Annotated in this window: 54 protein-coding genes and 6 pseudogenes; 49 read left to right on the forward strand and 11 right to left on the reverse strand. The window is 38.4% G+C overall.

All coding sequences use genetic code 11. The annotated features are described in order from the left end of the window. Positions 1–179: 179 nt before the first annotated feature. The 5 genes from HT701_RS05180 to sodA all read left to right on the forward strand — a co-directional run bounded on the left by HT701_RS05180 (position 180) and on the right by sodA (position 6,377). Entirely contained in the window at positions 180–1,523 is a 1,344-nt protein-coding gene (locus HT701_RS05180) for a DEAD/DEAH box helicase (protein WP_054393092.1), read from the forward strand. Positions 1,524–1,884: 361 nt separating this feature from the next. Continuing rightward, positions 1,885–3,075: a methionine adenosyltransferase gene (metK, locus tag HT701_RS05185; protein WP_120007932.1), complete on the forward strand. Its 1,191-nt coding sequence runs from the start codon at positions 1,885–1,887 to the stop codon at positions 3,073–3,075. A 327-nt stretch (positions 3,076–3,402) separates the two neighbouring features. Next, on the forward strand, positions 3,403–4,338 hold the full coding sequence (locus HT701_RS05190; RefSeq protein WP_000255155.1) for a dihydroorotate oxidase: 936 nt from the start codon (positions 3,403–3,405) through the stop codon (positions 4,336–4,338). Between the two features lie 33 nt (positions 4,339–4,371). Continuing rightward, a complete protein-coding gene (holA, locus tag HT701_RS05195; RefSeq protein ID WP_050261898.1) occupies positions 4,372–5,409 on the forward strand; it encodes a DNA polymerase III subunit delta in 1,038 nt (345 codons plus the stop codon). 362 nt (positions 5,410–5,771) lie between these two features. Next, entirely contained in the window at positions 5,772–6,377 is a 606-nt protein-coding gene (gene sodA, locus HT701_RS05200; RefSeq protein WP_000974746.1) for a superoxide dismutase SodA, read from the forward strand. Between the two features lie 184 nt (positions 6,378–6,561). Here sodA and HT701_RS05205 read toward each other — a convergent pair whose 3' ends face one another. Continuing rightward, positions 6,562–7,728, reverse strand: coding sequence for a site-specific integrase (locus HT701_RS05205; RefSeq protein ID WP_050227128.1), 1,167 nt, complete (start codon positions 7,726–7,728; stop codon positions 6,562–6,564). Positions 7,729–8,067: 339 nt separating this feature from the next. Here HT701_RS05205 and HT701_RS11445 point away from each other — a divergent pair. Next, positions 8,068–8,181, forward strand: a pseudogene (locus HT701_RS11445) (antA/AntB antirepressor family protein); the annotation flags it as partial. A gap of 447 nt (positions 8,182–8,628) precedes the next feature. On the opposite strand, the gene HT701_RS05215 reads toward HT701_RS11445, so the two are convergent. After that, positions 8,629–9,297: a Fic family protein gene (locus HT701_RS05215; RefSeq protein ID WP_023935916.1), complete on the reverse strand. Its 669-nt coding sequence runs from the start codon at positions 9,295–9,297 to the stop codon at positions 8,629–8,631. Between the two features lie 184 nt (positions 9,298–9,481). After that, positions 9,482–10,102, reverse strand: a complete 621-nt coding sequence (locus HT701_RS05220; protein WP_119919622.1) for a helix-turn-helix transcriptional regulator — start codon at positions 10,100–10,102, stop codon at positions 9,482–9,484. A gap of 221 nt (positions 10,103–10,323) precedes the next feature. Between HT701_RS05220 and HT701_RS05225 the strand changes: the two genes are divergently transcribed. The 25 genes and pseudogenes from HT701_RS05225 to HT701_RS05340 all read left to right on the forward strand — a co-directional run bounded on the left by HT701_RS05225 (position 10,324) and on the right by HT701_RS05340 (position 24,826). Then, a complete protein-coding gene (locus tag HT701_RS05225; protein WP_119919623.1) occupies positions 10,324–10,521 on the forward strand; it encodes a helix-turn-helix transcriptional regulator in 198 nt (65 codons plus the stop codon). A 137-nt stretch (positions 10,522–10,658) separates the two neighbouring features. After that, positions 10,659–11,045: pseudogene (locus HT701_RS05230) on the forward strand (BRO family protein); the annotation flags it as partial. Then, entirely contained in the window at positions 11,036–11,662 is a 627-nt protein-coding gene (locus HT701_RS05235) for a Rha family transcriptional regulator (RefSeq protein ID WP_050241225.1), read from the forward strand. The pseudogene HT701_RS05230 and the gene HT701_RS05235, both read left to right, overlap by 10 nt. 272 nt (positions 11,663–11,934) lie before the next feature. Continuing rightward, positions 11,935–12,108 carry a hypothetical protein gene (locus HT701_RS05240; protein ID WP_000075008.1) on the forward strand — a complete coding sequence of 58 codons (174 nt, stop codon included), beginning with the start codon at positions 11,935–11,937 and terminating at the stop codon, positions 12,106–12,108. Between the two features lie 154 nt (positions 12,109–12,262). After that, positions 12,263–12,691: a hypothetical protein gene (locus HT701_RS05245; RefSeq protein ID WP_050302876.1), complete on the forward strand. Its 429-nt coding sequence runs from the start codon at positions 12,263–12,265 to the stop codon at positions 12,689–12,691. Between the two features lie 3 nt (positions 12,692–12,694). Next, positions 12,695–12,841: a hypothetical protein gene (locus HT701_RS05250; protein ID WP_000438875.1), complete on the forward strand. Its 147-nt coding sequence runs from the start codon at positions 12,695–12,697 to the stop codon at positions 12,839–12,841. After that, on the forward strand, positions 12,828–12,977 hold the full coding sequence (locus HT701_RS05255) for a hypothetical protein (protein ID WP_166727420.1): 150 nt from the start codon (positions 12,828–12,830) through the stop codon (positions 12,975–12,977). Before HT701_RS05250 ends, HT701_RS05255 begins: the two co-directional genes overlap by 14 nt. 150 nt (positions 12,978–13,127) lie before the next feature. Continuing rightward, the gene (locus HT701_RS05260) at positions 13,128–13,394 is read left to right on the forward strand and encodes a hypothetical protein (protein WP_138705618.1); all 267 of its coding nucleotides are present in this window, start codon (positions 13,128–13,130) and stop codon (positions 13,392–13,394) included. Then, on the forward strand, positions 13,387–13,602 hold the full coding sequence (locus tag HT701_RS05265) for a hypothetical protein (protein ID WP_101514539.1): 216 nt from the start codon (positions 13,387–13,389) through the stop codon (positions 13,600–13,602). Before HT701_RS05260 ends, HT701_RS05265 begins: the two co-directional genes overlap by 8 nt. Next, complete coding sequence (locus HT701_RS05270; protein ID WP_138705620.1) at positions 13,599–13,856, forward strand: hypothetical protein; 258 nt, start codon at positions 13,599–13,601, stop codon at positions 13,854–13,856. Before HT701_RS05265 ends, HT701_RS05270 begins: the two co-directional genes overlap by 4 nt. Before the next feature lie 14 nt (positions 13,857–13,870). After that, on the forward strand, positions 13,871–14,032 hold the full coding sequence (locus tag HT701_RS05275; protein WP_166728294.1) for a hypothetical protein: 162 nt from the start codon (positions 13,871–13,873) through the stop codon (positions 14,030–14,032). Then, the gene (locus HT701_RS05280) at positions 14,033–14,548 is read left to right on the forward strand and encodes a hypothetical protein (RefSeq protein ID WP_172931281.1); all 516 of its coding nucleotides are present in this window, start codon (positions 14,033–14,035) and stop codon (positions 14,546–14,548) included. Beyond that, entirely contained in the window at positions 14,541–15,995 is a 1,455-nt protein-coding gene (locus HT701_RS05285; protein ID WP_172931282.1) for a virulence-associated E family protein, read from the forward strand. The genes HT701_RS05280 and HT701_RS05285 overlap by 8 nt, the downstream gene beginning before the upstream one ends. A gap of 405 nt (positions 15,996–16,400) precedes the next feature. Continuing rightward, positions 16,401–16,559 (forward strand): DUF2292 domain-containing protein, encoded by a 159-nt coding sequence (locus tag HT701_RS05290; RefSeq protein ID WP_014017183.1) that lies wholly within the window; start codon positions 16,401–16,403, stop codon positions 16,557–16,559. A 23-nt stretch (positions 16,560–16,582) separates the two neighbouring features. Next, positions 16,583–17,242 carry a hypothetical protein gene (locus tag HT701_RS05295; protein WP_138705622.1) on the forward strand — a complete coding sequence of 220 codons (660 nt, stop codon included), beginning with the start codon at positions 16,583–16,585 and terminating at the stop codon, positions 17,240–17,242. Further along, entirely contained in the window at positions 17,242–17,481 is a 240-nt protein-coding gene (locus HT701_RS05300; RefSeq protein ID WP_023935898.1) for a hypothetical protein, read from the forward strand. Before HT701_RS05295 ends, HT701_RS05300 begins: the two co-directional genes overlap by 1 nt. A 176-nt stretch (positions 17,482–17,657) precedes the next feature. Continuing rightward, positions 17,658–17,999 (forward strand): hypothetical protein, encoded by a 342-nt coding sequence (locus tag HT701_RS05305; RefSeq protein ID WP_000035040.1) that lies wholly within the window; start codon positions 17,658–17,660, stop codon positions 17,997–17,999. After that, complete coding sequence (locus HT701_RS05310) at positions 17,986–18,234, forward strand: hypothetical protein (RefSeq protein WP_000644290.1); 249 nt, start codon at positions 17,986–17,988, stop codon at positions 18,232–18,234. The genes HT701_RS05305 and HT701_RS05310 overlap by 14 nt, the downstream gene beginning before the upstream one ends. A gap of 126 nt (positions 18,235–18,360) precedes the next feature. Further along, on the forward strand, positions 18,361–18,753 hold the full coding sequence (locus HT701_RS05315; RefSeq protein WP_138705624.1) for a transcriptional regulator: 393 nt from the start codon (positions 18,361–18,363) through the stop codon (positions 18,751–18,753). Positions 18,754–18,925: 172 nt separating this feature from the next. Then, positions 18,926–20,653 (forward strand): IS1634 family transposase, encoded by a 1,728-nt coding sequence (locus HT701_RS05320; RefSeq protein ID WP_119920170.1) that lies wholly within the window; start codon positions 18,926–18,928, stop codon positions 20,651–20,653. Between the two features lie 71 nt (positions 20,654–20,724). Next, positions 20,725–20,832 (forward strand): annotated as a pseudogene (locus tag HT701_RS11855) (transcriptional regulator); the annotation flags it as partial. A gap of 352 nt (positions 20,833–21,184) precedes the next feature. After that, positions 21,185–21,715: a YutD family protein gene (locus HT701_RS05325; RefSeq protein WP_023935811.1), complete on the forward strand. Its 531-nt coding sequence runs from the start codon at positions 21,185–21,187 to the stop codon at positions 21,713–21,715. A 20-nt stretch (positions 21,716–21,735) separates the two neighbouring features. After that, positions 21,736–22,801: pseudogene (rlmN, locus tag HT701_RS05330) on the forward strand (23S rRNA (adenine(2503)-C(2))-methyltransferase RlmN). Continuing rightward, positions 22,801–23,283 carry a VanZ family protein gene (locus HT701_RS05335; RefSeq protein ID WP_000976713.1) on the forward strand — a complete coding sequence of 161 codons (483 nt, stop codon included), beginning with the start codon at positions 22,801–22,803 and terminating at the stop codon, positions 23,281–23,283. Before rlmN ends, HT701_RS05335 begins: the two are co-directional and overlap by 1 nt. A gap of 1 nt (position 23,284) precedes the next feature. Continuing rightward, complete coding sequence (locus tag HT701_RS05340; RefSeq protein ID WP_119919627.1) at positions 23,285–24,826, forward strand: ABC-F family ATP-binding cassette domain-containing protein; 1,542 nt, start codon at positions 23,285–23,287, stop codon at positions 24,824–24,826. A gap of 55 nt (positions 24,827–24,881) precedes the next feature. Here the strand turns inward: HT701_RS05340 and HT701_RS05345 are convergent, their stop codons facing one another. The 4 genes from HT701_RS05345 to HT701_RS11450 all read right to left on the reverse strand — a co-directional run bounded on the left by HT701_RS05345 (position 24,882) and on the right by HT701_RS11450 (position 27,442). After that, complete coding sequence (locus HT701_RS05345; protein ID WP_119919628.1) at positions 24,882–25,685, reverse strand: peptidylprolyl isomerase; 804 nt, start codon at positions 25,683–25,685, stop codon at positions 24,882–24,884. Between the two features lie 305 nt (positions 25,686–25,990). Beyond that, on the reverse strand, positions 25,991–26,215 hold the full coding sequence (locus HT701_RS05350) for a helix-turn-helix transcriptional regulator (RefSeq protein ID WP_023940487.1): 225 nt from the start codon (positions 26,213–26,215) through the stop codon (positions 25,991–25,993). Between the two features lie 2 nt (positions 26,216–26,217). Next, entirely contained in the window at positions 26,218–26,796 is a 579-nt protein-coding gene (locus HT701_RS05355; protein ID WP_023940489.1) for a membrane protein, read from the reverse strand. Between the two features lie 472 nt (positions 26,797–27,268). Beyond that, a complete protein-coding gene (locus HT701_RS11450) occupies positions 27,269–27,442 on the reverse strand; it encodes a FanG protein (protein ID WP_078374329.1) in 174 nt (57 codons plus the stop codon). Between the two features lie 28 nt (positions 27,443–27,470). Between HT701_RS11450 and HT701_RS05360 the strand changes: the two genes are divergently transcribed. From HT701_RS05360 to HT701_RS05370, 3 genes and pseudogenes are all read left to right on the forward strand, one after another. Beyond that, the gene (locus tag HT701_RS05360; protein ID WP_023940491.1) at positions 27,471–28,085 is read left to right on the forward strand and encodes a CadD family cadmium resistance transporter; all 615 of its coding nucleotides are present in this window, start codon (positions 27,471–27,473) and stop codon (positions 28,083–28,085) included. Positions 28,086–28,096: 11 nt separating this feature from the next. Then, the gene (gene cadX, locus HT701_RS05365; protein ID WP_031222801.1) at positions 28,097–28,435 is read left to right on the forward strand and encodes a Cd(II)/Zn(II)-sensing metalloregulatory transcriptional regulator CadX; all 339 of its coding nucleotides are present in this window, start codon (positions 28,097–28,099) and stop codon (positions 28,433–28,435) included. Between the two features lie 45 nt (positions 28,436–28,480). After that, a pseudogene (locus tag HT701_RS05370) lies at positions 28,481–28,888 on the forward strand (helix-turn-helix transcriptional regulator); the annotation flags it as partial. 695 nt (positions 28,889–29,583) lie between these two features. On the opposite strand, the gene HT701_RS05375 reads toward HT701_RS05370, so the two are convergent. Then, on the reverse strand, positions 29,584–29,784 hold the full coding sequence (locus HT701_RS05375) for a hypothetical protein (protein ID WP_001084631.1): 201 nt from the start codon (positions 29,782–29,784) through the stop codon (positions 29,584–29,586). Between the two features lie 177 nt (positions 29,785–29,961). Here HT701_RS05375 and rpsP point away from each other — a divergent pair, with 177 nt between their 5' ends. From rpsP to HT701_RS05405, 6 genes are all read left to right on the forward strand, one after another. Then, positions 29,962–30,234 carry a 30S ribosomal protein S16 gene (rpsP, locus tag HT701_RS05380; protein ID WP_000268760.1) on the forward strand — a complete coding sequence of 91 codons (273 nt, stop codon included), beginning with the start codon at positions 29,962–29,964 and terminating at the stop codon, positions 30,232–30,234. A 19-nt stretch (positions 30,235–30,253) separates the two neighbouring features. Next, entirely contained in the window at positions 30,254–30,493 is a 240-nt protein-coding gene (gene kphA / locus HT701_RS05385) for an RNA-binding protein KphA (protein WP_000379621.1), read from the forward strand. Between the two features lie 444 nt (positions 30,494–30,937). Continuing rightward, positions 30,938–31,726 (forward strand): alpha/beta hydrolase, encoded by a 789-nt coding sequence (locus HT701_RS05390; RefSeq protein WP_138705627.1) that lies wholly within the window; start codon positions 30,938–30,940, stop codon positions 31,724–31,726. 30 nt (positions 31,727–31,756) lie between these two features. Then, positions 31,757–32,275, forward strand: a complete 519-nt coding sequence (gene rimM / locus HT701_RS05395; protein WP_138705628.1) for a ribosome maturation factor RimM — start codon at positions 31,757–31,759, stop codon at positions 32,273–32,275. After that, positions 32,265–32,984, forward strand: a complete 720-nt coding sequence (gene trmD / locus HT701_RS05400) for a tRNA (guanosine(37)-N1)-methyltransferase TrmD (RefSeq protein WP_000686915.1) — start codon at positions 32,265–32,267, stop codon at positions 32,982–32,984. Before rimM ends, trmD begins: the two co-directional genes overlap by 11 nt. An 11-nt stretch (positions 32,985–32,995) precedes the next feature. Continuing rightward, complete coding sequence (locus HT701_RS05405; RefSeq protein WP_138705629.1) at positions 32,996–33,334, forward strand: ATP cone domain-containing protein; 339 nt, start codon at positions 32,996–32,998, stop codon at positions 33,332–33,334. Between the two features lie 30 nt (positions 33,335–33,364). Here the strand turns inward: HT701_RS05405 and HT701_RS05410 are convergent, their stop codons facing one another. Continuing rightward, on the reverse strand, positions 33,365–33,685 hold the full coding sequence (locus tag HT701_RS05410) for a hypothetical protein (RefSeq protein WP_138705630.1): 321 nt from the start codon (positions 33,683–33,685) through the stop codon (positions 33,365–33,367). A 98-nt stretch (positions 33,686–33,783) separates the two neighbouring features. On the opposite strand from HT701_RS05410, the gene HT701_RS05415 reads away from it, so the two are divergent. Continuing rightward, complete coding sequence (locus HT701_RS05415; RefSeq protein ID WP_000807422.1) at positions 33,784–33,999, forward strand: YdbC family protein; 216 nt, start codon at positions 33,784–33,786, stop codon at positions 33,997–33,999. A gap of 53 nt (positions 34,000–34,052) precedes the next feature. On the opposite strand, the gene HT701_RS05420 is transcribed toward HT701_RS05415, so the two are convergent. Then, positions 34,053–34,589 carry a biotin transporter BioY gene (locus HT701_RS05420; protein ID WP_050971469.1) on the reverse strand — a complete coding sequence of 179 codons (537 nt, stop codon included), beginning with the start codon at positions 34,587–34,589 and terminating at the stop codon, positions 34,053–34,055. A 440-nt stretch (positions 34,590–35,029) separates the two neighbouring features. Here HT701_RS05420 and HT701_RS11860 point away from each other — a divergent pair. The 4 genes and pseudogenes from HT701_RS11860 (at position 35,030) to HT701_RS05435 (ending at position 38,522) form a co-directional block, all read left to right on the forward strand. Next, positions 35,030–35,357, forward strand: a pseudogene (locus HT701_RS11860) (hypothetical protein). A 65-nt stretch (positions 35,358–35,422) separates the two neighbouring features. Beyond that, the gene (locus tag HT701_RS05425) at positions 35,423–37,405 is read left to right on the forward strand and encodes an ABC transporter permease (RefSeq protein WP_138705631.1); all 1,983 of its coding nucleotides are present in this window, start codon (positions 35,423–35,425) and stop codon (positions 37,403–37,405) included. Continuing rightward, complete coding sequence (locus tag HT701_RS05430) at positions 37,402–38,025, forward strand: ATP-binding cassette domain-containing protein (protein WP_000151027.1); 624 nt, start codon at positions 37,402–37,404, stop codon at positions 38,023–38,025. Before HT701_RS05425 ends, HT701_RS05430 begins: the two co-directional genes overlap by 4 nt. Next, entirely contained in the window at positions 38,022–38,522 is a 501-nt protein-coding gene (locus HT701_RS05435) for a hypothetical protein (protein WP_138702661.1), read from the forward strand. Before HT701_RS05430 ends, HT701_RS05435 begins: the two co-directional genes overlap by 4 nt. Positions 38,523–38,687: 165 nt before the next feature. Here the strand turns inward: HT701_RS05435 and gor are convergent, their stop codons facing one another. Continuing rightward, complete coding sequence (gene gor, locus HT701_RS05440; protein WP_138702660.1) at positions 38,688–40,034, reverse strand: glutathione-disulfide reductase; 1,347 nt, start codon at positions 40,032–40,034, stop codon at positions 38,688–38,690. A 288-nt stretch (positions 40,035–40,322) separates the two neighbouring features. Between gor and HT701_RS05445 the strand changes: the two genes are divergently transcribed. From HT701_RS05445 to metG, 4 genes are all read left to right on the forward strand, one after another. Continuing rightward, a complete protein-coding gene (locus HT701_RS05445; protein WP_138702659.1) occupies positions 40,323–41,522 on the forward strand; it encodes an efflux RND transporter periplasmic adaptor subunit in 1,200 nt (399 codons plus the stop codon). Then, on the forward strand, positions 41,506–42,207 hold the full coding sequence (locus tag HT701_RS05450; protein ID WP_000811473.1) for an ABC transporter ATP-binding protein: 702 nt from the start codon (positions 41,506–41,508) through the stop codon (positions 42,205–42,207). The genes HT701_RS05445 and HT701_RS05450 overlap by 17 nt, the downstream gene beginning before the upstream one ends. 1 nt (position 42,208) lies before the next feature. Then, entirely contained in the window at positions 42,209–43,468 is a 1,260-nt protein-coding gene (locus tag HT701_RS05455; RefSeq protein WP_138702658.1) for an ABC transporter permease, read from the forward strand. 123 nt (positions 43,469–43,591) lie between these two features. Next, positions 43,592–45,589, forward strand: a complete 1,998-nt coding sequence (metG, locus tag HT701_RS05460) for a methionine--tRNA ligase (RefSeq protein ID WP_138705632.1) — start codon at positions 43,592–43,594, stop codon at positions 45,587–45,589. The last annotated feature ends 61 nt before the right edge of the window (positions 45,590–45,650 follow it).

Here is a 45,650-nt window from a genome sequence, read left to right on the forward strand (position 1 = left end):
CTGCGGCTAGTTTCCTAGTTTGCTTTTTGATTTTCATTGAGTATGAAAAGAGGTTGGAATCATGAAGTTCCAGCCTTTTTCTGACTAGAGAAGCTACTGGAAATAGCCTAAATAAGTGAGACTACTGAAATGAAATAAAATATGGTATAATTGGTAAGATAGATAGAATCGAGGATAGTATGTCATTTACGAAATTTCAATTTAAAAACTATATTAGAGAAGCCTTGGAGGAGTTGAAATTTATAACTCCAACAGAGGTGCAAGACAAGTTGATTCCTATTGTTTTGGCAGGTCGTGACCTAGTCGGTGAATCAAAAACAGGTTCAGGTAAGACTCACACTTTCTTGTTACCGATTTTCCAGCAACTAGATGAAGCTAGCGATAGTGTACAAGCAGTCATTACTGCACCGAGTCGTGAGTTGGCTACTCAAATTTACCAAGCAGCCCGTCAGATTGCTGCCCACTCAGAAGTGGAAGTTCGTGTAGTTAATTATGTGGGTGGTACGGATAAGGCTCGCCAGATTGAGAAATTGGCAAGCAACCAGCCTCATATTGTCATCGGAACGCCAGGCCGTATCTACGACTTGGTTAAATCTGGTGATTTAGCTATTCATAAAGCCAAGACATTTGTTGTTGATGAAGCAGACATGACCTTGGATATGGGATTCTTGGAAACTGTTGATAAGATTGCTGGCAGCCTTCCAAAAGACCTGCAATTCATGGTCTTCTCAGCGACTATTCCACAAAAGTTGCAACCATTCTTGAAAAAATATTTGTCAAATCCTGTCATGGAGAAAATCAAGACCAAAACGGTCATTTCTGATACCATTGATAATTGGTTGATTTCTACTAAGGGACGTGACAAGAATGCTCAAATTTACCAGTTGACTCAGTTGATGCAACCCTATTTGGCAATGATTTTTGTTAACACTAAAACGCGTGCTGATGAATTACATTCATATCTGACTACTCAAGGCTTGAAGGTGGCAAAAATTCATGGGGATATTGCCCCTCGTGAGCGTAAGCGTATCATGAATCAAGTGAAAAATCTGGATTTTGAGTACATTGTCGCAACAGACTTGGCAGCGCGTGGGATTGACATTGAAGGTGTCAGCCATGTCATCAATGATGCCATTCCGCAAGACTTATCTTTCTTTGTGCACCGTGTTGGTCGAACTGGACGAAACGGCCTACCAGGTACAGCTATTACCCTTTACCAGCCAAGTGATGACTCGGATATCCGTGAGTTGGAGAAATTAGGAATTAAATTTACTCCGAAGATGGTCAAAGACGGGGAATTTCAAGATACCTATGACCGTGATCGTCGTGCCAACCGTGAGAAAAAACAAGATAAGCTCGATATCGAAATGATTGGTTTGGTTAAAAAGAAAAAGAAAAAAGTCAAACCGGGTTATAAGAAGAAAATTCAATGGGCAGTTGATGAAAAGCGCCGTAAAACCAAGCGTGCAGAAAGTCGTGCTCGCGGTCGTGCAGAGCGTAAAGCAAAACGCCAAACATTTTAATAGAAATCGTTGGAGTACTGAGCTCCAACTTTTTGCTTTATGAGAACGAACTATCTAAACCGAAATACCACATTAAAGACTGCAAATTGTGTTTAAAAATGGTATAATGATAAAGTTATATAGTCCCGATAAGATGGTAGGTATTTATTACGAAGAGTTTGTGACTCGCAAAGACTGACGGCTCCAAGGTCGCTCGTCTTTCTACGGTTGCCGCCATATTGCGGTCACCCTATGCGCCTTACTAGCTTCATAAATAAAAAAGTATCGTTTTTATTTCTTTCGCGTCGTAACTCTTAGATAATGGAAATACCTATCAGTACTTTGTAACTCTATAACACTATTTTTAAGGGGGGACATTTTTATGTCAGAACGTAAATTATTCACGTCTGAATCTGTATCTGAGGGACATCCAGATAAGATTGCAGACCAAATTTCAGATGCGATTTTGGATGCTATTTTAGCAGAGGATCCAGAAGCTCACGTTGCTGCTGAGACAGCTGTATATACTGGTTCCGTCCATGTTTTTGGTGAAATTTCTACAAATGCTTATGTGGATATTAACCGTGTGGTTCGTGATACCATTGCAGAGATTGGCTACACCAATACAGAGTATGGTTTTTCTGCTGAGACTGTAGGAGTACACCCATCTTTGGTGGAACAATCTCCTGACATCGCCCAAGGTGTTAACGAAGCCTTGGAGGTTCGTGGAAATGCAGACCAAGATCCACTTGATTTGATTGGAGCAGGTGACCAAGGGCTCATGTTTGGCTTTGCAGTGGATGAGACAGAAGAGCTCATGCCATTGCCAATCTCACTCAGTCATAAATTGGTTCGTCGTCTGGCAGAACTTCGTAAATCTGGAGAAATTAGCTATCTCCGTCCAGATGCAAAATCACAAGTTACAGTTGAGTACGATGAAAATGACCGTCCGGTACGTGTAGATACAGTCGTTATTTCTACTCAGCATGATCCAGAGGCTACTAATGAACAAATCTATCAAGATGTGATTGACAAGGTCATCAAAGAAGTTATTCCATCTTCTTATCTCGATGATAAGACAAAATTCTTTATCAATCCGACAGGTCGTTTTGTAATCGGTGGACCGCAAGGGGACTCAGGCTTGACTGGTCGTAAGATCATCGTAGATACTTATGGTGGCTACTCTCGTCACGGTGGTGGTGCCTTCTCTGGTAAAGATGCGACTAAGGTGGACCGTTCAGCCTCTTATGCGGCTCGTTATATTGCCAAGAATATCGTTGCAGCAGGCCTTGCTAAGAAAGCAGAAGTGCAATTGGCCTATGCCATCGGTGTTGCGCAGCCTGTCTCTGTTCGTATCGATACCTTTGGTACAGGAAGAGTAGCTGAAAGCAAGCTTGAAAAAGTAGCCCGTAAAATCTTTGACCTTCGCCCTGCAGGAATTATCCAAATGCTGGACCTCAAGCGTCCAATTTACCGTCAAACAGCGGCTTATGGACACATGGGACGTACAGATATTGACCTTCCATGGGAACGTTTGGACAAGGTAGATGCTTTGAAAGAAGCAGTAAAATAAGATTTTAAGAGGGAGTTCCCCTCTTTTTTATAGTTTTTAACTATACTGGGATACTGTTCTGAAAATCTATTTTGCGAAAGTAGAGATTTACATGTATTTCTTTAAAAATGACAAAGGTTGAGATTTCTCCTTGTTGCTTGGACTTCATTCAAAAGTCTGTGACCCAAGTCTTATTCAAACTTCCAATACACTAGCTATTTCCATAGCATGACTTCTGCACTAGACTTTCTTTTCCGAATAAATAGATAGAACCACAGGATCTAGTAAACCTAGAATTAAAATTATGGTATAATATTAGCAATAAAAAGAATCTGGAGGATTAGAATCATGGTATCAACGAAAACACAAATTGCTGGTTTTGAGTTTGACAATTGCTTGATGAATGCAGCAGGTGTGGCTTGTATGACGATAGAGGAGTTAGAAGAGGTCAAAAACTCAGCGGCAGGAACCTTTGTTACTAAGACAGCAACCTTGGACTTTCGTCAGGGAAATCCTGAGCCACGCTATCAAGATGTCCCACTTGGTTCTATCAATTCTATGGGCTTGCCAAATAAGGGCTTAGACTATTATTTGGATTATCTTTTGGATTTACAGGAAAAAGAGCCAAACCGAACTTTCTTCTTATCTCTAGTCGGTATGTCTCCAGAGGAAACCCATACTATCTTGAAAAAAGTCCAAGAGAGTGATTTTCGTGGTCTGACTGAGCTAAATCTTTCCTGTCCAAATGTTCCAGGTAAACCTCAGATTGCCTATGATTTTGAGACAACAGACCGGATTTTGGCAGAGGTGTTTGCCTACTTCACGAAACCTCTTGGAATTAAATTGCCACCATATTTTGATATTGTTCACTTTGACCAAGCGGCAGCTATTTTCAACAAGTATCCGCTCAAGTTTGTCAACTGCGTCAACTCTATCGGAAACGGCCTTTATATAGAAGATGAGTCTGTCGTTATCCGTCCTAAAAATGGTTTTGGGGGGATTGGTGGAGAGTATATTAAACCAACTGCTTTAGCTAATGTTCACGCCTTTTATCAACGCTTAAATCCCCAGATCCAAATCATTGGAACAGGTGGCGTGTTGACTGGTCGTGATGCCTTTGAACATATTCTCTGTGGAGCGAGTATGGTGCAGGTGGGAACCACCCTTCACAAAGAAGGCGTCGGTGCCTTTGACCGCATTACCAATGAACTAAAAGCAATCATGGCGGAAAAAGGATACGAGAGCTTAGAAGATTTCCGTGGGAAATTGCGCTATATTGACTAAATTAAATCGAAAAATCAGAAGAAAGGAGAGAAGATGCTAGCCATTGAAGAGAGTCAGAAGTTGACTTTATCAAATTTACCTAGCCTGAGCCTTTTTACAGGGACAGATCAGGGTCAGTTTGAAGTTATGAAGAGTCAAGTATTGAAACAGATTGGCTATGATTCTGCTGACCTCAACTTTGCCTACTTTGATATGAAAGAAGTGGTCTACAAGGATGTGGAACTGGAGTTAGTCAGCCTTCCTTTCTTTGCGGATGAGAAAATCGTGATATTAGACCATTTTGTAGATATCACAACAGCCAAGAAACGCTTTTTAACAGATGATGAACTCAAGTCGTTTGAGGAATACCTTGATAACCCTTCACCAACAACCAAGTTGTTGATCTTTGCGGAAGGAAAGCTGGATAGCAAAAGACGGCTGGTAAAATTACTTAAGCGTGATGCCAAGGTCTTTGATGCAGTAGAAGCCAAAGAACAAGAATTACGCCAGTATTTCCAAAAGTGGAGCCAGAAAGAAGGTCTGCAGTTTACCAATAATTCTTTTGAAAATCTTCTCGTCAAGTCGGGTTTTCAATTTAGCGAAATCCAGAAAAATCTCCTCTTTTTACAGTCCTATAAGGCGGATTCTGTTATCGAGGAAGAGGATATTGTTAACGCAATTCCCAAGACCTTGCAGGACAATATTTTTGATTTAACTCAGTTTATTCTGACTAAAAAGATGGATCAGGCGCGCGATTTGGTGAGAGACTTGACCTTGCAAGGGGAAGATGAAATCAAACTGATTGCAGTCATGCTGGGACAATTTCGGACTTTTACTCAGGTGAAGATTTTGGCGGAGTCTGGCCAAACAGAATCTCAGATTGCAAGTAGTTTAGGTAGTTATCTGGGACGTAACCCAAATCCTTATCAAATCAAGTTTGCATTAAGAGATTCAAGAGGACTTTCTTTGAGCTTTTTGAAGCAAGTAATTTCCTACTTGATTGAGACAGACTATCAGATTAAGACAGGACTCTATGAAAAAGGTTTCCTTTTTGAAAAGGCACTCTTACAGATTGCTAGTCAGGTCAATTGACATTTGTTGAAACTACAACCCGCGTCAGGATTATCTTGTCGTGGGTTTCTTGCTGATTTGCTTATTTTATACTCAATGAAAATCAAAGAGCAAACTAGGAAACTAGCTGCAGGCTGCTCAAANNAGGTTGCAGATAGAACTGACAAAGTCAGCTCAAAACACCGTTTTGAGGTTGCCGGATAAGACTGACGAAGTCAGTAACATATACCTACGGCAAGGCGATGTTGACGCGGTTTGAAGAGATTTTCGAAGAGTATTATTAGAAAGTATGTCAGTGATTTCCTTATCTATAAGCAAAAAACTTGAAAAAAGTGAATGTTTGCGTTATCATTTTCATATAGAAAGAAAAAGAGGTATTACAGATGGCTATTATCTTACCAGAACTTCCATATGCATACGACGCTTTGGAACCATACATCGATGCGGAAACAATGCATTTGCACCATGACAAACACCATCAAACTTATGTCAACAATGCCAATGCAGCTTTAGAAAAACACCCTGAAATCGGTGAAGACCTTGAAGCCTTGCTTGCTGATGTAGAATCTATCCCAGCTGATATCCGTCAAGCACTTATCAACAATGGTGGCGGACACTTGAACCACGCTCTTTTCTGGGAATTGATGACTCCCGAGAAAACAGCTCCTTCAGCAGAACTGGCAGCAGCAATCGATGCAACATTTGGTTCATTTGAAGAATTCCAAGCAGCCTTCACTGCAGCAGCAACAACTCGTTTTGGTTCAGGTTGGGCATGGTTGGTTGTCAACAAAGAAGGGAAACTTGAAGTGACTTCAACAGCAAACCAAGACACACCAATCTCAGAAGGTAAAAAACCAATCTTGGGCTTGGACGTTTGGGAACATGCTTACTACGTGAAATACCGCAACGTGCGTCCTGACTACATCAAAGCTTTCTTTTCAGTAATCAACTGGAATAAAGTAGATGAATTGTACGCAGCTGCTAAATAATGATAGTTGGAGGGAAGAATTGTTCTTCTCTTTTTTAGGATATAAGATTCTGGTCTGACAAAATCGTCAGACTTTTTTTATTTTTATGAGAAATGTGCTTTATTTCAAGTATGACGTGCAAAGCCTTTGATATAGCTACTTTTCACAATTGAGCTAATGGATTTTTAAACTTTTTGTGGACTTTTTAAGAACTTTTTAATTTTTCAATGGCTTTTTCATAAAATGAAGTAGCGTTTTTCTTGTTGTCTTTGGACAAGTGGCTATATGTATCCATGGTTATTGATATTTGAGAATGCCCTAGCCTTGTTTGTATTTCTTTGTAAGGCAGTCCGGCATTGAGCAAGATACTAGCGTGAGTATGGCGGAAGGCGTGGAATGTTAAACGAGGGCAGTCAGAAAGTTTTAAATGTTTCTCAAGTCTATGCCTAAGCGTCCTAGCGTCTCTATATTCGTCGAAGCAATTAGAAAATACTTTTTCATAAGTTAAGCCTATTTCTCTACCAACTTGCGCTTGTCTATTTTTGTAAAGCCGCAGCATGAGCACCGTCTTATTATCCAAGTCAATTACCCTAATACTTGATTTAGTTTTAGGGGTAGTGACTTCTTTTTCACAGTTTAGAGTCTTATTTACGTCTAGTGTACCGTTTTGTAAGTCAATATCAGACCATTTGAGGGCTAAACACTCACGAATACGCAAACCAGTCGCTAAAAGCGTCTTATATAGCACCGTATCGTAGAAATTTTTGTAAGTGTTTGGCAGCTGCTCCAGGTAAGTCAAGAATTTTTTTAAGTTATCATCATCCAGATATTTCAGTTTTTGCCCTTCTTTTGCCTTACGCCGTGGGACGATAATATCACGGGCAGGATTAAAAGGGATAACTTGCAAGGATACGGCATATTTAAGTATTCGTTTATTTAGCGAGTTAAGTTGCGGATATTCTTGGTAACCTTTGCCTAGTTGATTGTACTCTTTTGCCCACTGGTTTACCTGGTGCTGAATAATTGGGGGCGTAAGTTTATCCAGCCTATAGTTTCCGAAAGCTGGAAGTAGATAGTTATTTAGTCTACTCTTGATTATTGTAAGTGTTGCCTTTTTGACTGTATGGCAGTACGTTTCCAGCCAATTCTCCACCAGTTCGGCGTAAGTCTTTATCTCAACTGCTTTATATACTGTAGAACCGTCTTTTTCAAAGTCGATTTGAGCCTGTAGCGCTTTGGCTTTGAGTTCTCTCTTGGTTCGCCCTGATATAGTCGTCTTGACTTTCTTACCTGTTACGGTATCGATACCAAGGTAGACGCTAGAGCGATAGACTGTAGACCCGTCTTTTTTGGTGTATTCTGTTATTTTCATGGTTTTACTCCTTTTTCCATCAGCAGGCAAGCAATTAGAAAAGATTTTGAGTTTATACCATGCGAGGGACTACGAGAATGCCCCTATTTTCGATTTTAAGCAGTCAGACGGTAAATTGTACCAGAATATGAAACAAGGCGGATATGGGGCTTATATGAGCTTGTTTGTGATGGGTGTTTTTGATATAATGTTTTCGCCCCCTCAATTTAGAGAAGGGAGGTGTTATATATGCTAGAGTTGTTTTCCCTTTTTCTAGCTCCGTTACTTGTTAACGTCTTATCTGAGCTTTTCAAGTTATAGATAAAGAGACGTAGCAAGTAGCATTTAACCCTTTAAACAGAAAATCAAGATTTTTTGCATCTCAAAAATGAGCAGCAAACAGGACGAGGGGGTCACAACAAAGTTGACCACATCATCAAGCTAGACATGGCCAAGGAAATTGCTATGATCCAGTGGGAGAGTAGCAAAAAACCCCATCGCTGTAACGGTGGGGCTTTTTAGTTACATATGCTAGAAGCACTGTTTTTCCCTTTATGCTTTCATTCTAGCATACAAGCCCCAATATTTCAAGAGTTTTATTTTTTTTGATATTGTTTAGAGCGCTTTAAGCGTTCCTAAAATGCCAAAGTGTTGAAAATCGTCTAAATTATACCGCATTATACTTCATTAGAGAGTTATAGACTGATGAGCGTGAGAAATGCCGTCAGTCACTTTTTAAATGCAAGAGTGGTATAATAATAGCGTAGACTAAGAGGTTTGAAAGAGTCCCAACTCAACAGTAACCAGACCTTTCTGCTTCCAATCTCTCAAGATGCTACTAATCGCCTGAATCTTTCCCGTTATTTCAGTTCAGGCGATATTAGACAAGTCAGCAGCAGCTAGCTTGTCTTTTTTGTTGTTTTAAAACTGTTTTTTTCGTATTCTTTCGTAGTCCAGTGACTTTTTGAAGAGGTCAGCTAGTCCCGTTACATTTTGGTTTGCTAACAATTCCATATAATGCGCCCTTGAGTCTTTTGAGATGATGATAGGAGCGTTTAGATACTTCATAGCCAAGTACATAAGTATCAGGCGACCAGTACGACCGTTACCATCGCTAAATGGGTGAATCCGTTCAATCTGGATATGGGTGTCTGCTAAAATCTCTAATACTTCTTTTTCATTCTGAGCATGCTCCAAACGATAAGCAGTATTATCCGCCCATTGTGTCATCAAGTAGGGCGTTTCTGCTGGGCTAGCCGTTTGAAATTCCGCCCCGATAATGGCATTTTGAACTTGCTTAAATTGTCCGCGATCATGTTGCAGCCTATCCACTAATAAGGCGTGAAAATCTTGAACCAGCCCCACAGTAAGAGCTTGATGGTTTGCCAATGAGTCCAAGAGATAAGAAAAGGCCTGTTTATGGTTTTCAATCTCATAAAACTCACGAATACTTTTGCCGTTGCGTGGCAAGGTGCTTTCTAAGATAATGCTGACGGTTTCGGGTAGGGAAATAGTGTTTCCTTCAATACCGCTAGAATGGTAGGCCATGCGTACCAGTATATCGTCCAGATAGTTTTGTGAGTAGGTCATAATTCTCCTTTCTATTTGTCACTTTTGCCCATTTTTGCGCTTTAGTCTGTAAAATCGGCTTTCTATTCTTCATTTTCCTCCGTTTTTGCACAATAGACCATGAAAAGATGGTTGCTATTGGCGAATATGGGGGAGTTTTTAATTCTCTCTATATATACTCACGACTTCGCCGATTGTAATCTTACTAATCTAGGTAGTCGCGTTCGCCATATGCTGATTGTAAGACTTTCAAGAGTTTTTCGGTTTTTTCTTTTGTTCTGGTTTCTTCAGAGATATACCCGTGAATTTGCTCATCTAAATCATTTCTAGCAAACTCGTTACCGAAAACAAATGAGTAAGATTTGATTATTTGTTTGGCTTCGTCGGTATTAGAAAAAAGTAAATTAGTAAAATGTGTACCTCTTGGTGTGGAATTATTAAGATTGATAGCCTGCACCATGGAGTACAGAGATAAAATTTCTTCATCACTGACAAAGATAGTGTTATCACGGAAAAATGCAATGAAGTCTTTAAACATCTTTTCTTGGAGCTTTTTGTTAGAACGTTCCAAAGAGTAAGCTAAAATCATCCCCTTTTCAGGCTCCACTACAACTTCATCGTCATATATTTCAGAATCATCAATATACCCCAACAGATACCCAACGCTTACCCCGAAGTAGTCAGCTAGTTGCTGGGCTTTTTCTGGTTTAATTTGGCGTTCACCTTTTTCCCAATATATATAAGTTCTTTTTGTGACCCCTATTTCATTCGCTAATTCTTGTTGAGTTAGCTTTTTTTCTTGTCTTAGTTCTTTCAATCTATTCATTTATATCAACACCTTTCAAATGTATTATATCACGATTAATTTCAAAGAGTGCAAAAAAAGTGCAATCATTTTTAATATTTCTCTTGACATTGCACAATAATTGCAATATAATGATTTTGTCAACTGAAGTTGAACAAAAATTACACCAATCTCCAGTGCAACACTTTTCAATCTATTCTGCTGGAGGTTGATTTTAAAGATAATGGAAAGGGGTAAGGTATTTGAAAAATAATATGCGTGTTATTTTAGCAAAGAAGCGCTTGAAGGTGGCAGATGTTGCAAGAGAAACAGGGCTATCAAAAAGCACTCTAACGGCTTTGTACTATGAACGTGCAAAGAATCCGAGTCTTGATACGTTAAAAAAAGTATCTAGTTACTTGGGAGTTACGCTGTATGAATTTCTAGAGACGAAAGAATAGAAAGGAGCGACACAATCGCAATACTATATTACATCTACAAGATACTCCACTGGTGCTTTACCACTGGGGATTGACGAAAGGCAGGCAAGCAATGAAGAGGAACTATACAAGGGTCATCGATGAAATGCAAACCACTCACGGATTTACTAAAACGGGTAAATGATGATGAAAAGCTGACCTATGTAATATCTAGGGCAGGTCAAAAAAGAGAAATGAATATGTTGACAGAGTTCGGAGTCTATGAAGTTTTATCGCAGTCACGCAAACCACTAGCAAAAGAGTTTAAAAAAGTTGTTAAGCACATTCTGAAAGAAATCCGACTAAATGGCTACTACATGGCTGGGGAATTGGTGGAAGAACCACAGACCACTATAAAAGCCCCTGGCACGTTGGCAGAGGCAGAGCGGTATTATATCTATACACTAGCCAAAGCCATTGCAGAGGCTCAGAATATGGACGAGAAGAGCCGTCTGACAAGCAAGCTAACCAGATTCATGCAGGAGGTAGAACCACAATGGAACTAGTCTATATGGACGGCAAGAAAGAGCCGTACACATTAAGCAGCATTGTTGCAGAATGTGCAGAAATCAAGCACAGACATTTAAAGATTTTGCTGAATAAGCACAGAGAGGACTTTGAGAGCTTCGGAAAGGTGCAATTTAAAATTTCACCTTCAGAGAGTGGGCAAAATGTACGAGATTATATTTTGAACGAGCAACAAGCTACTTTGTTAATCACTTACTTACGAAATACAGAACCAGTTCGTAAATTCAAAATGAACCTGGTCAAAGCTTTCTTTGAAATGCGTGAGGAGCTTTCTAAGTTTCGTATGCAGAGGGCGCTAGAAAAGCCAAAAAGAAAAACCTTGCATGACAGTATTGAGAACTGGGAACAAGCACCCAAGCACGCGCATAGCACTATGAACAACCTGCTACTAAAAGCAGTAACCGACAGGAACGCTAAGCAGTTAAGGGAAGAACGTGGAGGCTATAATGGCATCGATAGCTTGACCAGTGACGAGCTGGAGCAATATCAAGCCTTTGAAGACATGGTAATAGCCATGATTGGCTTGAATATGAGTTATCAGGAAATCAAGGCTATGGCATTCAGAAATAAAAAAACACGCCAAAGAAGCGCGTGATTGCAACAAAAAAGGCTTAGCAATAACCACACCGCAAAGCCTTTCACACTAAGACTAAAACGAATTTAACAAAAAGCAGACAAGCTATTATTAAAGAGGTTTTAGTAAGATTTATACCTAGATTATAGCATAATACAGCGGTTTCCGCTAGTACATTGAAAATAAAATAAGGTACGCTGGGAAGATTTTAAATTTTTTTCGGTTTAGGGGTTGACATTATACCGTGCATAAGTATATAATAAAAGTACGGGCAAAAGTAAAGGAGTGATATAATGAGCCCAAGAACAGGAAGACCTATAAAGGGAAATGCTAAGCGTGATAAACGATTAGAGGTTAGACTGACAGCAGACGAATACAACGAAATTCAAGAAGTCGCTGACAGTTTGAATATTTCTAAAGCTGACACGATAGTTAAAGGCATTCAACTTTTAAAGTCACAAAAATAAAAGAAGCCTGCTACGTTCTCAACCGACCAAAGCGATAACGTAACAGACTCAGCCCCCACGAATGAGGTACGTAAATATCTTATCATGCGTACTCTTATTTGTCAAACATAGAAATAGAGTGCGCTTTTTGCGTACCCAAAAAATGAGGTATACAATGGGAAAACAACATCAAGCAGTAAAATTCAAGGATATTGCTGAAAAATTGCCTGAATTAGAGGGCAAAAACTTAGAAGAAATCGCTGGAGTATTAGGCTATCGCAACTTGGAGAGTTGCAGGGTTAACCTTTACAATCTGAGACAAAACAAGCGTCTAGGATTTGAAGTAGAAAAAGGGGTATACTCCAAGTTTGAACTCTTGGACGGTACGGTAAAAGAGGAATTGGAAGACAAAGAACTGTCTGAACGTGGTCATTTTTTACAATCACTAGACTACTACAAAGTAGCAAAAAACGCCTTTGAAATAGCAGAAGATAAAACAGTAAAAGCAGAAACACGACAAAAAGCAGAGCGTGACATATTGGACGCGATGAAGCATATCCCTAAAAAGCACCGCGCTATAATTTACGACATGATGGAGGGCTAACAGATGGAACAATACACAAAAAGAGCAAGCGCCTTGATTATAACTTTTAATCGTGGGGTTATATCTCAAGATGAATTTATCGAAGAATTTACAAAACTAAGAGAAAAGGTAGTAAAAGCAGTAAGTGAGGCAAAGAATGACAAATTATGATAGAGCCAAGCGATTTTACAGCCGTGCAACTTACGCCCTAAGCGATTTTCTCCATGGGCGGATAGATGAACAAGAATTTAGAAAACAATGGCAACGGCTAGCAGATAAAGCCGTAAACGAAATGAATAAAAACTAAGAAAACCGAAGAGCAGGCAAGCAAATTAGAAAAGGTTTTGAAAAGCATAGAGCGCCAACTCTTTAAACTGGTACTTTCTCACGCTTTCAACTTGGCGAGTCTAAGCGTGAGGATATCCTGGATAGTAAAAGACAAAAAAAGGAAACAAACATGACAAAAGAAGAAATTAAAAATATTTTAGATGAACTAGATGATTTAACCTTAGGACTTAACACCGCTCAAAATGCTTTAGAGGCTACTTCTCATTTTTTTAGTAAAAACATGAGCAACCAAGAGAAGACCCTACTTTTAGCCTTGGAATATAACACGCAAAGCGCCATTTTTAACCTTGCTTATGATTGTCTTATCAAGACAAAGGAAAATCTAGTTAATACTATCGGAATGTACCGCAAAGAATTGGAGGAAAAACATGAATGAGTTAGATATAAGCAACACACAGGCTGCTGTCTTAATCGTGGTATTGATTGGCTTACTACTTTATCTAAACCACCGAGACCGTAAAAAAAGCGCCCAAATAGAGCGAGAAAACCAACAGACGATAGAAACACCTAGCGAGGATTTAAATCCTGATTATGGGCGATATATCCAGCTTGCAGGGGTAAGAGTTTACGGAGGGATGGAATGAGTTACATAGTGAAGATATACCTTGATAGTGAAAAAATACCAGATGAACCTTATTTTACTAAAGAGATTTTTCTAGCTACGTGTATGGACAATGCAACAACGTTAGCTGTAACTAGGGGCTTGTTGACAAAACAAGCGTTGGATTTAGAGGCTGAGACAGCTATCTTGAAAACCTTGGATACAATCATAGAGACTCAAAAAGCTATTTTGCAAGGGGTAGCGAGCGGACAAATAACCTTTGTAAATAAAAGTTAAGGAGGTGGGCGGATATGTTTAGCCTAAGCCGAGAAAGTGAGCATGATTTGACGCATGGCATTCTGGAAGCACATGAGAAAGCACCGCAGAGACTGACTAAGTTGATAAATAGAATTGAACTCAAAGAGGAATTGAAAATTAGTGACCGACATCTGGAAGTTTCTGGGGGTGGATGAATGAGAGTGCTGGAGTTAATTCTATCCGCTGATAAATTACCTTTGTTTGGCTTTCTCAAGTCTAGCCCAACCCAAGTTTGGAAGAATGGCAATCACTATAAATTTATCTATTTTGAGCCAATAGGCGAGGCGCTGACAGCTTTCCACTACAAAGGCTTGTATGTGGCAGTTAAAGACGAAAGCGAAGAAGTAAAGGGCTGGGAATTGGCCAGAGATTTAGAGATAGGTTTGGCCAGTCCTAACTTGCTGACGATCCTGAAAGAATTAGAGGTAAACAAATTGACAGAGCAACGGCAGGGGCTTGGAGTGGAGTTAAAGGGTTGGATTTTTGACCTGATTTGTAACGGGATTTATACCAGATATGAGACTTCGCTTTTTGTCCGCTTGCTATTTGTTAATGGCTACAGTTTTAGCCAGTTAGTGGACTTGTTTTCTGCAATCGTTAAACGCAAAGACCTAGCAAGCTATTTCCTAGAAGTAGCAACAAAATTCTATAAGGAGGTGGCTTTTGAATAGCAATGACATTGTAAATAAAATCATTGAAGAAGATCAGCAACAAGCACCGCCTGAAGTGGTGGACTTGACCCAAGCAAGGGAGACCGATGAGGAACACAATAGCCTGAACTTGGCAAAAAGAGCAAGAGGCGATGGCTTTGCAGTCAACTTGGACAATCTCAAGAAGATTTTGAACGGAGATAGTAAGTTAAAGGGGGCGATACAGTACAACGTCTTCACTTATGAAATCGACGTGACTAGACCAATGAAGCTAAACGGTAGAACCCTGAGCGGTGCGATCGATGACCTGATTATCAGAGAGATTAGGGCTTATATTGCTACCAAGTACAAGCTTGACTATAAAAAGCCTGACATAGCGGATATTTTGGAAGTGGTGGCTGGAGAACACAGCTACAATCCCTTAAAAGACTATCTGGAATCTTGCGAAAGTGAGTATAAAGAGTTAGTGAATCAGCGCGATCCCTTTGATATTTTAAGGCATTATCTCAATATCAAGGATGATGAATATAACCGTATTATCATGGATTTGTTTTTCCGTGGAGCGGTTGCCAAGGTGTTTGACCCTACCATCAAGTTTGACTTTGTGCTGGACTTGACTGGACGGCAGGGAGTAGGAAAGACACAGTTTTTTGAGGGGCTTTTCACTCACAAGTATTTTACAACCGTTGAGACCTTCACAGACAAAGATGACAAGGCTAGAATGGTCAGAAACTGGTGTGTATTTGATGATGAGATGGTGGCCAGTAAAAAGGCTAGTTTTTCAGAATTGAAGAAATTCATCACAGAAACCAAGCTAGAGTTTAGACCGCCTTACGCCTCCAGTGATAGGCGACTGCCTAAGAGTTTTATTATCGTGAGGGCGACCAATGACCATGATTATTTGAACGACCTGACAGGAGAAAGGCGCTTTTTAGTTGCGGAAGTCCACAAGGACACCGCCTATAAGGGCAGGAAGTGGACAGAGAAAGACCGTAGAGCCTTTTGGGGCGCTATGGTGGTGGCTTGGAGAGCTAACCAAGTCTTGAACCTGACAGACGAGCAAGAAAAGCTAGTAAATGAGGTTAGAAGCCGTTACAAGTTTGTTGATGAAACCCTTGAGGATTTGGAGCGCTATTTAGGCACTCCTTACCCAAAAAGAATGTATCAGTTCCCCCCGACAGATAGAACAAGATATTATTACATTTACGACATGATAAATCATGGCTATCATATGGGCGCAAACGGTGTAGAAATTACCCTAGATATTGAAAAGTATGGGGAACTAGTGGAACGTGACAAGATGGCTATTAATTTATTTTTCACAGAGGTATATCCGGATAAGATACCGAACGTAAAGGATAAAAACAAGATTAAAAAAATCATGCAAAATAAAGAGGATTGGGAAGCAAGGGAGTCCTTGCGATTTGGCAAAAGTATCAAACGCGGATTTGCTAAAATAAAAAAATAAAGTGTAGACAGTGTAGCCAAAAGATAAAAAAACGGCTACGATGAAAACCCTTGATACTGTAAGGGTTTCAAAGAGGTGTAGACAAGACGAAAAAAACGGCTACACCCCTAAACCCTTGATATTACTGAATTTTTAATATAAATGTAGCCAAAATATATATTTTATAAAAGTATATATAATTAAATAGCTATAGCGTTATATATTATTTTTTTCTGAGATGAAACGGCTACACGGCTACACAAGGCGAAAACCCTTGGGGCTGTAAGGCGGAATGCGTAGCCGCTAGATATTCAAAAATGGCTACACTTTGCCCAAAACCTAAAACAAAATGGGGTAGATAGTACCGACCCCCTTGCAATGGTGTAACTACTAGTGACACCCTTAAAACAGATGAAAGGATAACGAATGGAGATACAAAATGGCTTTATTTATTTCAAAAGTTATGGTATAATAAAATTGTTAGAGATTCCAAGGTTTGGGAGTATCACGCTTAAAATACAAGACGGCGAGATTGTCTCCAGCGTGGAATCTAAAACAATAATATTTAAAAAGAATACTGACTGAAAAAATCAGAGGTATAGCATAAAGTGGAGCAATCTATTTTGGCTATGTCTCTTTTGTTTTTGGGAAGATTGGAGGAAAAAGAAATGCCAACATTGCAAGAAGTGAAAAACCAGATGGACAAAGTACGGACTCAATTAGAGATTTTTGATCGCTTTGATGAGGAAATCAAGAAAGCAGAAAAAGAAGTTAAGGATATCAAATCCAAGAAAGCAGATGTACAAACATTTGAAGATTTTCAAGCTATTAACGTAAAAGAAAAGTATATTGCTGATATGAAAGAGCAAAGAACAAAACTTGAGAAAGAACGGATTGACTCAATCGTAGCAGACGCTAGAAAAATTAATGCATCAGGTTATTTAGGAACTGCATTAGAGCAAGATGAAACAGTGAAGCGCCAGCGCCAAGAAATCAAGCAGAAATCTATTGAGCTTTTGGAATTGATTGCAAATTATAACGAAAATTACAAAAATACTGCTGAAAGATTGGCGGATGAGGTAAGAGAAACAGGTATCGAAGAGTTATTTGACCGCCTGAATACATCTCCAGAATATAGTGGAGTAAGTAAGCCTTACATTTATAGTGGTGTAACTGGTTATATGGGAAGCCAATACCGCTATTTAGATCCCAAAGATGATTTAGCATATTTTGTGAATCGTATTAACTATTTTGAAGGAGAACAATAATGAAAGATGAACATAAACAACTATTTCAAGAAATCGAAGAAGAGAAGAGACAAGCTGACTTACTGCAGGGGCTTGCAAAGAACGTAGAAAGTATTTCAAAATCTTACGAAGAGGAAGCTGTAACTCTTGAAGAGTTTAAAGCTATGGGCTACAAGCGTAGACATGAACTATATGAGAAGGATAAAGCCCTATATGATAAACTACTGGGCAAAGAAAGACGTGGTTTATTAGGTTTGTGATGTGGAGGGGAGCAATCCCCTTTTTTTACATAAATCAGACAGAATTACACACGAGGTAGGGGAATGGTTAGAAGTTTAAAAGCAAGACTAGAAAAGTTAGAAGAACTAAAAAGAATGGTAGAAGAAAGCGAGGTGACTAGTATTTGACAGAATTAAGCAGAAAAAAAGAAATATTTATGGCCAATTATCTCATGACTGGGAATGTAAAAAAAGCTAGTGAATTAAGTGAGATCACCAGAAAGACGGCTTATAATTACTTGAACGATGCAACCTTTAAGAGAATTTACCGTGAAAGACGTAGCGAACAACTTAAAGAAGCGACTACACTTTTACAGAATGCAAGCGTTGAGGCGGTAAACGTGTTGAGGGAAATCATGCTTGATAAGACAGTAAGCCCGTATGCTAGACAACAGAGCGCCCAGAGCGTTTTAAACATGGCTTATAAAGCAGTTGAAATGGTTGAGGTAGTGGAGCAATTAGAAGTATTAGAGGCTAAGATACTAAATGAAGGCGATTAAAAACCGTTTAAATAAGTTGAATAAGTTAGCTGTGATTGATGAAGTCGATACCGTGTTTTTGACGCAGATTGATACCGGACATTTTGAGGTAAGATATAGGATAGGTGGAAAAAATTCCAAAGATATTATAGAAGTCTATCCGACAAAAGAAGCAGCAGAAGAAGGTATTTCACGAATTAAAGATACAAAAGGATTGCGGATATTCTGGGATAATATAGGTTTTTGTGATGATTAGAGCTTTTCAGTTATCAATCAGATAAGGAGAATATCCTTGAACGCCGAGAAAACGCAAAAAAGCCAGCACAGCTGACTCCTTTGTGATATGTTCGCTAAAAATATTATATCATAAAGGAGCGAACTAATGGAGCTGGATAAGTTTAAAACGATGATGAACGTAAGAGAGCGGATGACTTACTTTCTACGTTTCCAGAGGATGGCAGGAAGTGAAAACCAAGTTAGGATAGATGAAGAGGCTTGGGAACTTGTCTTACCTGATCAGTGGAATTTGACTAGCAAGCATGAAAAGGCAATCCGTGAGGGGTTGGAAATATTCGCCCAAGACATCAACAGCATAGAGAACGAGAGAGCCAGAAAATACTTCATTATCCATTATTGCTACATGAGAAAGAAAACAATGAGTGAATGCGTAGAAATGGCAGGCACTAGCTCCACTAGTTATCACCGATGCAAACAGATAGTCGTCTTAAACTTTGCGAGAATCCACCAGAACGGAGAACTGGAAGTATATAAGTAAGTGTATATCATCTTGATAGGATATTTTGCCCTATCGTCTTTATCGTGTTATAATCCCGACTTTATCACTTAATTCTCCGCCGACCTTACTTAATACCTTGGTACATCTGGATTTTTCGACTATTTTTCAACTTTTTGTTTGTTGTATATGGTTATGTATGTTATAATAGAGTATGGCATTTATTAAAACAACAACCAACAAAGAAGGACGTACTCATGTCTATCTTGTGGAGGGATATCGAAAAGATGGAAAAGTCAGACAGCGTATTTTGAAAAAATATGGTCTCTTAGATGAACTAGAGGTAGAGGAACCTGATATCTTAGAACGTTTGAAACGTGAGGCAAAGGAAGGTCTACTAACAGAACCTCAATTCTTTCAAGTAAGCTATGACCTACTGGCTCCTATGAATGAGGTGGATCAGTCCTATGGTTGGATGGTCTTGGATAACCTGTTTGAAGAGTTAAAACTAACCGAGTTTCTAAAGACAGTGAAATCGAAATCAGAGTACGATTTGGCTCAAATTTTAAAACTATTAGTTTTTCAGAGAGTCCTCAATCCAGATAGTAAGTTATCTACTTATGCTTCTCAAGTAAACTTATTTGGTCATTGGGAAATAAGCCTCAACGCTATTTATCGTTCGTTAGATAAGTTGGATACCTTGAAAGAAAAACTTCTGCTTCATCTTCATAAAGAAGTGAGTCGCATGACCAAGCGTGAAGCACGTTTAGTTTTCTACGATGTAACGAACTACTACTTTGAAACAGATATCCCCGATGAGACGGTTGTTTCAGTTGATGGTGAAATTCTAAAAGAAGGACTAAGAAGACGAGGTCCTAGTAAGGAACATCGTCCCAAACCCATTGTCCAATTAGGATTATTTATGGATACGAATGGAATTCCCATCAGTTATAAGTTATTTAGAGGAAATCAAACAGATCCTATTACCTATCTTCCAGCTGTTGAGGAAGTTAAAAAACAGTTTGGAATTGAGCGTATTGTGGTGGTGGCCGATAAGGCTATGAATAGCTCTTACAATATTTCTAAGATGATTCATCAAAAAGATGGATGGCTCTTCTCCCAGAAGCATCGTGGACGGTGTGGCGCCTCAAAGGAGCTACAAACACAAATTCTAAATCCAAACGATTGGCAATTTAATAAGGAGTTGACCTTCGCAAAGAAGTCCTATCTACGTGAACGCAAGCTGGGAACGAAGAAGGATTCTCCACTTGTCAAAGAGAAAGTTCTGATTACTTGGTCTAAGAAATACGCTGATCGAGAACGGATTCGTCGGGAAGGTGCTTTAGAATATGCCAGCCAACTAACCAATGCGGAACTCTTTCGACAGACCAGTAAAAAAGGAGGCAAGAAATATCTAGACCTCCACTATCTGGATGAAAAAACAGGGGAACTAAAGCCTTTTTCCCCACTTGTTACCATTGACCATGAGCAGGTTGATTTTGATGCTCAGTTTGATGGTGTGAATGTTCTTGTAACAAGTGAAGTTGGAATGACAGATGAAGAGATGTTGGAGGCTTATAAAGAGTTAGCTAAGATTGAGGATTGCTTCCGCATCACGAAGACAGAGCTTGAAAGTAGACCTGTTTATGTATGGACAGAAAATCATATACAGGCACATTTTTTGACTTGTTTTATCGCTTTAATTCATCTTCGACTCCTCCAACATCAAATTAATTGGAAGATGAGTCCAAGGAGAATCGCTAATGCTCTCAACAGTGCCAAAGCAACTAGGTTACAAGATAATTACTATAGACTACAAGAAAGTCCAGATATGCAGCTACTAAATAGATTATTGGGCATGGAATGGAACAAAGGGTTCGTGAAGTTTGAAGAACTCAAAAATTACGCCAAAGCTCCATATACAACACCTAAACGAGATTAAAGAACAGCGAAATCCCTTGTGGCGCAAGGGGGTAGCTGCCCTTTTGTATTTTTTAAGTGATAAAGTCGGGCGTAGAAATGGCAGGCACTAGCTCCACTAGTTATCACCGATGCAAACAGATAGTCGTCTTAAACTTTGCGAGAATCCACCAGAACGGAGAACTGGAAGTATATAAGTAAGTGTATATCATCTTGATAGGATATTTTGCCCTATCGTCTTTATCGTGTTATAATATACCTATCAGCAATCAGCAATAAAAAAAAGCACGTTTAACCGTGCTAGTTTCTTGCCTGCTGAACTCGTCAAATCTTAGCCCTTTTGTGGGGCTTTTTTTGTGGACTTTTTAAGAATTTTTAAGACCTTTTAATGATATTTAATCAAATGTGATTTTTCAAAAAATCAGTAATATCAAGGGTTTAGACGCTTTAATGAATCCTAAAAAATTGTCATCTCTATTTTTATGAGAAACGTGCTAACTGCTAGAAATTATGGTAGAATAAAGTATTAAGTAATCGTGAAAAAAGGATATCTATGCGAAAAGAAATTGCACCTGAATTATACAACTATAACAAGTTTCCTGGTCCTGAGTTTCATTTACACGGGGACAAGGTTGAAACGGAAGGGATCGCTTTTTCCTTGGTGGAAAATATCAAGGATGCCTTTGATGTGACGGCTTTTAATCAGCGTTTTTCAGAAGTCTTAACCAAGTTTGATTATATCGTGGGAGACTGGAGCAACGAACAGCTTCGTCTACGAGGTTTTTATAAGGATGATCGAACAGAAGAAAAACTTGAAAAAATCAGTCGTTTACAAGACTACCTTTTAGAGTATTGTAGTTATGGTTGTGCCTATTTTGTCTTAGAAAATGAAGCCCCTAAGCGCGCATCATTTGACAAGAAAATTCGTAAGAAGGAAGAAGAACCTCCTTCTAAAAAAGGAAAGAAGCCGACTCAAACCAAACGAAAACCGAATGCAGATAAGAAAAATAGACGTCGTCAGAAAGACCAGCATTCTCAGAAAGAGAACAAAGGACAACGTCATTTTGTCATTCGTCAGAAGTGAGTAGAGAATAAGGAGTAGAAATGAAACCGTCAATTTATAGTTTAACACGTCAAACCATGCAGGAATGGGTATTGGAGCAGGGAGAAAAGAAATTCCGTGCAGATCAAATCTGGGAATGGCTCTATTGAAGAAATGACCAACCTTTTCAAGGATTTGATTGCTAAGCTTAATGACCAGTTTGTGGTCAATCCCTTGAAACAAGGTATTGTGCAAGAGTCTGCTGATGGGACAGTTAAATATCTTTTTGAATTGCCAGATGGAATGCTGATTGAGACAGTACTCATACGTCAACACTACGTTTTATCTGTCTGTGTGACCACTCAGGTCGGCTGTAATATCGGTTGTACCTTCTGTGCCTCTGGTTTGATTAAGAAGCAACGTGACCTCAATAACGGTGAAATCGTAGCGCAAATTATGCTGGTTCAGAAATACTTTGATGAGCGTGGTCAGGATGAACGTGTCAGCCATATCGTTGTCATGGGAATCAGTGAGCCCTTTGATAATTACAACAATGTTTTGAATTTCGTTTGTACTATCAATGATGATAAAGGAATGGCTATCGGTGCTCGTCACATCACGGTTTCAACCTCAGGTTTGGCTCATAAAATTCGTGACTTTGCTGATGAAGGGGTTCAGGTCAATCTTGCCGTGTCTCTTCACGCACCCAACAATGAACTGCGCTCAAGTACCATGAAGATTAACCGTGCCTTTCCGATTGAAAAGCTCTTTGCAGCTATTGAGTACTACATTGAGACAACTAATCGTCGTGTGACCTTTGAGTATATCATGCTTAATGAAGTAAACGATGGTGTAGAACAAGCTTTGGAATTAGCTGAATTGCTCAAGAACATCAAGAAATTGTCTTATGTAAACTTGATTTCTTATAACCCAGTTAGTGAGCATGACCAATATAGCCGTAGTCCCAAAGAGCGCGTGTTGGCTTTCTATGATACGCTTAAGAGAAAAGGGGTCAACTGTGTGGTTCGTCAAGAGCATGGTACAGATAGTGACGCAGCTTGTGGACAATTGCGCTCTAACACAATGAAACGTGACCGCCAGAAGGCAGTCGCAGCGGTAAATCCTTAATGATGAAGAAGACTTATAATCATATTTTGGTCTGGGGAGTCATTTTCTATAGCATTTGCATTGTCTATTTTTGCTTTACTCCTCAAGAACAATCTCCCGTGGGGGTAGAAACTCCAGGTATTCAGCATCTTGGAAGCCTGGTTTTTCTTTTGACTCCTTTAAACTCCCTCTGGAATCTGGGTGAGGTGAGTGATATGGGACAATTATGCTGGATTTTTTTACAAAATATCCTTAATATGTTCTTACTTTTTCCTCTGATGTTCCAACTCCTTTATCTCCTTCCAAACTTGCGGAAAATAAAAAAGGTCCTTCTTTTTAGTTTTCTTGTGAGTCTTGGAATCGAGTGTACGCAATTAATCTTGGACTTTTTCTTTGATTTCAATCGCGTCTTTGAGATTGATGATTTGTGGACCAACACTTTGGGTGGCTATCTGGCTTGGCTCCTTTATAAACGATTACATAAAAACAAGATAAGGAATTAAAATGAGTATTTTAGAAGTTAAAAATCTGAGTCACGGTTTTGGTGACCGTGCAATTTTTGAAGATGTGTCCTTCCGTCTCCTCAAGGGAGAACATATCGGCCTGGTCGGTGCCAATGGTGAAGGAAAATCAACCTTTATGAGTATCGTGACTGGTAAAATGCTGCCAGATGAAGGAAAGGTTGAGTGGTCCAAATATGTGACGGCTGGTTACTTGGATCAACACTCTGTCCTTGCTGAAGGGCAGTCGGTACGTGATGTTCTACGTACAGCTTTTGATGAGCTGTTTAAAGCAGAAGCTCGTATCAATGACCTCTATATGGAAATGGCTGAAGATGGAGCTGATGTTGATGCTCTCATGGAAGAAGTGGGAGAACTTCAAGACCGTCTGGAGAGTCGTGATTTCTATACCTTGGATGCTAAGATTGACGAAGTAGCGCGTGCTCTTGGTATTATGGACTTTGGCATGGATACGGATGTAACTTCTTTGTCAGGTGGGCAAAGAACCAAGGTGCTTTTGGCAAAACTTCTCCTTGAAAAGCCTGATATTTTGCTGTTGGACGAGCCGACCAACTACTTGGATGCTGAGCATATTGATTGGCTCAAGCGCTATCTCCAAAACTATGAGAATGCCTTTGTTCTCATTTCGCACGATATTCCATTCCTGAACGATGTGATTAATATTGTCTACCATGTGGAGAATCAACAGCTGACGCGTTACTCTGGTGACTACTACCAGTTCCAAGAAGTCTATGCGATGAAGAAATCTCAGCTAGAGGCAGCCTACGAACGTCAGCAGAAAGAGATTGCGGACCTCAAGGACTTCGTGGCTCGAAACAAAGCACGTGTTGCAACACGAAATATGGCTATGTCTCGTCAGAAGAAATTGGATAAGATGGATATTATCGAACTCCAAAGTGAGAAACCAAAACCATCCTTTGATTTCAAACCAGCTCGTACACCAGGGCGCTTTATCTTCCAAGCCAAGAACTTGCAAATTGGTTACGACCGACCTCTGACCAAGCCTTTAAATCTTACCTTTGAACGCAATCAAAAGGTTGCGATTATCGGGGCAAATGGTATTGGGAAAACAACTCTATTGAAGTCTCTCTTAGGTATTATTCCACCAATCTCTGGGGAAGTGGAACGCGGTGACTACCTAGAACTTGGCTACTTTGAGCAGGAAGTAGAAGGCGGTAATCGCCAAACACCACTAGAGGCTGTCTGGAATGCCTTTCCAGCTCTCAACCAAGCAGAAGTTCGTGCAGCCCTTGCTCGTTGTGGTTTGACAACCAAGCATATTGAAAGCCAAATTCAGGTCTTGTCAGGTGGGGAACAAGCCAAGGTTCGTTTCTGTCTCTTGATGAATCGTGAAAACAATGTTTTAGTGCTGGACGAGCCGACCAACCACTTGGATGTGGATGCCAAGGATGAACTCAAACGTGCTCTCAAAGAATACAAGGGATCGATTTTTATGGTCTGTCACGAGCCAGACTTCTATGAAGGCTGGATGGACCAAATCTGGGATTTTAATAATCTAACTTAAAAATGAGGATAAAAGAAATACAGTACCGAATGTGGATACTGTATTTTTTTGGTTTTTAAGATTTAAAATCGTAGTCTTTCACCACTTCGATGCTGTCGATTGTGATAGCAGTAGTTGGCTTGTCTTTTTCATCTTTTTCGGCTTTAGCAATTTTATCTACAACATCCATACCGTCAATCACTTGACCAAAGACTGGGTGTTTGCCATCTAGACTAGGGTTTCCCCCTTCTTTATAGGCTTCGATGATTTTCTTTGGATACTTGCTTGTAGGGAGTTTAGCAGAGGTATCTGTAGAGTTTTGGTTGATGAAGAACTGGCTACCATTGGTGTTTGGTTGACCAGTATTAGCCATAGAAAGAGCACCACGGATGTTATAGAGATAAGGAGTAATCTCGTTCTTGAAACCAGTTCCCTTGTCTTTAGTCTTATCCTTGTCATGCCAGATAGACTGGCCACCTGTACCGTCTCCCTTCGGATCTCCAGTTTGAACCATGAAGCCATCGATGACACGGTGGAAGATAATGCCGTTATAGTAGCCTTCTTTGGCATGAGTGAGGAAGTTTTCAACCGCTAGAGGAGCGAGTTTAGGGAAGAGTTTGATACGGATATATCCTTGACTTGTGTGTAGAATCACTTCAGCCTCGTCTTCAGCAACTTCTTTAGATAGTTGTGGGAAATTGGCGTTTTCGTTTGTTAAAGCATCGTTTAAGTCCTTAGCAGATTGGGCTGCTGCTTTGGAGCTTTCCTCAGCGGCCAAGCTAGAATCTACATAGTCATTACCACGCAAACTACGTTGGATGTTGCTACATCCAGCTAGGGTTACAGTGGATAGTAAAAGAAGGGTTGCTAGTTTTTTCATTCTGATCCTCTCAAAAATTCATTTCTACCATTGTACCCTAAAAGGAAGTGGATTTCAAATATTAGTGACAAGACAGTTTAAGAGGAAGCCAACCAGAAAGTAGCTTGTTTAGAGGTATCAATACCATAAGTGTACTCGAAGTATTTAGGAAACCAGATCTTAAGAAAGCTCGTAAAGCATCACAATTAGTAAAGGTTAATTCGAAAGAATTACTATATTTTAAAAGAGCATATTTTCAAAGGATTTTTTCTTTTGGCTTCAATTCCTAATTAATCAATGAACTTAATAGTAGGTCTCGAAAAGAATTATGTTTCCTCTTTCTGTCTGAGTTCAAAGAGGTCTTCTACTTTTAGATTAAAAACTTGAGCAATTTTAAGAGCCATTTCCAGCGAAGGATTGTAACGGTTATTTTCCAAGTGCAGAATTGTCTCGCGTCGAATGCCGATGCGGTCGGCTAACTCCTGCTGGGTCATGCCTGTGGACTCACGAACAGATTTGAGATTAGTAATAATATTGCTTTCTTTGGCCATGCTTATCCTCTACGTTCCAAGATAAAATAGACAACCGCAAAAATGCAAATCAAGGCAGCTATGCTAATAAATATCTGACCCATGTAAAGAGTGAGAACCCCCATATACCCAATGATAACTGATAGGATCATCAGTGCGCCTAGTATAAAAACAAACATCAAGCTAGCTGCCTTTGCTAAATTAGCATAAAAGCGTTCGTCCGGAGTTTCCTTGACATTTTTTAAAGAGAAAAAAACAAATACAATCACTTCAATAACGAGACCAATTCCCAAAATCCATTCTTTAATACCAGAACTTACGCTTGGGGTCGCAACCCAAATCCCTACTGTATAAAAAATGCTTGCTGCAGACACAAGTATCGTGTAAAGTTTAGCAGACAAGTTAAAAATAATCTTTCCCTTACCTTTCTGACTCTTATGTAGCCAGCTACAAATAGCTACAATTTGACCTGACACTGAAATACCAGTAATAACTAACTTGGGTCCCCAACTAAGATTAGAACCAAATAAAACAATAAAATCAATAAAGAGAGCTACGGCAATCATTGCAATGAGGCCACGCATTTTTTGACTTTTTTTCATGATAGACTCCTTTTTTATGTTATAAATATATAACACTTAAATTTCATGTTATAAATATATAACACTTAAATTTCATGTTATAAATATATAACACTTAAATTTTATGTTATAAATATATCACATTTAAATTTAGAAAGCAAGAATTTATGTGTCAAGGTGGCAATTATTTGAAAAAATTTTTTAATAAAAGCCCTTGATAGTCAAATAACTAAAGAATTCTTTGAAGTAATGCATCGGATTTGGTTTGGATAGTTTCGTTAATAATATTTGATGATAAAGAATTTTTGAAAAATCTAGATACTGTATGAATCTCTACTTTTTTTCTTAGACTGTATAAAGTCTGTCAGAATAAGCTTTGTAGGTGTAGAAGTTAATTTTTACAGAGGTTAAGTAAGGATTTCAGTACACGTCAATAGATGTCAAAATACTGATTTTAAGCGATTTTTGATTTTTGGAAACTCATTATATCGCACTACAAATCAATAAAAACTCTACCTTTTTTAGATAAATATATCATCTGGATATTGAAGTTAAGCCCTGCTATCATTTCGATGGCAGGGCTTTTTAATATTTGGTACACTAACTTCTTATCTATATTTTGGTGGATTTTAAGTTGACATCTACAAAGTTTAATGTTAGAATACATTCAAAAATATATTTGAATGAGGTGTTTTATGATTCAAAATGTTGTTACTTCAATAATCCTGTATTCTGGGACAGCCGTAGACTTACTTATTATCCTAATGTTATTTTTTGCCAAAAGAAAAAGCAGAAAAGACATCATTAACATCTATTTAGGACAATTTCTAGGCTCTGTTAGTCTAATATTGCTAAGTTTGCTTTTTGCATTTGTCTTAAATTATATTCCTAGTAAAGAGATTTTAGGTTTACTCGGTTTGATTCCAATTTTCCTAGGCCTCAAAGTTTTGCTTTTAGGAGATTCTGATGGAGAAGCTATTGCAAAAGATGGTTTGCGAAAAGACAATAAAAACCTGATTTTTCTAGTCGCTATGATTACTTTTGCAAGTTGTGGCGCTGACAATATTGGTGTCTTTGTCCCATATTTTACCACCTTAAATTTAGCGAATTTGATAGTGACTTTACTTACTTTTCTAGTCATGATTTATCTCTTGGTTTTTTCTGCCCAAAAATTGGCACAAGTCCCTTCTGTTGGAGAAACTTTGGAAAAATATAGCAGATGGTTTATTGCCGTTGTCTATTTAGGATTGGGGATGTATATCCTGATTGAAAACAACAGCTTTGACATGCTATGGGCTGTGTTCGGCTAGGAGAAAAAATTATGAAAAAAGATAGTATCTGTCAAGTGGATGTTATTAATCAACAAAATGTTACAACCGCAACGAACTACCTTGAAAAGGAAAAAGTCCAAAAATCACTTCGCATTTTATCAAAATTTACCGATAATAAACAGATAAATATCATCTTTTATCTCCTTGCCGTCGAAGAACTCTGTGTCTGTGATATAGCCTGTTTACTAAATCTCAGTATGGCATCTTCCTCCCACCATCTTCGTAAACTAGCCAATCAAAACATCTTGGATACTAGAAGAGAGGGGAAAATTATATATTATTTTATAAAAGATGAGGAAATCAGAGACTTTTTTAATCAACTAGGATAACAACTATTTTTACTACTTTATCATGATCATATATAGGACTTATCTATGAAATTTTTTGATGAAAATTACTCACAAGAAATACCTACTCGTATCAAATGTTTAAGAAAAAAGTATAATTTAAAGCAAAGAGACCTAGGTAATGCAGGTCAAGTTAGCCAAGTTGAAAAGGGAAAGCGACAAGTTACTGCTTCAATATTGCTTTATTTGAATACTCAAACTGACTTAGACTATAAAGAAATTATTTTTAGAGATATTGCCAAGTTTGTTGAAAATATGTTTTATCACTGCTTCAGCTCTATTATATTTAGAGTTTTAGAAACTGTAGATAAAAGAATGAATTCTTTGTCGGATGATGACTTAATTTCTATACAATCTAGCTGTCTTAGACTTTCCAAGACATTCGCAAATTTCAATATTCAAAGAAAAAAATTTTTGATTTCTGATGCAACTGAAAAAATTATCCATAATGGCAAAAAGGTCATCAAAAAATCAAAAAAGATAAATCAATTTCAACAACAATGGACACATACGCCGAGTTAGCACCGCAAAGAAAGTTAGAATCTGTTAATCTTTATATCGATAAGATTGCTGAACTAACGCAATAACTACTCTACTATTCACTCTACCTTTTATTATGTAGCATTCTAAAAACATTGATGTACCAACGTTTCTAACAGCTAAAATAGAAATTATTTAATCTTTTACAGACCTAGACTATTCCCCTATTTAGAATCTATTAATTCATATTTTATAAATTAATTAGTAGATATCTTTTTTAAAATCCTTGATATTTCGCTGTTTTTAGTCTAATTGAAATCTATACTTTCCAAACCAGATCTTAAGAAAGCTCGTAAAGCTAGCCAGTTCTCTAAAGGTTAAGAACTAGCTACAATACAGTATTTACAACACTTTATACTCAATGAAAATCNNTAACCATACCTACGGCAAGACGACGTTGACGTGGTTTGAAGAGATTTTCAAAGAGTATTATGGTCCACACCATGGGGTGTTTTTTGATGATTTTAAGCAAAATTCATACCATTTAATTGAAAGTTATTTAAATTAGATGAAAATTTGTTTTCTGAAAAAGTGGGAAAACATTGATTTTAAGCGAATTTTGAATCATATTCGAATGGGAGTTTTTAAAATCATGTTTCGGTGGTAAAAGTTCCAAACTGTATTCTCCATAGTAGAATGATATCACCTGCCAGCGAATCATCTGCCAATAAGTCCATATTTCGTTTGGGAACGGGCTTAGGATTTAGGAGCCAAGCATCCAAATCACGTTCAGGAGAGATGAAGGGTTTGACTTGGTGTTCTTTATAAAATATTTCTAAAATACTATTCACGGATAGCCTCTTTCAAACATTTATTTCCTACTTCTAACAAATTTCTAAATGGTTTAAAAATTTTATAGTCTGTCAAGTTTTTTTCTTGACACCTGTTAGAAATCTGCTATAATAGAACATGTGCTAAATAGCTCAGCTATTTCACCGAAATAAAAAATAAGAAAAGAGACTTTAAAAATGGCAGTTAAAATCCGTTTGACTCGTATGGGTTCTAAGAAAAAACCTTTCTACCGTATCAACGTAGCAGATTCACGTTCACCACGTGACGGACGTTTCATCGAAACAGTTGGAACTTACAATCCACTTGTTGCTGAAAACCAAGTAACTTTGAAAGAAGACCGCGTTCTTGCATGGTTGGCTGATGGAGCTCAACCTTCAGATACAGTTCGCAACATCCTTTCAAAAGAAGGCGTATTGAAAAAATTCCACGATTCTAAATTCTCAAAATAAGTTTAAAGTAGGTTGATAGATGGATACGATTGAAAATCTCATTATTGCGATTGTGAAACCCTTGATTTCACAACCAGATGCCTTAACTATCAAGATTGAAGATACACCAGAGTTTTTGGAATATCATTTGAATCTTGATCAAAGCGATGTGGGTCGTGTAATCGGTCGTAAGGGTCGCACTATTTCTGCGATAAGAACGATTGTCTACTCTGTCCCAACTGAATACAAAAAAGTAAGAATCGTTATTGACGAAAAATAAGAAGGGCGGGACGGATGTCTCGCTTTTTTGTGTGGAGAAGTGTAAAATATCCTCATCAGGATTTGGAAAGTTTTTTAGAGGGTAAATTCCCAAACTAACTTCTAGTTTCCCACAACCTAGCTTTTAGTATTAGAAAAACGCGTGAAATCAGTGGGAATCCGTCTGAGACTAACTTCCACTGATTTTCTTTTTCTTGATATATAAGGGTTCAAAAGCGAAAAGACTCAGAAAAAAGTGCACGACAAATAGCCCTAAAACAAAGTCGGCTTAGAGTAACTTCCAGTTTTGGGAGAGATGGAAGTTACTTTGAGAAGTTACGAGGATTTTTAGAGGGATACTATCTATAGTGTCTTTTTTCTCCAACTTGAGAAAATCTTTGGAACGTGATAAAATAAAGGATAAGGATTTTTAATAATTCATTATATAGAATGAGTGGATTTCTTTATGAAGAGGTTTGAAGTATCTACAGAAATTGGTAGTCTCTCTGTTACTTATCAAAATCAAAAGAAAGTGCTAGTTTGTCTAAACGGAGCAGGTTTGCTACCAAGTTATGAAAATTTTTCACTTATACTTGAAAAACTTCCCCCTACAATTGGTTATTTGACAATTGATTTTCCTAACACAGGTAGGAGTCCGATTCATGACCAAGCTGGAAAAAATCTAGATAATCTTGCAGATGCGGTTTATGAAGTACTTGAAGTATTAGGGATTTCTGAATATATACTTTGTGTACATAGTTTGAGTGGAATTTTAGTTTGTAAATTGCTCAAGAAACCAATTAAGTGTCAGGCTTTAGTAGCAATTGAACCGACAACTAAAAAAGTCATGTTTGCTGATTTTTCAGAAAATCCTTATCCAGAAATGGAAGAGCAGATGAGGCTGATTGACGAGTGTGGTCCTGAACTTTATTTGAAGAATTTAACTCAAGCAACATTTAGTCCTGAAACGAATAAAGAAATCTGGGAAATAATGCAAGAAAAAGGCTTAGAGTTGGAAAAGCAAAATCCAGAATTTCAGATATCTGGAGAGATTACTGAGAAAGATTTTGAGGATGTATCTATAGAAGCTCATATTCCTGTATTTATTTTTTGTCAGCCTTATAGAGAAAAAGAGTACAGAGAATCAGAATATTGGACTTCCAATACTAAACTCATTTTAGGAGGGAATCACCATTATTTACAATGGTCCGAAGCGGAAAAAATTGCAACTATTATTCGAGAATTGTCAGAATAAGATGGAAAGAAAGAGCCTACAGGAGACAAGATGAACTACTTTAATGTTGGGAAAATCGTCAATACGCAAGGGTTGCAGGGTGAGATGCGAGTCTTGTCTGTGACGGATTTTGAAGAAGAACGGTTTAAAAAAGGATCTGAGCTGGCCTTGTTTGATGAAAAAGATCAGTTTGTCCAAACAGTGACCATCGCTAGCCACCGTAAACAGAAGAACTTTGACATTATTAAATTCAAAGATATGTACCATATCAATGCTATTGAAAAGTACAAGGGATACAGTCTCAAGGTTGCTGAGGAAGATTTAAACGATTTAGACGATGGTGAATTTTATTATCACGAGATTATCGGTTTGGAAGTCTATGAGGGTGATAATTTGATTGGAACCATCAAGGAAATCCTGCAACCAGGTGCTAACGATGTCTGGGTGGTCAAGCGAAAAGGTAAACGTGACTTGCTTTTACCTTATATCCCACCAGTGATTCTCAATGTTGATATTCCAAATAACCGCGTCGATGTGGAAATCTTAGAAGGGTTAGACGATGAAAATTGATATTTTAACCCTCTTTCCAGAGATGTTTTCTCCACTGGAGCACTCAATTGTTGGAAAGGCTCGAGAAAAAGGGCTCTTGGATATCCAGTATCATAACTTCCGAGAAAATGCTGAAAAGGCCCGCCATGTTGACGATGAGCCCTACGGAGGCGGTCAGGGGATGTTGCTCCGAGCCCAACCCATTTTCGATGCCTTTGATGCTATTGAAAAGAAAAATCCGCGCGTCATTCTCCTCGATCCTGCTGGAAAGCAGTTTGATCAGGCTTATGCTGAGGATTTAGCTCAAGAGGAAGAGCTAATCTTTATCTGTGGGCACTACGAGGGTTATGATGAGCGCATTAAGACCTTGGTGACAGATGAGATCTCCCTGGGAGACTATGTCCTGACTGGAGGAGAATTGGCGGCCATGACTATGATTGATGCTACGGTACGCCTGATTCCAGAAGTGATTGGCAAGGAGTCTAGTCACCAAGATGATAGTTTTTCTTCTGGGCTTCTCGAGTATCCTCAGTACACACGTCCCTATGATTATCGAGGCATGGTTGTCCCAGATGTACTGATGAGTGGGCACCATGAAAAAATTCGTCAGTGGCGATTGTACGAGAGTTTAAAGAAAACCTATGAACGCAGACCGGATTTGCTTGAACATTATCAACTGACAGCAGAAGAAGAAAAAATGCTGGCAGAAATCAAAGAAAACAAAGAATAAAGGAGAAACCTATGCAAGTAATCAAACGTGATGGTGAAATTGCTGAATTTAATCCAGATAAGATTTACCAAGCTATCTTAAAGGCAGCCCAGACTGTCTATGTATTAACAGATGATTTACGTCAAAACCTTGCACAAGTCACTAAGAAAGTGGTTTTGGATTTGGAAGAGGCCAAGGTGGAACGTGCTACTATCAGCATGATTCAGTCTATGGTTGAACATCGTCTACTGGGTGCAGGTTACATTACCATTGCAGAACGCTACATTTCCTATCGTTTACAACGTGACTTGGAAAGAAGTGGTTATGGAGATCATATCGCAGTTCATTTACATTTTGAACAAATTCGCTAAGAAAAAAGAGTGGGATGAAGCAACTACATCTCACTCTTTCTTAAATTTATTTTTTTGGGCTGTTTGGACAGTTGACGGGACAAATCGCAGGCGTTGAATATCGCTTATACGGATAATACGGCTTACATTTTTGGCAAAATTTTTCACGATAATTTGCTGTCCTTGCTGATCGTATTTGATGATATCACCTGTAAAGCTTGTCTCAGACAAGATAAGGTGAACAGCGGTTTGTTTCTGGATAGCCTCTTCAATAGTGGCTGTAAGGGAGTTGCTTTCAGTCTGGTCAGGTTCTTCATGTCCATTTAAAAAGTCATGTATTTTACCTAGAACTTGCTGGAATTTATGTCTCATATTGGCCTCCCTTCTTTTATATCAATATTATATAAAATTTTCCTAAAATCTACAAGATTTTACGAATAATCAGATGAAAGCTAAAAAAGGAGAAGAAAATGGCAGAATTTACATTTGAAATCGAAGAGCACTTGTTGACTCTTTCTGAAAACGAAAAAGGTTGGACTAAGGAAATCAACCGTGTGAGCTTTAATGGTGCCCCTGCAAAGTTTGATATTCGTGCTTGGAGTCCAGATCATACTAAAATGGGCAAAGGGATTACTCTCTCCAATGAAGAATTTCAAACGATGGTGGATGCTTTTAAAGGTAACTAAGTTTTCAAAATGAAAGAAAAGGATATTGAGTCATGACAACTCGATATCCTTTTTTAGGTAGCAAAGTAAGACTGATTTTTAAGGCGTTGAAGTAGTGGACGGCTAATAATACTAATAGCAATAATTTTACCAAGATCTGGGATGATAAAGGGAAATACCCCCACAACAAGAGCTTTTTCAAATGCCATTCCAGCTAGGAAATGCAAGCTAAGAATCCCTCCGATAAAGACAAGTGCATCACCCAAGAGGTTTGCAAGAAAAATCTTGACAACTCCACTCTTGCTGTTGGTTAGGGAGGAAGTAAGTCCAGAGTAAACGAGATAAAACCAAAGATAGCCTGCAGTAGGACCAACCAACGCCTGCAATCCAGCTCCACCTCCTGCAAAGACAGGAAGACCGATAGCACCTAGAAGAAGATAGAGTCCAACAGAAAGTACAGCCTCTCTCGGTCTAAAGACAGTAGCAATCAAGCCGATTGCAAAGTTTTGCAGAGTGAAGGGGACGGGTCCAATTGGAAGACTGATTTGTGCCAAAACAGCAATGAGAGCAGCTCCAATAGCAGGGATAGCATAAACATGAGATTTTTTCAAAATAGTTAACCTCTTTTCTGATGTATAGTAACTATTATACTCGTAGGAGAATTATTGTCAACCTATTTTTGAAAACAAGGTAACAAAGACTGTAACGGCCGATTTTGCTTACTGGTTAAGGTGGGTAATTGTTTTGTTGATTTGAAAATTGTCTGTATAGATAATCCTATTTTATTAATAAAAAATATACTAGTAAATATTTGACAAATTAAAAAATAAGTGTTATATTAAAAATGTAAACGGATGCATTTAGATGTGTTCAATTTTAAAAGGAGGGGTAGTTACGAGATATTTTAACGACTCTAGATACCATAACGGTGATTAAAAACCTAAATATAATCAATTCATATTAAAGTAATATGGAGGGACTAAAAAGGGGACTATTACTTAGTCTTCATCAAATATTTTAATCCAAGGAGAAGTAAAATTAAAAAAAAAGAATTAATAAGAAAGCATCTGTTTTTCTAGCTGCAAGTGTTTTCAGTTTTAGCTTTGCTACTGCAGCTAGTGTTGTTAGTGCAACTACAGCACACCCTGCTCCAAGTCCCATTATTGATGTATGGCAGTATGGTGTAGATAATAGCTATGGTTATTCAAATTACTTTGTTAGTTCTCCAGATAATATTGGTTCAAAATTTTCAGTAACGAATTATTGGGGAACCGTTAAAGCTTACGATAAAAAAAGATTATGGATGGGCATATTCAAGTGCAACAAAATCTTGGAACGATGTTCGCTTAAATGCATATTGGGATTATTATAGATTTTAAAAATAATTTATGAAAACAGGAGACCCAATTATAAAATAGGGTCTTTTGTAATATGGTAATTGCTTATGAAATTAAAATTATGTATCATTGGATTCTTCTTTTGTTTGATTGCTACAATTGGTCTGGTCACTATTAGTGATACCGAAATCCCCATACCTTTACCAATTGATGGTGCTTTTTCTATCCAAGGAAAAAGTAATCTTTCTAATAACGAAATATACGAAATGGTTCGTGACTTATCAAAAACGGAAAAGGCTACCATTTACAAGCCAATCGTTCAGAGTTCGGGTCAGTTGAAGTATGTAAACTTTGATGATGTAAATAATGAACAATTAAAGTCAGCACCAATAGTAGGGATGTATTACACACTTGGGAAAATGGATGTAGACAGTTTGAAACCACTTACGATGACTGGACTACAAACAGTCTATATGGCTTATCCTTGGTATATAGGAGGAATATTACAATTTACCGGAACTTTAAGAATACTGTTAATGGGTTCCATTTACTTAACTTTATTAGTTGTTTTATTTGTTGTTAGGACGAGCCAGATCAAAGAAGGAGTGATACGGCGTTCTTTGGGCTTGCCTGTATACGATCTTAGAAGAGAGTATGTGATTTCTCTTATTTTTGAACTGATTATGATGGCTTTATTGATGATTTCTTACAGCTCTTTTTTGGGTAATGGTTTCTTCACCTATAGTTCTAAGTTATTTTTCTCTCTGCTTTTAACAAATTTTATACTATTTCAAATCATTGATCTTATTACTTTTGTTTTATTTTGGTTGACGATTCAGATTGAAAAGCCCATTGAAATTATCAAAAACAAGGCGAAAAATAAACTTATTTTTGTCGTATGGCTTGTCATCATTTCGATTATCATCCTTGTCTCAGGAATTTTTTTACAAGAAACAAAGAGTAGTCAATCTAGTATGAACATACAAATACAGAATTTAGTACCATGGGACACAGTAAAAGACTGGAGAAGGATTGAATTCCTTGGAATTGAAAGTAACTCTGCTAAAAATGGAGAAGTTAGTGATTCAGATGGTAAGTATCTACAGATAGTTGCTGCCTTAAAAAACTTAGATTTTTTATATATAGAACGATCTTCGGCATATGTTCCAGATTTCATGAAAACTTCACATGTTATAGAAAATTTTTCTAAACAATTAGAAAATGACGGGATAACGAATCCAGAAATAAATAAAGAGTTGATTTATATTAATCAAACAGGTGCCAACCTACAAAATAAAGTGAATGGAACAAACTATCATCTTTTAGATAATAAGATAGCAACCATCTATATTCCTGAGAAGTGGAAAGAAAACCAGAAATCTATTGAGAATACAGTTGTAGCAGAACAATTTATTGGAACAAACTATACAAAAGAACAGCTTGCAGTACAAATAATTCCTGATGGGGAAAAAATTTTTTATTTTAATGAGGATGCTGATAATAATCTTAAAATGAAAGATATTTTACCGCTGGCAAATGTAGCAGATAGCAAAGATAATATAGTTGTTGTTTTAGATACGGACAAAATGATGGAAAATAATAAGTTTTCTTTGGCTAGTAACATACTATATAAATCTCTTTTTAGTCCTGAAGCGGTAAAAAAAATAAATGAGATGACTGTCCCGTTGAATTTCTCAATGAATCCAGTAGATGTTTACCAAATTGTGAAATTAAAGATTCAATCCTTAGAGCACCAAATTCTACTATCACAAATCTTGCAGAAGATAATTTACAGTATTGTCTTTATACTCATTTATCAATATGTCCAACTTTTTATTACTCTAAAACAGAATGAATATGTGAAAAAAATCATTTTGGGTCTGTCAAAAACATATATAGCAATTTCAAGTCTCAAATATTTTATGATGACTATTACAATGGTTATTCTATTTACATTTCTTATGACAGGGCAAATAGAGTTGCTATATATTGGAGTGGCTTCTCTGCTAGTTTTGATGTTATCAATCATAATGAGTTTTAGAAAATTATCTGAAAGCTACACTAAAATTTTAAAAGGAGATGAATCATGACAATTGACCTTTTGAACGTTTCAAAGAGTTTCGGCTCAAAGAAGATCTTTACAGACTTAAATTTAATATTTGAATCTGGAAAAAGCTATGCATTGATTGGAGGTTCTGGCTCCGGTAAAAGTACCCTTCTTAATATTATAGGAAGATTAGAAAAAATTGACAGTGGGAATGTTTTAGTTGATAAACAAGATATTTGGAAGATAAAAGAAAGAACTTTTTTTAAAAATACTGTTGGATATGTATTTCAGAATTATTCTTTAATAGATAACAAAACAGTATATGATAATCTGAGCCTTATCACTAAAGACAAAAAAACAATAACTGACGTACTTGAAAAAGTAGGACTGTCAAGTGACTATTTACATCAAAAAATATACGAATTGTCTGGTGGGCAGGCTCAACGTGTAGCTATTGCCAGAATGTTAATGAAACCACGTAAAATTATTTTAGCAGATGAGCCCACAGGAGCTTTAGATGGTGAGATTGGAAAAGAAATCATTCGTTTGTTATTAAATGAAAAAGATGAAGACAAATATGTTATAATAGCGACGCATGATCCAGCTGTCTATAACGAAGTTGATGTGATCATTGATATGAAAGATATAGGGTATAAGGTATGAAAAAGATAATTTATATTGCTTTGATCTTTGTAGCTGGGTTACTTGCCTTCTTCTTTTTTGGAAAACAAATGATTACAAAAGAAAATATCAATAAACCAACGGTAGAGTTAACAGTCTATACGCTTTCTTCTAGTGATACAGAAAAATGGAATAAAATGAGACAAGTAGAAACGGAAGAGGCTATATACTTCATAACTGTGAAAGAAGCAGAGTCTTCTGAAGAAGTATTTTCAAACATCATTGCAAATGGAGCTGCTACAGGGTTCGGAGTTCGTGAAGAAGAAGTGAAGAAATTCAATAATGGTTTAGGAGACACCATAGAGGACTCTAAGCATAATAAACTAATTGAAATAGAATTTTTTACTTTTTCTGATGATGGCGCGGGATTTGTGGTAGCAAACTTTGACTACGGTAAAGAAGAGTTGAATTCTCAGAAAAAAGATATAAAAGAATTATATAAAAAAATATATGAATCTTTTAAAGAAAAGAATAAATGATTGTATTATAATCCTTGTATTTTGCTATGGTTTGTTAATTGATTTTTGCATATCTTACTTCAACATACTATAAAATAAAACATAAGAAAACGAGTATCTCCAACTACGGAAATACTCGCTTTTTGATATTTAGAAGTGTTTTTTGCTTTGCTTCTTTTGTTTCGATTAACGCATGGTTACAAATTCTTCAGATGCAGTTGGGTGAATTGCCACAGTTGCATCAAAGTCAGCCTTGGTTGCTCCCATTTTGATAGCAACGGCAAATCCCTGAATCATTTCATCAACGCCGTAGCCAATTCCATGAAGTCCGACAACTTTTTCTTCTGAACCAGCTGTTATGAGTTTGAAACGGGATTCTTGACGGTTGCGAGTGCAAGCAGAGTACATAGATGCAAAGCTTGATTTATAAACCTTGATTTGGTCTTGACCATATTCTTTGATAGCTTGCTCTTCTGTCAATCCGACAGTTCCGATAGCAGGGTGTGAAAAGACAACAGTTGGAATAGTTGAGTAATCCATTTTTGCAGTAGTTTTTCCGTTAAAGAGACGTTCAGATAGGGTACGTCCGGCCTTGATTGCAACTGGAGTCAGTTCTTTCTCGCCCGTTACATCACCTAGAGCATAGAGTCCCTCAACAACAGTATTTTGGTATTCATCCACTTGGATAAAGCCACGTTCGTTCAGAGTGACTCCAGCTTTTTCAAGTTGCAATCCCTTAACGTTTGGACGGCGGCCTGTAGCCCAGATAACTTGGCTAGCTGTGTGACTAGTACCATCTTCGAAATGAATGGTAATGCCGTCAGCAGTTTTTTCTAACTTGGCAGGGACTTTGTGAGTATGAAGTGGTAAGTTTGTTCTTTCCATTTCCTTGACCAAACCTTCAACGATGTAGGAATCAAAACCACGTAAAGGACGATCGCGGCGAACAAAGAGGTCTGTCTTGACACCAAAAGTGTGGAGTACGCCAGCCAATTCAACGGCAATATAACCCGCGCCTAGAATAGCAACTGACTCTGGAAGTTCTTCCCAGGCAAATACATCATCAGAAGAGCCACCTAGCTCAGCACCAGGAATATTAGGAATACTTGGATGGGCACCAGTAGCAATCACGATATGTTTAGCACGAATCAGTTCACCATTTACGCTTACAGTATGAGAATCTACAAATTCAGCATGACCTTCAATCAAGTCTACACCGTTGCGTTTAAAACTACCATCATAAGAAGAACGAGCACGATCAATGTAGGCTTCACGATTGCGACGTAGGGTTGCAAAGTCAAAGTTAAGATCAGTAGTCTTAAGACCGTAGTCTTCTCCAAATTGATGGAAAGTCTCAGCGATTTGCGCCCCGTACCACATGATTTTTTTAGGAACACAACCGACGTTGACGCAAGTTCCACCTAGTTTCTTTTCCTCAATAACGGCCGCTTTGGCTCCATGTTCACCAGCACGGTTCATGGTGGCAATTCCTCCGCTACCTCCACCGATAGCGATGATATCGTATTCTCTCATTGAAAACTCCTTTGTACTCTTTTAAATAGTAGAGTGTCATTTTTTGATAGTCATATTCTATCTTTTTTTTGATGTGATTGCAAAAATCTGCTACGCACAAAAAATTGCAAAAAAGCTTGCCAAATAAGTCAAGATAGTGTGTCATATAACTAGTACAATGGAAAAAGGAGGATTTCCGAACGATTGTTTAATCCTGAACTGTCATTATTTCCATCTGAACTGCATTGTTTGCTGGAGGGAAATTTGGTATAATAGCAAAGTATTGTAAAAAAGAAAAGGAGTTTCATTATGAAGAAAAAGAATGGTAAAGCTAAAAAGTGGCAACTGTATGCAGCCATCGGTGCTGCGAGTGTAGTTGTATTGGGGGCTGGGGGCATCTTGCTCTTTAGACAACCCTCGCAAACTGATGTTAAGGATGAAACGCCACATCTAGTAGTGGCAAAAGAGGGAACTGTTGCTTCGTCGGTTTTATTATCAGGAACAGTAACGGCAAAAAATGAACAATACGTTTATTTTGATGCTAGCAAGGGAGATTTAGATGAAATCCTTGTTTCTGTGGGGGATAAGGTCAGCGAAGGGCAGGCTTTAGTCAAGTACAGTAGTTCAGAAGCGCAGGCGGCCTATGATTCAGCGAGTCGAGCAGTAGCTAAGGCAGATCGTCATATCAATGAACTCAATCAAGCACGAAATGAAGCCGCTTCAGCTCCGGCTCCTCAAGCCTCTGCGCCAGCAGGAGGAGAAGATGCAACGGTGCAAAGTCCAACTCTAGTGGCTGGAAATTCTGTTGCTTCTATTGACGCTCAATTGGGTGATGCCCGTGATGCGCGTGCAGATGCTGCAGCGCAATTAAGCAAGGCTCAAAGTCAATTGGATGCAACAACTGTTCTCAGTACCCTAGAGGGAACTGTAGTCGAAGTCAATAGCAATGTTTCTAAATCTCCAACAGGGGCGAGTCAAGTTATGGTTCATATTGTCAGCAATGAAAATTTACAAGTCAAGGGAGAATTGTCTGAGTACAATCTAGCCAACCTTTCTGTAGGTCAAGAAGTAAGCTTTACTTCTAAAGTATATCCTGATAAAAAATGGACTGGGAAATTAAGCTATATTTCTGACTATCCTAAAAACAATGGTGAAGCAGCTAGTCCAGCAGCTGGGGCTAATACAGGTTCTAAATACCCTTATACTATTGATGTGACAGGCGAAGTTGGTGATTTGAAACAAGGTTTTTCTGTCAACATTGAGGTTAAAAGCAAAACCAAGGCTATTCTTGTTCCTGTCAGCAGTCTATTAATGGATGATAGTAAAAATTATGTCTGGATTGTGGATGAACAACAAAAGGCTAAAAAAGTTGAGGTTTCATTGGGAAATGCTGACGCAGAAAATCAAGAAATCACTTCTGGTTTGACAAATGGCGCTAAGGTCATCAGTAATCCAACATCTTCCTTGGAAGAAGGAAAAGAGGTGAAGGCTGATGAAGCAACTAATTAGTCTAAAAAATATCTGCAGAAGCTATCGCAATGGTGACCAAGAACTGCAGGTTCTCAAAAACATCAATCTAGAAGTGAATGAGGGTGAATTTGTTGCCATCATGGGACCATCTGGTTCTGGGAAGTCCACTCTGATGAATACGATTGGCATGTTGGATACACCAACCAGTGGAGAGTATTATCTTGAAGGCCAAGAAGTGGCTGGACTGGGTGAAAAACAATTAGCCAAGGTTCGTAACCAACAAATCGGTTTTGTCTTTCAGCAGTTCTTTCTTCTATCGAAGCTCAATGCTCTGCAAAATGTAGAATTGCCCTTGATTTACGCAGGAGTTTCGTCTTCAAAACGGCGCAAGTTGGCTGAGGAGTATTTAGACAAGGTTGAATTGACAGAACGTAGTCACCATTTGCCTTCGGAATTATCTGGTGGTCAAAAGCAACGTGTGGCTATTGCTCGTGCCTTGGTAAACAATCCTTCTATTATCCTAGCGGACGAACCGACAGGAGCCTTGGATACCAAAACAGGGAATCAAATTATGCAACTATTGGTTGACTTGAACAAAGAAGGAAAAACCATTATCATGGTAACGCATGAGCCTGAGATTGCTGCCTATGCTAAACGTCAGATTATCATTCGGGATGGAGTCATTTCATCTGACAGTGCTCAGTTAGGAAAGGAGGAAAACTAAGATGCAGAATCTGAAATTTGCCTTTTCATCTATCATGGCTCACAAGATGCGTTCTTTGCTTACCATGATTGGGATTATTATCGGTGTTTCATCAGTTGTTGTGATTATGGCTTTGGGAGATTCCCTATCTCGTCAAGTTAATAAAGATATGACCAAATCTCAGAAAAATATTAGCGTCTTCTTCTCTCCTAAAAAAAGTAAAGATGGGTCTTTTACTCAGAAACAATCAGCTTTTACGGTTTCTGGAAAGGAAGAGGAAATTCCTGTTGAACCGCCAAAACCGCAAGAATCCTGGATCCAAGAGGCAGCCAAACTCAAGGGAGTGGATAGTTACTATGTAACCAATTCAACGAATGCCATCTTGACCTATCAAGATAAAAAGGTTGAGAATGCTAATTTGACAGGTGGAAACAGAACTTACATGGACGCTGTTAAGAATGAAATTATTGCAGGTCGTAGTCTGAGAGAGCAAGATTTCAAAGAGTTTGCAAGTGTCATTTTGCTAGATGAGGAATTGTCCATTAGTTTATTTGAATCTCCTCAAGAGGCTATTAACAAGGTTGTAGAAGTCAATGGATTTAGTTACCGGGTCATTGGGGTTTATACTAGTCCGGAGGCTAAAAGGTCAAAAATATATGGGTTTGGTGGCTTGCCTATTACTACCAATATCTCCCTTGCTGCGAATTTTAATGTAGATGAAATAGCTAGTATTGTTTTTCGAGTGAATGATACCAGTTTAACCCCAACTCTGGGTCCAGAACTGGCACGAAAAATGACAGAGCTTGCAGGCTTACAACAGGGAGAATACCAGGTGGCAGATGAGTCCGTTGTATTTGCAGAAATTCAACAATCGTTTAGTTTTATGACGACGATTATTAGTTCCATCGCAGGGATTTCTCTCTTTGTTGGAGGAACTGGTGTCATGAACATCATGCTGGTTTCGGTGACAGAGCGCACTCGTGAGATTGGTCTTCGTAAGGCTTTGGGCGCAACACGTGCCAATATTTTAATTCAGTTTTTGATTGAATCCATGATTTTGACCTTGTTAGGTGGCTTAATTGGCTTGACAATTGCAAGTGGTTTAACTGCCTTAGCAGGTTTGTTACTGCAAGGTTTAATAGAAGGTATAGAAGTTGGAGTATCAATCCCAGTTGCCCTATTTAGTCTTGCAGTTTCGGCTAGTGTGGGTATGATTTTTGGGGTCTTGCCAGCCAACAAGGCATCGAAACTTGATCCAATTGAAGCCCTTCGTTATGAATAAGATCAACAAGATGGACACTCGTCTATCTTGTTTTTGTATGGATTTCCCTATCGAAAATCCTTAAAAATGTGATATAATGAAGTGTTAGAAAAACAGGTTTCATTTGCCTGGAAAGGAAAAATTATGTCTGAAAAGAATTTTTATATTACAACGCCGATTTACTATCCATCTGGAAAACTGCATATCGGTTCTGCCTACACAACCATTGCTTGTGATGTCCTAGCACGTTACAAACGCCTGATGGGCTACGATGTCTTTTATTTGACAGGTCTTGATGAACATGGTCAGAAGATCCAGCAGAAAGCTGAAGAAGCTGGCATTACACCACAAGCCTATGTTGATGGGATGGCAGTTGGAGTCAAAGAACTCTGGAAATTACTAGATATCTCATACGATAAATTTATCCGTACAACTGATGACTACCATGAAAAAGTTGTCGCACAGGTCTTTGAACGCTTACTTGCTCAAGATGATATCTACTTGGGTGAATACTCTGGTTGGTATTCAGTATCAGACGAAGAATTCTTTACAGAAAGCCAACTGGCAGAAGTTTTCCGTGATGAAGCTGGAAATGTGACTGGTGGTATTGCTCCATCAGGTCACGAGGTTGAATGGGTATCCGAAGAATCATACTTCCTTCGCCTTAGCAAATACCAAGATTGTTTGGTCGAATTTTTCAAAGCTCATCCTGAATTTATCACTCCAGATGGTCGCCTTAATGAAATGCTACGCAACTTCATCGAGCCAGGTTTGGAAGATTTGGCGGTATCTCGTACAACCTTTACATGGGGAGTGCCTGTCCCATCAAATCCAAAACACGTTGTCTACGTTTGGATTGATGCCCTTCTTAACTATGCGACAGCTCTTGGCTACGGTCAAGACGAACATGGTAACTTTGACAAGTTCTGGAATGGAACAGTCTTCCATATGGTAGGAAAAGACATCCTTCGCTTCCACTCTATCTACTGGCCAATCCTTCTTATGATGTTGGATGTTAAATTACCTGATCGTTTGATTGCCCATGGTTGGTTTGTCATGAAAGACGGAAAAATGTCTAAGTCAAAAGGGAATGTCGTTTACCCTGAAATGTTGGTAGAGCGTTATGGACTAGATCCACTTCGTTACTACCTCATGCGTAACCTTCCAGTTGGTTCAGACGGAACCTTTACTCCTGAAGACTATGTCGGCCGTATCAACTATGAATTGGCTAATGACCTTGGCAACCTCCTCAACCGTACGGTTTCCATGATTAACAAGTATTTTGATGGACAAATTCCAGCCTATGTAGAGGGTGTAACAGAGTTTGACAACGCTCTTGCTGAGGTTGCAGAACAATCAATTGCTGACTACCATACACACATGGAAGCAGTTGACTACCCACGTGCCCTTGAAGCAGTCTGGACTCTTATCTCTCGTACTAATAAATACATCGACGAGACAGCTCCATGGGTCTTGGCTAAGGATGAAGGACTTCGTGACCAATTAGCAAGTGTCATGAGTCACTTGGCAGCCAGCCTTCGTGTCGTAGCACACTTGATTGAGCCATTTATGATGGAAACCAGTCGTGCAGTCTTGAATCAACTTGGTTTGGAAGAAGTAGCGAGCCTTGAAAACTTGAAATTGGCTGATTTCCCTGCAGGTGTAACGGTAGTTGCTAAAGGAACTCCAATTTTCCCACGTCTCGATATGGAAGAAGAAATCGCCTATATCAAGGAACAAATGGAAGGCAACAAACCAGCTGTTGAAAAAGAATGGAATCCAGACGAAGTCGAACTCAAACTAAACAAGGATGAAATCAAGTTTGAAGACTTTGACAAGGTCGAAATCCGTGTCGCAGAAGTCAAAGAAGTATCTAAAGTGGAAGGTTCAGATAAGTTGCTTCAATTCCGCTTGGATGCTGGTGATGGAGAAAATCGTCAAATCCTCTCAGGGATTGCAAAATACTATCCAAACGAACAAGAATTGGTCGGCAAGAAAGTTCAAATCGTTGCTAACCTCAAACCACGTAAGATGATGAAAAAATATGTCAGTCAAGGGATGATTCTCTCAGCTGAACATGATGGACAATTAACCCTTCTTACAGTTGATCCAGCTGTACCAAATGGAAGTGTGATTGGGTAAAAGTATACAGGACTAGTTCATGCTAGTTCTGTTTTTTATTTACACTCAATGAAAATCAAAG

It is taken from the genome of Streptococcus sp. 10824, from assembly GCF_013276595.1.
Taxonomy (GTDB): domain Bacteria; phylum Bacillota; class Bacilli; order Lactobacillales; family Streptococcaceae; genus Streptococcus; species Streptococcus pseudopneumoniae.

What these genes read in the sequence shown, in the direction of transcription:
- HT701_RS05455 (WP_138702658.1), top strand. Translation starts at nt 42,209, where the DNA reads ATGCAGAATCTGAAATTTGCCTTTTCATCTATCATGGCTCACAAGATG.
- metK (WP_120007932.1), top strand. Translation starts at nt 1,885, where the DNA reads ATGTCAGAACGTAAATTATTCACGTCTGAATCTGTATCTGAGGGACAT.
- HT701_RS05360 (WP_023940491.1), top strand. Translation starts at nt 27,471, where the DNA reads ATGATTCAAAATGTTGTTACTTCAATAATCCTGTATTCTGGGACAGCC.
- HT701_RS05405 (WP_138705629.1), top strand. Translation starts at nt 32,996, where the DNA reads ATGCAAGTAATCAAACGTGATGGTGAAATTGCTGAATTTAATCCAGAT.
- HT701_RS05255 (WP_166727420.1), top strand. Translation starts at nt 12,828, where the DNA reads ATGACAAATTATGATAGAGCCAAGCGATTTTACAGCCGTGCAACTTAC.
- HT701_RS11450 (WP_078374329.1), bottom strand. Translation starts at nt 27,442, where the DNA reads ATGTATTCTAACATTAAACTTTGTAGATGTCAACTTAAAATCCACCAA.
- HT701_RS05205 (WP_050227128.1), bottom strand. Translation starts at nt 7,728, where the DNA reads ATGAAAATAACAGAATACACCAAAAAAGACGGGTCTACAGTCTATCGC.
- HT701_RS05435 (WP_138702661.1), top strand. Translation starts at nt 38,022, where the DNA reads ATGAAAAAGATAATTTATATTGCTTTGATCTTTGTAGCTGGGTTACTT.
- kphA (WP_000379621.1), top strand. Translation starts at nt 30,254, where the DNA reads ATGGATACGATTGAAAATCTCATTATTGCGATTGTGAAACCCTTGATT.
- sodA (WP_000974746.1), top strand. Translation starts at nt 5,772, where the DNA reads ATGGCTATTATCTTACCAGAACTTCCATATGCATACGACGCTTTGGAA.
- HT701_RS05245 (WP_050302876.1), top strand. Translation starts at nt 12,263, where the DNA reads ATGGGAAAACAACATCAAGCAGTAAAATTCAAGGATATTGCTGAAAAA.
- HT701_RS05270 (WP_138705620.1), top strand. Translation starts at nt 13,599, where the DNA reads ATGAGTTACATAGTGAAGATATACCTTGATAGTGAAAAAATACCAGAT.
- HT701_RS05280 (WP_172931281.1), top strand. Translation starts at nt 14,033, where the DNA reads ATGAGAGTGCTGGAGTTAATTCTATCCGCTGATAAATTACCTTTGTTT.
- HT701_RS05320 (WP_119920170.1), top strand. Translation starts at nt 18,926, where the DNA reads ATGGCATTTATTAAAACAACAACCAACAAAGAAGGACGTACTCATGTC.
- HT701_RS05220 (WP_119919622.1), bottom strand. Translation starts at nt 10,102, where the DNA reads ATGAATAGATTGAAAGAACTAAGACAAGAAAAAAAGCTAACTCAACAA.
- HT701_RS05355 (WP_023940489.1), bottom strand. Translation starts at nt 26,796, where the DNA reads ATGAAAAAAAGTCAAAAAATGCGTGGCCTCATTGCAATGATTGCCGTA.
- HT701_RS05315 (WP_138705624.1), top strand. Translation starts at nt 18,361, where the DNA reads ATGGAGCTGGATAAGTTTAAAACGATGATGAACGTAAGAGAGCGGATG.
- HT701_RS05180 (WP_054393092.1), top strand. Translation starts at nt 180, where the DNA reads ATGTCATTTACGAAATTTCAATTTAAAAACTATATTAGAGAAGCCTTG.
- HT701_RS05215 (WP_023935916.1), bottom strand. Translation starts at nt 9,297, where the DNA reads ATGACCTACTCACAAAACTATCTGGACGATATACTGGTACGCATGGCC.
- HT701_RS05190 (WP_000255155.1), top strand. Translation starts at nt 3,403, where the DNA reads ATGGTATCAACGAAAACACAAATTGCTGGTTTTGAGTTTGACAATTGC.
- HT701_RS05390 (WP_138705627.1), top strand. Translation starts at nt 30,938, where the DNA reads ATGAAGAGGTTTGAAGTATCTACAGAAATTGGTAGTCTCTCTGTTACT.
- metG (WP_138705632.1), top strand. Translation starts at nt 43,592, where the DNA reads ATGTCTGAAAAGAATTTTTATATTACAACGCCGATTTACTATCCATCT.
- HT701_RS05345 (WP_119919628.1), bottom strand. Translation starts at nt 25,685, where the DNA reads ATGAAAAAACTAGCAACCCTTCTTTTACTATCCACTGTAACCCTAGCT.
- HT701_RS05310 (WP_000644290.1), top strand. Translation starts at nt 17,986, where the DNA reads ATGAAGGCGATTAAAAACCGTTTAAATAAGTTGAATAAGTTAGCTGTG.
- rpsP (WP_000268760.1), top strand. Translation starts at nt 29,962, where the DNA reads ATGGCAGTTAAAATCCGTTTGACTCGTATGGGTTCTAAGAAAAAACCT.
- HT701_RS05300 (WP_023935898.1), top strand. Translation starts at nt 17,242, where the DNA reads ATGAAAGATGAACATAAACAACTATTTCAAGAAATCGAAGAAGAGAAG.
- HT701_RS05265 (WP_101514539.1), top strand. Translation starts at nt 13,387, where the DNA reads ATGAATGAGTTAGATATAAGCAACACACAGGCTGCTGTCTTAATCGTG.
- HT701_RS05340 (WP_119919627.1), top strand. Translation starts at nt 23,285, where the DNA reads ATGAGTATTTTAGAAGTTAAAAATCTGAGTCACGGTTTTGGTGACCGT.
- HT701_RS05415 (WP_000807422.1), top strand. Translation starts at nt 33,784, where the DNA reads ATGGCAGAATTTACATTTGAAATCGAAGAGCACTTGTTGACTCTTTCT.
- HT701_RS05235 (WP_050241225.1), top strand. Translation starts at nt 11,036, where the DNA reads ATGGAACTAGTCTATATGGACGGCAAGAAAGAGCCGTACACATTAAGC.
- HT701_RS05450 (WP_000811473.1), top strand. Translation starts at nt 41,506, where the DNA reads ATGAAGCAACTAATTAGTCTAAAAAATATCTGCAGAAGCTATCGCAAT.
- gor (WP_138702660.1), bottom strand. Translation starts at nt 40,034, where the DNA reads ATGAGAGAATACGATATCATCGCTATCGGTGGAGGTAGCGGAGGAATT.
- HT701_RS05325 (WP_023935811.1), top strand. Translation starts at nt 21,185, where the DNA reads ATGCGAAAAGAAATTGCACCTGAATTATACAACTATAACAAGTTTCCT.
- HT701_RS05445 (WP_138702659.1), top strand. Translation starts at nt 40,323, where the DNA reads ATGAAGAAAAAGAATGGTAAAGCTAAAAAGTGGCAACTGTATGCAGCC.
- HT701_RS05335 (WP_000976713.1), top strand. Translation starts at nt 22,801, where the DNA reads ATGATGAAGAAGACTTATAATCATATTTTGGTCTGGGGAGTCATTTTC.
- rimM (WP_138705628.1), top strand. Translation starts at nt 31,757, where the DNA reads ATGAACTACTTTAATGTTGGGAAAATCGTCAATACGCAAGGGTTGCAG.
- HT701_RS05350 (WP_023940487.1), bottom strand. Translation starts at nt 26,215, where the DNA reads ATGGCCAAAGAAAGCAATATTATTACTAATCTCAAATCTGTTCGTGAG.
- holA (WP_050261898.1), top strand. Translation starts at nt 4,372, where the DNA reads ATGCTAGCCATTGAAGAGAGTCAGAAGTTGACTTTATCAAATTTACCT.
- cadX (WP_031222801.1), top strand. Translation starts at nt 28,097, where the DNA reads ATGAAAAAAGATAGTATCTGTCAAGTGGATGTTATTAATCAACAAAAT.
- HT701_RS05290 (WP_014017183.1), top strand. Translation starts at nt 16,401, where the DNA reads ATGGAGATACAAAATGGCTTTATTTATTTCAAAAGTTATGGTATAATA.
- HT701_RS05240 (WP_000075008.1), top strand. Translation starts at nt 11,935, where the DNA reads ATGAGCCCAAGAACAGGAAGACCTATAAAGGGAAATGCTAAGCGTGAT.
- HT701_RS05425 (WP_138705631.1), top strand. Translation starts at nt 35,423, where the DNA reads ATGAAATTAAAATTATGTATCATTGGATTCTTCTTTTGTTTGATTGCT.
- HT701_RS05305 (WP_000035040.1), top strand. Translation starts at nt 17,658, where the DNA reads ATGGCCAATTATCTCATGACTGGGAATGTAAAAAAAGCTAGTGAATTA.
- HT701_RS05410 (WP_138705630.1), bottom strand. Translation starts at nt 33,685, where the DNA reads ATGAGACATAAATTCCAGCAAGTTCTAGGTAAAATACATGACTTTTTA.
- HT701_RS05260 (WP_138705618.1), top strand. Translation starts at nt 13,128, where the DNA reads ATGACAAAAGAAGAAATTAAAAATATTTTAGATGAACTAGATGATTTA.
- HT701_RS05275 (WP_166728294.1), top strand. Translation starts at nt 13,871, where the DNA reads ATGTTTAGCCTAAGCCGAGAAAGTGAGCATGATTTGACGCATGGCATT.
- trmD (WP_000686915.1), top strand. Translation starts at nt 32,265, where the DNA reads ATGAAAATTGATATTTTAACCCTCTTTCCAGAGATGTTTTCTCCACTG.
- HT701_RS05430 (WP_000151027.1), top strand. Translation starts at nt 37,402, where the DNA reads ATGACAATTGACCTTTTGAACGTTTCAAAGAGTTTCGGCTCAAAGAAG.
- HT701_RS05250 (WP_000438875.1), top strand. Translation starts at nt 12,695, where the DNA reads ATGGAACAATACACAAAAAGAGCAAGCGCCTTGATTATAACTTTTAAT.